This window comes from Novosphingobium sp. APW14, assembly GCF_032337075.1.
Taxonomy (GTDB): Bacteria; Pseudomonadota; Alphaproteobacteria; order Sphingomonadales; family Sphingomonadaceae; genus Novosphingobium.
The window spans coordinates 1-54,883 of sequence record NZ_JAVYAB010000005.1; the positions used below are offsets into that span (position 1 = coordinate 1).

Below are 54,883 nucleotides of genomic sequence, written 5' to 3' on the forward strand. Positions count from 1 at the left end.
AGAAACAGCGCCATCGCCATGGCTGCCCTCCGGTTCCGCTTCGCTCCACCTACGGCCAGCCATGGCGCAGGAGGCGATCATGCACTAACAAACCGAACGGACCACTCAGTGGGGGCCGGTCAGCGCGACCTGGCCATTGCCGAGGGTTTCCTGACAGTCGACGCCTCGACCGTAATCGCCACCCAGCTCAACCAGCTGCTCAGCGAACGTTCCGGCGAATTGCTGGGGCCAGATCAGGTTCGCGCCATCCTGGATGCGGTCAAAGAGAACAATTCCGGCCTGGTTGAAGCGATCCACCCGCAGCCGCTCAGCCTTGCCGCCCTGACCCGCGTGCTGCGCGCCCTGCTGGATGACGGCATTCCGATCGGCCACCCGCTGCCGATCTTCGCCAGCCTCGCTGATGGGGTGCAGGTCGCGGCCGATCATGACCGGCTGGTCGAACTGGTTCGCGCCGATCTGGGCGGGCTGATTGTCGGACGGATCTGCGCGCCGGGTGAGCGGCTGCCGGTGCTGACACTCGACGCCCAGCTGGAGGCGGCGATTGTCCAGGGGCTGAGCGATCCGAGCACGGGTCAGCCGCTGATCGAGCCAGACCTTGGGCGCAATATTGGCGAGCACGTTGCCGCACTGGTGGCCGAACGCGGCCCATCGGCGCCGCCGCTTGCGCTGGTCGTCCAGCCGCGCGCACGCCGGGCGCTGGCTGCCCTGCTCAAACTGCGGGCACCGTCCTGCCTTGTGATTTCTATCGCCGAACTGCCGGCCAGCCAGTTGATCGAGGTGATCGCCGTGATTGGCGCGCCGGCCGCACCCGCCCTTCCCGAACCGGAGATTCTTGCCGCATGATCCAGGATCACAACAGCCTTAAGGCTGCAGGCGCCTATCGCTGCGCCACGACCGAGCGCGTCCGCCGCTTCATGCCCATGGTCCGGCGGCTGGCCTGGCACGTTCACGGCTCGGGCCGGGCCGGGATCGAGCTGGAGGACCTGATGCAGGCCGGCCTGGTCGCGCTGACCGAGGCGGCGCAGCGCCATGCCGGGCCGGGCGAGGATGGCTTTGCCGCCTATGCCAAGATCCGCGTGCGCGGGGCGATGGTCGATCTGATCCGCCGCGCCGTACCGATTTCGCGCGGGGGTATCGAACGGCGGCGGCAATTGGCAGACCAGGAACACGTGCTGCGCGGGCAATTGGGGCGTGATCCGACCGCGTCCGAGCTTGCCGAAGGACTGGGGGTCAGCGCGGACGAACTTGCTAGCCTGCGCGGCAGCAGCGAGCCTTTGCGGTTCGAGCCAATCGACGCGGTCTATTCCGATCACGATCCGGCTTTTGCCGACGAGCGGCCCGACAGCCACGATATCCTTGAAACACAAGAGCTGCGCGTTGCTTTGGCCGGTGCGGTTGCGAACCTTCCCGAGCGGCTGCAACTGGTGATGCAGCTTTACTTCGTTGAAGAGCTCAACCTGGCGGAAATCGCCGCAACCCTGGATGTTTCGGTGCCGCGTGTGCACCAATTGAAAGCCCAGGCGCTTGATCGCCTGCGGGCTGAACTCGGTCCAATGGTCGATATCGTCTAGCTTGCGCGGGAGGGGGCGGTCCGGCAATATGCTTGTATGTCTGCGTGCGATACCTGCGTTGTCCGGAACCGGGCTATCTGTGCCTCGCTCGATAGCAACGAGTTGGAAACGCTCAATACTATCGGTCGCCGCCGCACGCTTGCGCCAGGAGAATCGTTGATCTGGGAAGGCGAGGATTCGGTCCTTGTCGCCAATGTGATCGATGGCGTGCTTAAACTTTCCACCGGAACCGAAGACGGGCGGGAGCAGATTGTTGGGGTGGTTTACCCCTCTGACTTCATTGGCCGGCCGTTTGGCTCAACCACCGGCCATGGTGTGACCGCGCTGACCGAGGCCAAGGTCTGCGTGTTCAGCCGCCGCGATTTCGATGCCTTCGCGCGCGAACATCCGGCGCTGGAACACAAGTTGCTGCAACGCACCCTTGGCGAACTCGACCGCACGCGGCGTTGGATGCTGCTGCTCGGCCGCAAGTCTGCAGGTGAGCGGGTTGCGAGCTTCATTATCGAAATGTCGGAACGGCTGGTCGAGCAGGGCTGCCAGGGCACCCATGACCAGCCTTTGAAGCGCTTTACCCTGCCGTTCTCGCGCCAGCAGGTGGCTGACGTGCTGGGGCTGACGATCGAAACGGTCAGCCGCCAGTTCACGCGGCTCAAGTCAGAAGGCCTGATTGACCTGCCCTCGCGGCGCGAGGTGGAAATTCTCGACCGCGAAGGGCTGGCCGCCGAGGCTGGTTAGGAATACCTTCCAAGCGAAGCGACGGGAGCCACCAATTCCCCCTCCCGCAGGCGGGAGGGGGGCTAGTGGAGCAGTAGGCTGCGGCGCTGCGCTTTGTCAGAAGCGGTATGAAACCCCGCCACTCAGCACCCAGGGATCAAGCTTGTGCTTGGTGGTGAGCACTTCGGCGCCGGCCGCGTTGGTTACGTGCAGGCGCGTGCTCATGAAGTACTTCTTGGCATCAAGGCTGACGCCAAAGCCCTTGTCGCCCAACGGGATATCAACCCCAGCCTGAAGCGCGACACCGAACTGGTTGTCGAGCTTGGCCTTGGTGCCGCCCAGCGCCATCGTCGTCGCAGCAGGCTTTTCGTCGATGTAGAAGAAGATCGACGGGCCAACGCCGATGTAGGGCTTAATGGCGCCGGCGTTGACGTGGTACTTCAGCGTTACAGTGGCCGGCAGGATCAGCACGTGATCAAGGATCGTTGCCCCGGCAATCGCGCCTTCACCGCCGACCTTGTGTTGCGTGAGGCAGCAGATCGTTTCGATCGAGACATTGTCTGAAGCGAAGTATTCCACCGCCAGGGTCGGCACGACATTGTCGTTCGCGCTGGTCTGGCTGCCAGCGGGCAGGCCGATGGCGTTGTTCTCAAGCGCGGTGATCTTGCCATCCGGCAGTACACCGGTAGCGAGCAGCTTGACCTGGACCTTACCGTCGTTGCTGCCGGCAGCGGCCGGGCTCGCGGCAAGGATAGCGCAGGCACCCAGCAGGGCGGATACAGTCAGTTTCTTCATAATCCCTCATCCGGCGCCGCAGCAGCTGCACTGTGCAGCAGAGGTGGTTACGGCGCAGGACGGGCAATTGCGACGGGATCGAACGTGAAACATTGATCTTGCGCAATTTTCGGATTGTTTATGGTTATTTCTGCACCAGTCGCTGAAATTTGATCCCGGTCAATGTTGCATTGCGGCAGGCGGTCCAAGTGCGCTTTCATCTGTCATTTCCTGAGAGGGAAGGCTCATGGAATCCGTAATCTCGCGCAGCGGCTGGTGGCTAGCTGCACTGTTTCTTTCAATCTTCGCCATGGCGGCCGCGGTCGACTGGGGCTTCTCGGTGCACATGGGCATTTTTGCCCTCGCTGCATTGGTTGGTCTGGTCGTCTCGCTGCGTACTACCGACTTTCAGGCCGCCGCGCGCGGGATCCTGAAGGCGCCGCTCGACGAAACCCGTTATGATGACGACCTGATCCGCTATGGCATGATCGCTACGATGTTCTGGGGCATGGCCGGGTTCCTGGTCGGCCTGATCATCGCTTTGCAGCTGGGCTTCCCCGCACTCAATCTGGGGCTGGAGTGGACCAGCTTTGGCCGCCTGCGCCCACTGCACACCTCGGCCGTGATCTTTGCTTTTGGAGGCAGCGCGTTGATCTCCACCTCGTTCTACGTGGTGCAGCGCACTTGCCGGGCGAGGCTGGCCTTCCCTGGCCTCGCCCGTTTCGTATTCTGGGGTTACCAGCTGTTCATCGTTTTGGCGGCAACCGGTTATTTGCTCGGCATCAGCCAGGGTAAGGAATACGCCGAGCCTGAATGGTACGTCGATCTGTGGCTGACCATCGTCTGGGTGGCCTATCTGGTCGTGTTCGTCGGTACGATCGTCAAGCGGTCTGAGCCGCACATTTACGTTGCCAACTGGTTCTACCTTTCGTTCATTCTGACGGTGGCCATGCTCCACCTGGTCAACAACGCGAACGTGCCGGTCAGCCTGTTCGGTTCGAAGAGCTACCCGCTGTGGTCGGGTGTGCAGGGCGCACTGGTGCAGTGGTGGTATGGTCACAACGCCGTCGGCTTTTTCCTGACCGCCGGCTTCCTGGCGATGATGTACTACTTCGTGCCCAAGCAGGCGCAGCGCCCGGTCTACAGCTATCGGCTGTCGATCCTGCACTTCTGGTCGCTGATCTTCCTCTATATCTGGGCGGGTCCGCACCACCTGCACTACACGGCGCTGCCCGATTGGGCGCAGACGCTGGGCATGGTCTTCTCGGTGATGCTGTGGATGCCCAGCTGGGGCGGGATGATCAACGGCCTGATGACGCTGAACGGCGCCTGGGACAAGGTCCGCACCGATCCGATCATCCGCATGATGGTGCTGGCGCTGGCCTTCTACGGCATGAGCACCTTCGAAGGCCCGATGATGAGTGTGAAGAGCGTCAACTCGCTCTCGCACTATACCGACTGGACCATCGGCCATGTTCATTCCGGCGCGCTTGGCTGGAACGGGATGATCACCTTCTCGGCGATCTATTACCTCGTTCCGCGGTTGTGGCAGCGTGAACGGCTCTATTCTCTGCGGATGGTCAACTGGCACTTCTGGCTGGCGACCCTGGGCATCGTTTTCTACGCCTCTTCGATGTGGGTGGCGGGGATCACCCAGGGCCTGATGTGGCGCGAATACGGGGCCGATGGCTATCTGGTGAATTCCTTCGCCGAAACGGTCGCCGCGCTGCACCCGATGTACCTGCTGCGCGCCTTTGGTGGGGGCATGTTCCTGGTCGGTGCCGGCATCATGAGCTTCAACGTCTGGCAGACCATTGCCGGCAACCTCCGCGATGAGGAGCCGCTCTACCAGCCAAAGCATGATCCCGCCGCGGACCGCCCGCTCACCGCTGTTCCGGCCGAATAAGGGGGGCCTCCACGATGACTTCACAAGCAACTGATGCGACCCCCAAGGAAGACTGGCGGCGCCACAAGAAGATGGAGCGCAATATCGCGCTGTTCGGCATTGCTGCCTTCGCGGCGGTGACGATCGGCGGGATCGTGGAAATCGCCCCGCTGTTCTGGATCGATAATACGATCGAGAAGGTGGAGGGGATGCGCCCCTATACCCCGCTCGAGCAGGCCGGGCGTGACATCTATGTCCGCGAGGGCTGCTATGTTTGCCACAGCCAGATGATCCGTCCGTTCCGTGATGAGGTGGAACGTTACGGGCACTACAGCCTGGCGGCGGAATCAATGTACGACCGCCCGTTCCAGTGGGGTTCAAAGCGCACCGGGCCGGACCTGGCGCGGGTGGGCGGCCGCTATTCGGATGAATGGCATGTCCAGCACCTAAAGGATCCGCGGGCGGTGGTGCCGGAATCGGTTATGCCGACCTATGCCTTCCTGGCCGAGCGTGAGCTGGATGTCGGCGATGCCAGCGCCACGCTGACCGCGCTCTACCGGGCCGGCACGCCCTATACCAAGGATCAGATCGCCAAGGCCAACGACGACCTGAAGGCGCAGGCCGATCCAATGGGCGACGCAGCCGACCTGAACAAGCGCTACCCCAAGGCCCAGGTTCGCGATTTTGACGGTCAGCCAGACAAGCTGACCGAAATGGACGCGCTGGTGGCTTACCTGCAGATGCTGGGCACGCTCGTCGATGTGAATGCCGCCGCGGCGCAGGAGGATCTGGCTAAGGAGAAAGGCTGGTGAGCACACACTCCACCTATGACATGCTGCGGCATTTCGCCGACAGCTGGGGATTGTTGGCCATGGTGGTCACTTTCCTTGTGCTCGTGCTCTGGCCGTTCCGGCCGGGCGCCCACTCCGCCAACGAGGCGGCCAAGACCATGATCTTCAAGGATGACGACGATGGCAGATAAGCGCATCGACGAAGCAACCGGTGTCGAAACCGTTGGCCACAGCTGGGACGGGATTGAGGAACTCAACAACCCGCTACCGCGCTGGTGGCTGTGGACATTCTACGCCTGCATCGCCTTCGCGATCGGCTACATGATCGTTTACCCGGCGATTCCCTTGGCCAACAAGGCCAGCGAAGGCCTGTGGGGCTGGTCAAGCCGCGGGCAGTTGGCGGATGAAACCAAGGCCGAGCAGGCCCGTCGTGCCGGGACGCTAGCCGCACTGGCCGCAACGCCAATTGAGCAACTGGCCGGCAAGCCAGAACTGATGCGGGCCGCGATCGAAGGCGGCCGCGCCGCCTTCCGCGTCAACTGCGTGCAGTGCCATGGTTCGGGCGCGGCGGGCAGCACAGGCTACCCCAACCTGCGCGACGATGACTGGCTGTGGGGCGGCAACATCAAAGAAATCGAGACCACGCTGATCAACGGTATCCGTCAGCCGGGCAATGATGCCACGCGCCAGAGCCTGATGCCGAACTTTGGCAAGGATGGCATCCTGCCGCCGGCCGACATTGCGGCGGTGACCGATCACGTCTTGTCCTTGACCGGTAAGAGCAAGCCCAATGCCCGCGGTGGTGAAATTTTCGCCGCCAACTGCGCGGTTTGCCACGGTGCCGATGCCAAGGGTGGGCGCGCGGTCGGAGCGCCGAACCTGGCCGACGCGATCTGGCTCTACGGCGGCAAGCGCGATCAGGTGATCGGCAGCATTACCCAGGCCCATGCCGGGGTGATGCCAGCCTGGGGGGGCAAGCTTGATCCGGTGACGATCAAGATGCTGGCAGCCTATGTCCACTCGCTGGGGGGCGGTGAGGATTTCGTGGCGGCACCGGCGGCAGCGCCGGCAGCCACCACGGCCGCAGCTCCTGCGATGGGGGAGGCCAATGCTAAGCCCTGAGCCTGCGGGCAAAGTGTCTTACTACGAAAAGCGGAAGGCCGTCTTTCCCAAGGTGGTGAGCGGCCCCTTCCGCCGCTTCAAGTGGCTGATGCTGGTGGTCACGCTAGGGATCTATTACCTCACGCCTTGGCTGCGCTGGGATCGGGGTCCCTATGCTCCGGACCAGGCTGTGCTGGTCGATCTGGCGCACCGCCGGTTCTACATGTTCTCGATCGAAATCTGGCCGCACGAGTTTTACTTCGTGGCGGGCCTGCTGATCATGGCCGGGATTGGGCTGTTTCTGATTACCAGCGCTTTCGGCCGGGCCTGGTGCGGTTATTCCTGTCCGCAGACGATCTGGACTGATCTATTCCAGCACGTTGACCGCCTGATCGATGGCGATCGCAATGCCCAGCTGCGGCTCGAGGCTGCACCGTGGGGGGCGGCTAAGCTGTTCAAGCGCGGCCTCAAGTGGTCGATCTACCTTGCCATCAGCTTCTGGACTGGCGGCGCCTGGATCATGTACTTCGCCGATGCGCCCACGCTGACGGTTGATTTCTGGACCGGACAGGCCGCGCCGGTCGCCTATGCCACCGTCGCGATCCTGACCGCCACGACCTTCGTTTTCGGCGGCTTCATGCGTGAACAGGTTTGCATCTACATGTGCCCCTGGCCGCGCATCCAGACTGCGATGCTCGATGAAAAGAGCCTGATCGTTACGTACAAGGACTGGCGCGGTGAACAGCGCGGATCGGTCAAGGCCAAGGAGCGCAACCCTGACCTGATCGGCGACTGCGTCGATTGCAACCAGTGTGTCGCGGTCTGCCCGACCGGCTATGACATTCGGGGTGGGCCGGATATTGCCTGCATCACCTGCGGCCTGTGCATCGATGCCTGTGACAAGGTGATGGATCAATTGGGCCGCCCGCGCGGGCTGATTGACTATGCCACGCTGGAAGATTGTGAGCATGAGCGCGCCGGAGGCGAGCGCCGCTCGATCCTCAAGACCGCGCTGCACTGGCGCACGCTGGTCTATTTCGGGGTCTGGGCGGCGATAGGTGCCGGCCTGCTGTTTGCGCTCGGCACCCGCCAGCGAATTGATCTGAGCGTCGCCAAGGATCGCAACCCGCCCTTCATGCTGCTGTCGAACGGCGAAGTCCGCAATGACTACACGATCAAGCTGCGCAACATGGAAGCCCGTCCACGCCCGATGTCAGTGTCGCTGGAGGGGCTGCCGGGCGCGGTGATGTGGACCGACGAGATGGGCCGCGAAAGCGCCGCGCGTGAACTGCAGTTCACCGTCGCGCCGGACCAGACCAAGCCGGTCCGCGTTTATGTTGTCGCGCCGCAAGGGACCGAGGAAGAGGAGTTCACCTTCGTCCTCGCCGCGCGTGACCGCGAGGCCGGCGGTGACCGCGCAGAGACTCGTTTCGATGCTCCCGAAGAGGACGACGACGAATGACCATCGCTGCCAACACGAAAGGCCAGCTGACTGGCCATAAGATCACCGCGATCTTCGTTGCGTTCTTCGGGGTGATCATGGCGGTCAATTTCACCATGGCACACTTCGCCAGCTCGACCTTTGGCGGGGTGGTGGTGGAGAACTCCTATGTGGCCAGCCAGCATTATAATCGCTGGCTCGATGAGGCTGCGGCGCAAAAGAAGCTTGGCTGGGATGCGACAGTTTCGCGCCTGCCGGATGATCGGGTGGCGGTGCGTTTCACCGGCGTCCCGGACGAACTGACCGTCTCCGCGGTTGCCCGGCATCCGCTGGGCCATGCACCGGATCAGGCGCTGTCCTTTGTCCGCGCTGGCGATGGGGCCTTTGTTTCGACCAAGGCAGTCGCCCCGGGGCGCTGGATGGTCCGTCTCGCTGCTGAAGCCGGCCGGGCCAAATGGCGCGAGGAGCAGGAACTGCGGTGAACGCCCCCGCGCGCCTTGCTGATGCCATGCCGCTTGAGGCGACCGTACTGGTCGTTCCGGGCATGCATTGCGCCGGCTGCATGGGCAAGGTTGAGCGAGCCTTTGACGGCCTGCCGGGCGTCCACTCTGCCCGCGTCAACCTGACCGCGCGGCAGGTTCGGGTTGAACACGAAGCATCGGTGCGCGAACCGGACTTGGTGGCCGCGCTGGCCGATGTGGGCTTTGCCAGCCAGCCCAGGGTGGAGGACCTGTCTGCCCCGCCGTCGGCGGTCAAGCCGCTGCTCGCCCCGCTCGCCGTCGCAGCCTTTGCCTGCATGAACGTGATGCTGCTGTCGGTCTCGATTTGGTCGGGTGCCGAAGGGAGCACGCGCGACCTGTTCCACTGGCTCTCCGCGCTCATCGGAGTGCCCGCGATTGCCTATGCCGGCCGCCCGTTCTTCACCTCGGCCTGGGGCGCGCTCAAGAAGCGCAGCACCAACATGGATGTGCCGATCTCGATCGGGGTGACGCTGGCAACGGGCTTGAGCCTTTATGAAACCGCGACTGGCGGAGACGAGGCGTGGTTTGATGGCACGTTGATGCTGCTGCTGTTCCTCCTGGCCGGACGCGTGCTCGATGCGATGATGCGCGACCGCGCCCGCGCCGGGGTCGATGCCCTGCTGCGCCAGGCCGCGCCCGGGGCGATGGTCGTCGGCAAGGACGGCACAACGCAGTGGGTCGCGGCGCGTGACCTTGTGCCGGGCATGACCATGCGGGTCGCAGCCGGGGAACGGCTGGCGGCTGACGGTGCAATCGCCGCCGGGCAAAGCCGCTTTGACCGATCACTGCTGACCGGTGAGAGCGCGCCCGTGGCTATGCTGGCCGGGGATGCGGTCCACGCCGGCACGCTCAATCTGGATGCGCCGGTTGACGTGAAAGTTACCGCCGCTGGTGCCGATACGTCTTTGGCAGAGATCGCGCGACTGATGGAAGCCGCTGGGCAGGTCCGCTCGCGCTATGTCCGCATCGCTGACCGCGCCTCGCGGCTATATGCCCCCGCGGTCCATACTCTGGCAGCACTCACCTTGGCCGGCTGGCTGATTGGCGGAGCGGGATTGCACCATTCACTGGTAATCGCGATTGCCGTTCTCATCATCACCTGCCCTTGCGCGCTCGGCCTGGCCGTGCCGGTGGCACAGGTCGTGGCCAGCGGGGCGCTGATGCGTGCCGGGATCATGGTCAAGGATGGGGCAGCGATCGAACGCCTTGCCGTGATCGACAGGGCCCTGCTCGACAAGACCGGGACGCTCACACTTGGCCACCCGGTGCCGGATCGGGCTTGCCTTGCCGCACTCGATCCGGACGAAGCCGCAGTCGCTCTCGCGCTCGCCTCGCATAGTCGCCACCCGCTGTCGCGGGCATTGGCTGACGCGCTCGCCAACATTCGGGCCGTCGAACTGGACGACGTCTCGGAAGAGCCCGGGCGCGGAATTTCGGCACAATGGCGGGGGCAAACAGTTGCCCTGCGTCGACCCGACAGCGCCAGTGGCATCGCCACGGCGCTGGTCATCGGCAGCCGCCCGGTGCGGCTGATCAACTTCGCTGACCAGCTTCGCCCCGATGCCGCGCAGGCCTTGGCCGAGCTCAAGGCCTTGGGGGTCACGGCGACGATCCTGTCGGGTGACAACCCCGCTGCCGTTGCCGAGGTTGCCAAGCAGACCGGGCTTACCGCCCAGGCCGCCGCCAGCCCTGCCGACAAGCAGTCTGCCATTGCCCGCTTGCAGGCCGCGGGGCACAAGGTGTTGATGGCGGGAGACGGGCTTAACGACGGCCCCGCGCTGGCCGCTGCGAACGCCTCAATCGCGCCGGGCAGCGCCAGCGACGTCGGGCGGCAGGCGGCGGATCTGGTGTTCCTGGGGGATTCGCTCCTTGCCCTGCCGCGCGGGGTGCGCGCCGCGCGCCGGACCATGGCGGTGGTGAAGCAGAACTTCGGACTTGCCATTGGCTACAACGCGCTGGCTGTGCCGCTGGCCATGTCCGGGCTGGTCACTCCGCTGATTGCAGCCATTGCGATGTCGACCAGCTCGCTGATCGTCATCGCCAATTCGCTACGGCTTTATGGAGCGGCGCGGTGAACGGCCTTGCTATCCTGATCCCGGTCGCACTGGGCCTGGGCATGCTGGGGCTGCTCGCCTTTTTCTGGGCCTTGAAGCGTGGCCAGTTTGAAGACCTGGATGGGGCTGCCGCGCGGATCCTGATCGACGATGAGGATGATCGGTCAGCATGAGCCGCGCCGCGCCTCTCTTTGCCCTGCTGGCGATCCTGCCCGCCGCGCTCCACGCTGCGCCGGTGATGGCCGGTGACAGCCTGCTCGTCCCGATTTGCACTGGTGACGGGCAGACCCGGCTCGTCGCGATCCCCAAGGGTGGCACCACGCCGCGCAGGGGGGGAGAGCAGGATTGCGTGAAGGGTTGCCATGCCGGTTCTTCGCGCAAGCGCACGGGGGCCCCGCAATTTGAGCCTGCGCAATGACCGGCGCCGCGGGTACCGCAATAAGCGGCGGCATGTGGCCCTATTACCCCGATCTGCTGGCCGTACCGGTCCCACGCTACACCAGCTTTCCCACTGCGGCGGAATTTGGTGACCGGATCGGCACAGCCGATGCCGATGCCGCGCTGCGTGCAGCTTCCGGTGACGTTTCGCTCTATGTCCATATCCCGTTTTGCGAGCAGATCTGCTGGTACTGCGGCTGCAACACGGGGGCGGCCAACCGCCGCCAGCGCTTGGCCAGTTATCTTGATGCCCTGCACCGCGAGATTGCGCTGGCCGGGGTACGGTTGGATGGCCGGATTGCGGCGCGTCGAATTGCGTTCGGTGGGGGCAGCCCCAATGCCATTGCCCCAACCGATTTTGTCCGGCTGGTTGATGCACTGACGCTGCACGTTTCGCTGGAGGATCCACTATGGTCGATCGAAATTGACCCGCGCACGCTGACAGAGGAATGGGCGCAGGTGCTCGGCTGGGTTGGGGTGAGCCATGCCTCGATGGGGGTGCAGACTTTTGCCCCGCATCTTCAGGCCGCGATCGGGCGGGTCCAGGACGATGCGTTGATTGCGCGCGGAACGGACATGCTGCGCGGGGCAGGCGTAACCTCGCTCAACTTTGATCTGATGTACGGGCTGCCCGGCCAAACCCTTGCGGACGTGGAGCACACGCTGCGCCGCACGGTGGAACTGGGGGCAGATCGGATCGCGCTGTTCGGCTATGCGCACGTACCCCACATGATCCCGCGCCAGCGGCGAATTGATGCCAGCCACCTGCCGGGCCAGGCTGACCGGTTTGCCATGGCCCAGTTTGGCTACCAGCTGTTGACCGGCGCGGGCTATGTTCCGGTGGGCTTTGACCATTTCGCCAAACCTGGCGATCCCCTCGCCGTTGCTGCAGAGTCCGGCACGCTGCGGCGCAATTTCCAGGGCTTCACCGATGATCAGGCGCCCGTGCTGGTCGGCCTTGGCGCATCGGCGATCTCGATCGCGCCCGATATCATTTGGCAAAACGAGAAGAACGCCGGACGCTATCGGATGTTGCTTTCGCAGGATCGGTTGCCGGCGAGCGGCGGGCTGGAGCGCAGCGCCGAAGATCAACGCCGTGGCGCGGTAATTGAAGGCCTGCTGTGTCGGGGCGAAGCCCAGTTGGGCACTGATCTGGCGAATGAAGTGCTGGTGCGCCTGCTCCCCTTTATCGACCGTGAACTGGCCGAGCTTGACCATGGCACCCTGCGCCTGCTGCCGGAAGCGCTGCCCTATGCGCGTACCATCGCCGCGCTGTTCGATCCCTATCGACAGGATTCCGCCCGCCGGTTCAGCTCAGCGGTTTGAGCGCAAAAAAAGAGCGGCTGAACTGTGCAGCCGCTCCAGGTGGGGAGAAAGGTTGGAAAGGAAGCCAATTGGCCTCCGCCTTGTCCCCCTGATGGAACAGCTTTGCGGGCAATGCTTTGATCGGGATCAACCTTTGCGAAAATCTCAGCGCTGGGCCAATTGGACCAGGGTGTCGGGGCCTAGCACCTGCGGCAAAGGTTCAGGCGCAGTGCTTCCGGCCGGATACCACAGGTACAGCGGCACCCCAGCTGCACCCTGGGCGGTCAGGAAGCGGGTGATCGCCGGATCGCGCCGGGTCCAGTCGCCTCGCAGCACGATTACCCCGGCTTTCTGGAAGGCATCGCGGGTTGGCTCACGCTCGATCGCGACGCGCTCGTTGACCTTGCAGGAAAGGCACCAATCAGCCGTCATGTAGACGAACACTGGCTTGCCACTGGCCTGCGCCCGGGCGAGCGCTTGCTCGCTGAATGGCTGGGCATCGAGCAGCCCGGCTTCGGCGCTGGCGGCTGGGGCGCGGACCATGCCGGGCAGGCCGATGGCCGAAAGCGCAAGCAAGGCGGCAAGCCCGGACCACCACAGCCGTCCACCCGCCAGGCCATTGCGCTGACGCCGCCCCAGCAGGACCAGCGCGGCGATCATGATCACCGCGATCAGCACCAGCGCAAAGGCAAAGCCATTGCCGCCGGTGCGGGTGGCTAGCCAGATCAGGGCGAGGGCGGTCAGCCCCATTGGCAAGGCCATCCAGTTGCGGAACTTGCCCATCCATGCCCCCGGCTTCGGCATCCGCCGCCGCAGCGCCGGGATCCAGGCGATAGCCAGGAACGGCAGGGCAATGCCCAGCCCCAGCGCGCCGAACAGCAGCAGTGCGGGCAGTGGCGGCAGCAGCAGCGCGGCGCCCATCGCCGCGGCCATGAACGGGCCAGTGCATGGCGTTGCGGCAAAAGCGGCGAGGAGGCCGGTTGCAAAGGCGCCCTGCGGTGAACCCTCGCTGGCAAAGCCCGGGACCATGAATTCATAGAGCCCCAGGAGGTTGGCGGTGATCGCCACGGCCAGCAGCAGCAGCGCGGCGATAACCAGCGGTTCCTGCAGCTGGAAGGCCCAGCCCACTTCCTGCCCGGCGGCACGCAGGGCGAGCAACAGTCCGCCCAATGCGAGGCAGGCGACGATCACGCCCGCGGTGTAGGCCAGCCCTTCGGCGCGGGCGTGGCTTTCGCTCTCGCCCGCCCGCGCCAGGCTCAGCGCCTTGAGGCTAAGGATCGGGAAGACGCAGGGCATGATGTTGAGCAGCAGTCCGCCGGCCAGTGCCGCCAGCACCAACCAGGCGAGCGATGGTGAATCTGCAGCCGCGCTCTTGAGCGGCGTTCCGCCGATCGGTACGTCACCCGGTGCGGCGCTGATCGTCACCCCATCACCTGCGGGGTTAAGTCGCAGCACGGCCTCGATTGCGCCCGGCTGGGCAGGATCAAATCTTGCCACCGGTACTTCGGCCACCAGCAGGTCACCCTCGCGGAAGAATGCCTGCGGGGCGGCATAATCGACCACGCTTTGCGTTACGAGAAACAGGTGCGGCTGGCTGACCTGCATGGTGGCCGGCAGCGGAATGGCCACGCGCAGCTTGCCGCCGGCAAAGGCGAAGCGGGCCGGGCTGCCAAGCGGGGCGGGCAGGGCGGCGCGCCAGCGATCGAACCGTGGGTCCGGCTGGCCCGGGGAGCCAACGGTCACCTTGGCGGCCAGTTCGCCCTGTTCGGGCACGCATATTTCATCGGTGCAGGCCAGCCACTGCGCCTTGGCGCGCAGGTTCAGAATCTGGCCCGGTTTTGCATCGGCCGGGACGGTGAAGGGTACCAGCAGCGCGTATTCGGTCTTGTAAACGTGGTTCATCAGCCCGGCGATGGTCAGCGTGGCTGGTACCGGATAGGCCAGCGCGCCCACCTTCGCCCCCTTGGGCAGAGCCCAGTCTACGCTCATCCCCTGGCCGGCATCGCCGGGGTTCTGCCAATAGCCGTGCCAGCCGGGCTTGGGCTTCATGTCGATCGCCAGGGTGACCGTGCTGCCGGGCGTGGCTGGGCCTTCCGCCAGCAGGCTTGCGGCGATGTTGGTTTCGCCTGCCTGCGCCGGGGTGGCGGCCAGAATAAGCAGTTGCAGCAGGAAGGCGATCAGTGCCGCAAGACGGGGCATCAAATTGTCTACTCCTTGGCCCTTCGCAGGCCTTGCACTCGGGCGCTGGCAACGCCATCAGGGCCTTGCCGATTTCAGCGACCAAAGCAAGGATTCACCCATGCGCCGCACCGTTCTTCGTCTGCTTGCCACTGCTGCCCTGGGGCTGTCAGCCCCGGCTTTAGCCCAAGGTCAGCCGGCGCAGGCGGCCCCCACGCAGCCCGCCGCAGAACCGGCGCGGCCCCAGCTGGTGCTGGCGGTGTCGATTGATCAGCTCTCGGCCGATCTGTTCGCCCAGTATCGGGAGCATTTTGTTGGCGGTTTTGCCCGCCTGCTGACTGGCGCGGTTTTCCCTTCGGGCTTCCAGTCGCACGCCGCGACTGAAACCTGCCCCGGCCACTCGACGATCCTGACCGGCGCCCACCCGGCGCGCAATGGGATCATCGCCAACAACTGGTTCAACCCTTCGATTGGCCGGGCCGAGAAGAAGATCTATTGTTCCGAAGACCTGTCCGACCCGGCCAGCACGCCGAATAACCCCGTCGTTTCGGCCAATCTGCTAAAGGTGCCGACGCTGGGCGAGCTGATGAAGGCCGCCAACCCTGCCACGCGCAATGTTGCTGTCTCGGCCAAGGATCGCGCCGTGGTGATGATGGGCGGTCACAAGATTGATGCCGGTTACTGGTGGAAGGGCAATGGCTTCGTGACCTTCAAGGGGCGTGATCTGGCCCCTGCGGTGCAGCGCGCCAATGCCGCTGCCAGTGCCCTGCTGGCCAAGGGTGCTCCGGCATTGAAAGCGCCGCTGTGGTGCGGTCCGCGGGATCGCCCGGTTGCTATTGGCGCCGGTACGGTGGGAACTTACCGCTTTGCTCTGCCCAAGGGGGCCAAGCCCGATGTCCTGCGCGTATCGCCGCGGATGGATGGGGCCACGGTCGATCTGGCCCTCGCGCTGGTCGATGACATGAAGCTGGGCCAGGGCGCGGCGACCGACGTGCTGTCGGTCAGCCTTTCGGCCAATGACTATATCGGCCATGCGCTCGGCACCGAGGGCGTCGAAATGTGCATCCAGATGAACGAACTGGATGGCACGCTAGGCCGCCTGTTTGCCGCGCTCGACAAGCGCAAGATCGATTACCTGGTCGTGCTGACGGCTGACCACGGCGGCCACGATGCGCCTGAACGGCTGCGGCAGCAGGCCATGCCAGGAGCCACCCGCGCCGATAAGGCGCTGATGCCCGCCGCACTGGGCGCGGAGATCACCCGCCGCACTGGGATCACCGTGCCGCAGGGGCCGCTGATTTATGGCGATGGGCCGTTCGGTGACATGTATGTCAACGCCGCGATCGCCGGCGAAGCCAAGGCGCGGGTCATTAACGAGCTGGTCAGCCTGACCCGGAACCATCCGCAGGTCGCGGCGGTCTTCACCGCTGCCGAACTGGCCGCGACACCGATGCCGGCCGGCAATCCGCAAGACTGGACGATCAAGGAACGCGCCCGCGCCTCATTCATGGCCGAGCGTTCGGGCGATGTGATCGTCGCGCTGAACCGCGCCGTCACCCCGATCCCGGAACCGGTTCCCGGTGCCTTCGTTGCGACCCACGGCAGTGTCTGGGATTATGACCGCCGCGTGCCGATGCTGTTCTGGCGCAAGGGCATGACCGGGTTTGAACAGCCCAACCCGGTTGAAACGGTCGACATCGCGCCGACCCTCGCCGCAGCCATCGGGCTCAAGATTGATGATGGTGCCTTCGATGGCCGCTGCCTCGATCTCGATGCCGGTACCGGTAATACCTGTGAGCGGGCCAAGTGAGCGGGCACCGCGATCTCATCATCCTTGGCGGCGGGTTGGTTGGCATGACCTTGGCCCTGGCCGCGGCGCGGCAGGGCATGACCAGCCACGTGGTTGACCGGGCTATGCCCGAACAATTGACAGCCGATGGGGCTGACGGACGCGCATCGGCCATTTCGACCGCCAGCTGGAACCTCTTCGCCAATATCGGTCTGGCTGAAACGCTCGAGCCGCTGGGCTGCCCGATCGATGCGATCGCGGTGACGGATCAGATGAAGCCCGGGCGGATCGACTTTCAACCGGGGGCGGAAGACGGTTCGCTGGGCCGGATGTATGCCAACCGCGATATCCGCGTGGCCCTGTTCGAAGCAGCCAAGGCCGAGCCGGCAATCGCCTGGCATTCCGGCGCAGAAGCGATCGAGCGCGAGCGCGGCGAGCATGGCGTGCGCGTGGTGCTGGATAACGGCGCAGAGCTGACCGCCAGTCTGCTGGTCGCGGCCGAAGGGCGCAAGTCCCCCACCCGTGATGAGGCTGGGCTGGTCACTGCCAAGTGGGACTATCACCACCGCGCGATCGTGACGGCGCTCTATCATGAAAAGAGCCACGAAAACGTCGCTTGGGAAATCTTCTATCCGGCCGGCCCGTTTGCCCTCCTGCCACTGCTTGATGACAATGGGCGGCACCGTTCGGCCCTGGTCTGGACCGTGGCGGAAAAGGATGCCGCCGGGGTTCTTGCCATGCCTGAGGCATTGTTCCTGGGTGAGGTCAGCCGCAACATGGGCGGCATGTTCGGCGCGCTTGAACTGGCTGCGCCGCGCATGAGCTATCCGCTCAACTTCCACCGCGCGCCGCGGATCGTCGATCACCGCCTGGCGCTGATTGGCGATGCTGCACATGGCATTCACCCCATCGCCGGGCAGGGGCTCAACCTGGGGCTGCGCGATGTCGGCGCCTTGGTTGAAGTGCTGACCGACGGGATGCGGCTTGGCCTTGAGCCGGGCGATGCCCAGCTGCTGGCTCGTTATGAGCGCTGGCGCTCTGTCGATAGTTTTTCGGTTGGCTTTGCGACCGATGCGATCAATCGGCTATTCGCCATTCCCGGCCGCCTGCCCAGCGCAGTGCGGCGCCTTGGCATGGGCGCCGTCCAGCGCTCGGGCTGGCTCAAGCGGTTCTTCATGGATGAGGCACGCGGGATGTCAGGCGATCTGCCGGCGCTGCTGCGCGCCTGAGCCATCAGGCCGGCGGCGTACCCGGTCCCGGCTGCTGCACGGCAGCCCCAGCGGCATCCTTAAGCTTTTCGGGTTCCAGCAGGGCAGAGGTTTCGATCAAGTCCAGCGCTCGCTGCGAGGCCGCATACCGCCGTGCATTGCTAAGCCAACTACCGGCTGAGCGGGCACCCGGCAGGCGCTCCACTTCCGCGATCGCGGCATCAACCTGGCCGCTGCGCAGCATTAGCCGGGCGTGATCCAGCCGGAGGTCGGGTTGGGCTGTCGGCGCATCGCCACGGCGAATTACAAACAGGGAAGAAAGCTCGCGCGTAAAGCGGGTCCAGCCGCCTTCGTTCTTGGGCGTGCCGAGCAGGGCCGGGGTGATCGCATCCAGATCGCTGCCCAGCCGGTCAATCGTCACGGGGCGCTGAGCGTTCGAAATCAGCGTGCTGACAGCATTGCCCTGCGCATCGCCAAAGCGCAGCTTCAACTGACTTTCAAGATAACCCAGCGGTGCTCCGCGCTCGATCGCCCGGCGAACGGCCAACGCCACCAGCAGGGCCTCGGCGCGGGCAGTGTTGCCCTCGGTCGCGGCGGCCTGCAGGTCAAGACGCGTCAGCCGTTGTTCCAGCGCGGCAATCCGCTGATCCATTCCGCCGGCAACAACTGCGCTATCCTTCGTCGGTGCGGAAAGCATGTCCATGACAGGACTTGCCTTGGGAACTGGGGCAGCAACTTCGGCGCGGCCAAATCCAAGATCAAGCGGCAGCTTGTCGTCGTAAACCAGCCAGCCGATCAACGCTGCGCCGCCAATGAAGGCGAGCAGCGAGGTGCCCATCACCGCGCGCCAGGAAATGCCCGTGCTGACAGGACGGCGCGAAAAAGAATCAAATTCAGTCATACCTGATCGCAATGGCCTTCAGGAATTGGTCTTACCCCATGGGTCTTGGCACATCTGACGGGCCAAGGCCAGCAGCGCGCGGTCGCTGGTATCGGCGGCAACCGCAACCTCGCCCCAGCCCTCGCCACCCGCAGCCGCAATCCGCGGCCCCAGTGCGCAAAGCCGAAGCCTTGCGCGGCGCAGGCCGTTGCGAACGCATTCAGCAGAAAAATGATGCGCGGCCTCTGCCGAATGGAGCGCGACAATCGCCGGCTCGGCGAGCAATGCTGTCAGGTCCGCCGGCATCGGCTGGGCCTGGCTGGCATAGACGATCCGCTCGGTCATGGTGACGCCGGTGGGTAAGTTCAGGGCGATGCGCTCTGCGCCCGAGAGCCGCAGCAAGCGCCGGTGTGCGGGATCGAGCCGGCCCAGCACATCTTGCAAGCCGCCCTGCCCTTGTGCGATAACCGTAAGGCCAAGTTCACGCGCCGCTTCGGCCGTGGCTTCGCCCACGGCATAGGCCGGCAGGTGGCGGACGGCCGCAAGACCCGGTCCGGCATGGCGCAGGGCATTGGCGCTGCCCAGCAGCAAGGCATCATGGTTGTCAGGAGGAGGCGCTTGCCATGATCGGGGCGTAACCGCGAACAGCGGAAAACCGTGCGGTTCAAGGCCCACCGTCCGCGCTGCGCTGACCGTTGCGGTGCAGCCAGGCTCGGGGCGGATCACGACCAACGGAACCATGGGCCTTATCCTTCGAAGTGTTGCCGGATCTTGGGCGAGGCCTGATCGAGCAAGAGCCGCGCAAGCTCTGCCGGGCCAGCCGGATCGCCTTCAGGGAAGTGCAACGTTGCCGTGACCCGCTCAGCCCCGTCCGGGCTGAACAAGGCGGCGTGCAGGACCAGTTCGCCCGGCCGGTGCTCGGTCAGCGCGGCGATCGGGCTGTGGCAATTGCCGCCCAGCGCGGCGAGCAGGCCGCGCTCGGCCAGCAGGGCAAGGCGGCTGCGCTGGTGGTCGATCGTGGCCAGCAGGCTGGCAGTGGTGTTATCATCCGCGCGACATTCAAGCGCGATGCAGCCCTGCCCGGGGGCAGGCAACCAGGTGTGCGGATCAAGCGCTGTGCCCACTTCGCTTTGGCTCAAACGCTCAAGCCCCGCCGCAGCCAGCAGGGTCGCTTCGGCCTCTCCGGCCTCCAGCTTGCCAAGCCGGGTGGCGACATTGCCGCGGAACGAGACAATCTGACAATCGGGCCTGAAATGGAGCGCCTGTGCGGCGCGGCGCGGGGCGCTTGTGCCAATTCGCGCTCCCGGGGGCAGAGCTTCAAGGCTGTCCACGCCCACCAGCACATCGCGCACGTCGGCCCGGGGGAGGACTGCGGCGATGGCGATTTCCGCCGGACGCAGGGTTTCAACGTCCTTGGCCGAATGGACGGCGAAGTCGATTTCGCCCGCCAGCAGCCAGGCATCGAGTTCCTTGGTCCACAGCGCTTTTCCGCCAATCTCGGCCAGCGGCCGGTCGAGCACCTTGTCGCCGCTTGCAAGAACGGGGACGATTTCCACGGCCAGGCCGGGGTGGGCGGCACAGAGCCGGTCACGCGCTTCTTCGGCCTGAGCCAGGGCGAGCGGGGAGCGGCGGGTGCCAAGACGTAGTGGACGGTCGATCATGCGCGGGTTGTGCTACCCGCCAATCTGACTAAGGAAAAGCCAGGATGGCGGTTGTCCTCGGAATTGAATCGTCCTGTGACGAAACGGCGGCGGCGCTGGTGGATGGCGAGCGCCGGATCATAGCCCAGCGCATTGCTTCGCAGGATGATGCGCATCGTCCCTATGGTGGGGTGGTTCCCGAAATTGCGGCGCGCGCCCATTCCGAACGGATCGCCCCGTTGGTCGCCGCGGTGCTGGAAGATGCCGGGATGACCCTGGCCGATGTTGATGCCATTGCCGCCACGGCTGGCCCGGGCCTGATCGGCGGGGTGATGGTCGGGCTGGTCACGGCCAAGGCGCTGGCCATGGCCAGTGACAAGCCGCTGATCGCGGTCAACCATCTGGAAGGCCACGCGCTGTCGCCGCGGCTGGCCGATGTCGCGGTGCAATTCCCCTACCTGCTGCTGCTCGTTTCGGGCGGTCACTGTCAGGTGCTGCGGGTGGAGGGCGTGGGGCAATATCGCCGCCTTGCCACGACCATCGATGATGCGCTGGGCGAGGCCTTTGACAAGACGGCCAAGATCCTGGGCCTGGGGTTCCCTGGTGGCCCCGCGGTGGAGCGGCTGGCCCGGGAAGGCAATCCCAAGGCCGTGCCGCTGCCGCGTCCGCTCTTGGGCAGCGCCGAACCGCACTTTTCCTTCGCTGGCCTTAAGAGCGCCGTGTTGCGGGCCAAGCAGGCTGGCGTTCACGCCGATGCCGATATTGCCGCTGCCTTTCAAAAGGCTGCGCTGGATTGCGTAATGGACCGGACCCGGCGCGCGTTGGCCGGCAGCGTTGGTGTGACCGCGCTGGTCGTTGCCGGCGGGGTGGCCGCCAACCAGACGATCCGCGGCGGACTTGAAGCCCTCGCCGCCGAATTCGGCCTGCCCTTTGTCGCGCCGCCGCTGGCGCTGTGTACCGATAATGCCGCCATGATCGCCTGGGCCGGACAGGAACGACTGGCATTGGGCAACTTTGCGCCCGATCCGCTGGACATTGCCGCCCGTCCGCGCTGGCCACTCGATCCCGAAGCCGCGCCGGTGCGGGGAGCAGGAGTGAAGGCATGAACATAGGGGTTCTTGGCGGAGGTGCCTGGGGCACGGCACTGGCGCAGGCTTTTGCCAGCGATGGCACTCCGGTGCGGCTGTGGGCGCGTGAGGAAGAGGTCGTCGCTGCGATCAATGATCGACAGCGCAACCCATTGTTCCTACCCAGCGCTGAGCTGGCCCCATCGATCGTCGCCACGGGTGATATTGCGGCGATGGACAGTCTGCCCATATTGCTGGTTGTCGCGCCCGCGCAGCACCTTGGTAAAGTCCTCGCCGGCCTGAGTGATCGTCCGCGAGATCTGGTGCTGTGTTCGAAGGGGATCGAAGCCGGCACCGGTCGGCTGATGGCCGATGTTGCCAAGTCGGCCCTGCCGCAAGCTGAAATTGCCGTGCTGTCCGGGCCAACCTTCGCTCACGAAGTGGCCGCGGGCCTGCCAACCGCCGTGACCCTGGCCTGCGCCGGGGGCGAAGCGCAGTGGCAGCGGCTGTGCTCCGTGCTTTCGCGGCCGATGCTGCGCCCCTATTACTCGGATGACGTCGTCGGGGCGGAGATCGGCGGTGCGGTCAAGAACGTGCTCGCCATTGCCTGCGGCGTAGTCGATGGACTGGGGCTGGGGCAGAACGCTCGGGCTGCGTTGATCGCGCGCGGCTATGCTGAAATGACTCGGTTCGGCCTGGCGCTGGGCGCGCGGGCGGATACGCTGGCGGGACTGTGCGGACTGGGCGATCTGGTCCTGACCTGCTCGTCCACTTCCAGCCGCAACTTCACGCTGGGCAAGGCGCTGGGCGAGGGGATGAGCGCGGCCGAGGCGCTTTCGGGCAAACTCAGCGTGGCCGAGGGTGCCCATACCGCGCCGGTGCTGGCCGATCTGGCCAGCAAGCGCGGGATCGCCATGCCGATTGTCGCTGCCGTGGCGCGGCTGCTTGCAGGGCAGGCCCCGGCGCAGCAGGTGGTGGCCGAGTTACTGGCCCGGCCGTTGCGGGCGGAAGGGGAGCTGGCGTGAGCCAGACCCCCGATCAGGATATCGCTGCGCTTGCCAAGGGCGGGCGCACCAACTTCCTGGGCTTTGTCCTGCGGCTGGGGGGCACTGCGCCGTTCCTGTTTATCGCCGGCCGGTTTTATGGGGTTGAGGCGTTGGGGCGCTATGCCTCTGCGCTGGTGATCGTTGAACTGATCGCCCAGCTTTGCGTGCTCGGCCAGCGCCGCGGCCTTGCGCAGCGGCTGTCGGAAGACCCGCGCGAGGAAGTCCATGTCATCGCCGATGCGTTGATGCTGACCCTGCTGCTCTCGCTCGGCGCGGCAGTCCTGCTTTACCTGTTCCCGGCGCCAATGTTTCCCAGCGGCGAGTATAACGCCTGGGACCGGCTGCTGCCGCTGGCGATTGTTGCCAATGCGCTGACTGACATTGCGCTTGCTGCTTTGGCCTATCGCTACAATGTTGGCGCGACGGTGCGGGCGCGCTCGCTGGTAGAGCCGTGGGTGCAAACTCTGGCGGCAATCGCCTTCCTGTTCGTGCTGCCGGCAGCCGGGCTGGCGCTATCCTTCATCCTCGCCAAGATCGCAGCCTTGGCGGTTTCGCTCTGGCCGCTGCTACGAACCTTTGGCGTGCCGACAGGCTGGAGCCCGCATCCCTTGCGGCTGGGCAAACTGGCGCTCCTCTCTGCGCCACTGGCCGGCGCGGACCTGGTCGAATGGGGCACGCGCAAGCTTGATATCGCACTGCTCGGCTTCTTCACCTCGCCAGTGGCGGTCGGGGTCTACTACGCTGCACAGCAGGTCGCTTCGCTGCCTCAGAAGCTCAAGACCAGCTTTGAGCCAATCCTGGGGCCAGTGATCACCCGCAACCTGCGCGATGGCAATCACGCTGCGATTGCGGCGCAGGTCAATCAGGTCGGCTTCTGGATCATCGCTGCCCAGGCCGGCATTGCCCTTGCCCTGGCCATTCCGGGCGAGGCGGTGATGGGCCTGGTTGGGCCACAATTTGTGGGCGGGACCGGCGCGCTGACTTTCCTGTTGCTAGCTGAAGTCGTCGCGGCCACCGCCGTGGTGAGCGAGGCGGCGCTGGTCTATATCGCGCGCCTTAAAAACCTGTGGCTGTCACTGGCGACGATTGCCTTGCAGGCCGGGCTGACCGTTGGGGGTATCCTGCTGGTCCGACACTATGCCCTGGGCGATAAATATGCTGCCGCCGCGGCTGCGGGTGCATTGATGCTGGCGCTGGGATTTGCCTCGCTCGGCAAGGGCTGGCTGCTGGGACGCCTGCTCAACGCGCCCGTCAACCCGTTCCGCTGGCCACTGGTTTGGGCCCTGGCCCCGGCCGTGCTGGCCGGCTGGGCTGCAACCCGCTTTCTGCCTGAATGGGCCGAGCTTGCGCTTGGCCTGCCGGCGATCCTGTTCACTTACGGCTATGTGATCTGGCACAAGGGTTTTGGCCCCGAAGATCGCGTGCTGTTCCGCAAGAATGTTGGCGGCGCTGAAGCCGCAGAGGAAGGTAAGTCATGATCGATCTGTCCAATCCCAACTTGCTGATCATTGCCGGGGCAGTGGTCCTTGGCCTGCTGCTTGTCTGGTTCCTGTTCGGCCGCTCCAGCGCCCCGCGTGTGCGCAGCTATAAGCCCGACGTGCTGGACGAGGGTGCCGCCCCAGCGGCGCGCAACCAGGCCCTGATTGATGCGCCGCCGGCCGCCAAGGTTGCGCCGGTTATTGCGCCCACTCCGGCTCCTGCTCCTGCGCCAGTTCAGAAAGCCAAGCCTGAGCCAAAGGCCAAGGCTGGGCCGAAGCCAAAGCCTGAACCCAAGTCCAAGGCCGAGCCCAAGCCTGAGCCCAAGGCGGCGCCCACGTCGGCCGCAAAGTCCAAGGCCGCTCCGAAGGCGGAACCCAAGCCCAAGGCCGAACCTAAAGCCAAGGCCGAACCTAAAGCCAAGGCGGAGCCAAAGGCCAAGGCTGAGCCAAAGGTCGCGCCGAAGCCGAAGGCGGAACCTAAGCCCAAGGCCGCGCCCAAGGCTAGTGCGGCTTCCGCCGGTCCGGATGATCTGTCGCGGATCAAGGGGCTTGGCCCCAAGCTGCAAAAGCTGCTCCCCGAACTGGGTGTGACCAGCTTCGCTCAGATCGCGGCGATGACCGATGCCGACCTGGCGGAACTGGATAGCAAGCTGGGCGCATTCGCCGGTCGTCCCGCCAAGGACAGCTGGGTAGAACAGGCCAAGTTCCTTGCTGCCGGGGATACGGCCGGGTTCGAAGGCAAATTCGGCAAGGTCTGACGCTTCGTTGACGGCGGTCAATGCGGCCGCCGTCGCGCCGCGCCATCTTCGCCTTCAGGGTCGCATAAGCGACAGGAGGCCAAGATGCTGTCAGTGGAATGCGACAAGGCGGCGGGTTACGTGGAGATTACGCTCGACGGGGCGCTGCATGGCGATGAATACAGCGCAGTGGTTGCAGCCATCGACGCGGCGCTGAAGGTTCACGATAAACTGAACCTGGTGGGTGTGCTGCGTGGCTTCGGCCATGTCGACTGGTCGGTCTGGCCCCGCGATCTGGTGTTCCACGCAACGCACCGCAACTGGATGAAGCATGTCGCCATCGTCAGCGACATGGGTTGGGTGGAGCCGACCATGCGCATCTTCGCGCCGTTCTACGCCGCAGAGATCCAATGCTTTCCGCTCGCTAAACTGGACGAGGCGCGAGCCTGGGCGCGCACCGGATCAATCACCCGCGCGGCGGATTAAATCGACGTCCGCTCGCCCTGAGCCTGTCGAAGGGCCCGGAAATGGCTGGTCCGGAGGGGCTTCGACAGGCTCAGCCTGAGCGGGGCTGTGGTCTTTACTCTGGGGGCATTCACCCCTCTAGCGCCCCCACTTCTTCTGCTGCTTTCCGAACCGGGTCTTGCGGGTGCCGGGCTTGCCCTCGTTGCTGCGGCCGACGATGGGTGCCTTGCGCTCGCCTTCAGGCAGGCCGAGTTCGGTCGCTTCGAGGCGGCGGATTTCGTCGCGCAGGCGGCCGGCTTCTTCAAACTCCAGGTCGGCCGCGGCGGCGCGCATCCGGCCTTCCAGCTCCTCGATATAGGCCCGCAGGTTGTGGCCGACGAGGTTGTTGCGGCTGTCGTCTTCCAGCTCAACGACCACCCCGTCGCGGCTGGCCGTATCGGCCACGATATCGTGGATGTTGCGCTTGATCGTTTGCGGGGTGATCCCGTGCAGCGCGTTATAGGCGCGCTGCTTTTCGCGGCGGCGGTCGGTCTCGGCGATGGCGCGCTCCATCGATCCGGTCATCCGGTCGGCATAGAGTATCACCCGGCCATCGACGTTGCGCGCCGCGCGGCCAATGGTCTGGATCAGCGATGTTTCGCTGCGCAGGAAGCCTTCCTTGTCGGCATCCAGGATCGCGACCAGTCCGCATTCGGGAATGTCGAGGCCTTCGCGTAGCAGGTTGATCCCCACCAGCACGTCATAGACGCCCAGGCGCAGGTCGCGGATCAGCTCGATGCGTTCCAGTGTCTCTACGTCTGAGTGCATGTAGCGCACGCGCAGCCCCGCCTCGTGCATGAACTCGGTCAGGTCCTCGGCCATGCGCTTGGTCAGCGTGGTGACCAGCGTGCGATAGCCCGCCGCCGCGGTCTTGCGGCATTCCTCGATGCAGTCCTGCACCTGGTCCTCGACCGGGCGGATCTCCACCGGCGGGTCGATCAGGCCAGTCGGGCGGATCACCTGTTCGGCAAAGACCCCGCCCGATTGCTCCATTTCCCACGAACCCGGCGTTGCCGAAACGGCCACAGTCTGCGGCCGCATCGCGTCCCACTCGTTAAACCGCAGCGGGCGATTGTCGATGCAGCTTGGCAGGCGAAAGCCGTATTCGGCCAGGGTAATTTTGCGGCGATGGTCACCTTTGCTCATCGCGCCAATCTGCGGCACGGTCTGGTGGCTTTCATCGACGAACAGCAGGGCATTGTCGGGCAGGTATTCAAACAGGGTCGGCGGCGGTTCTCCGGGCAGGCGCCCGGTCAGGAAGCGGGAGTAATTCTCGATCCCCGCGCAGGATCCGGTCGCGGCAATCATCTCCAGGTCAAAATTGGTGCGCTGCTCCAGGCGCTGCGCCTCCAGCAACTTGCCCTCGGCATTAAGCTCCTTCAGCCGCTCGGCCAGCTCAAACCGGATCGCGTCGGCCGCCTGCTTCATCGTCGGCCCCGGCGTGACATAGTGCGAATTGGCATAGACCCGCACGCTCGAAAGCTTGTCGCCCGTCTTGCCCGTCAGCGGATCGAATTCGGCGATCTGCTCAATCTCGTCACCAAAGAAGCTGATCCGCCATGCGGTGTCTTCCAGATGGCTCGGGAACAGTTCCAGGTTATCGCCGCGCACGCGGAAGGTGCCGCGCTGAAAGGCAGCGTCGTTGCGCTTGTATTGCAGGGCGACGAGCTTGCGGATGATCTCGCGCTGGTCCTCGCTTTGCCCCACCTTCAGGTCAAAGATCATGGCCGAATAGGTTTCGACCGAGCCGATGCCATAGAGGCACGAGACCGAGGCAACGATGATCACGTCATCGCGTTCCAGCAGCGCCCGGGTGGCCGAATGGCGCATCCGGTCAATCGCCTCGTTTACGCTCGATTCCTTCTCGATATAGGTATCGCTGCGCGGGACATAGGCCTCTGGCTGGTAGTAGTCGTAATAGGAGACGAAGTACTCCACCGCGTTATCGGGGAAGAAGCTCTTCATCTCGCCATAGAGCTGCGCGGCCAGAATCTTGTTGGGGGCAAGGATCAGCGCGGGCCGCTGCGTCGCCTCGATCACCTGGGCCATGGTAAAGGTCTTGCCGCTGCCGGTTACGCCCAGCAGCACCTGGGTCTGGTCATCTGCGCGGATGCCCGCCACCAGATCGGCAATCGCGGTCGGCTGGTCCCCGGCGGGCTGATAATCGGACACGATCTTGAACGGCCGCTGCCCCTCCGCCTTCTCCGGCCGCGCCGGCTTGTGCGGAACGAACGCGCCAGAGGTATCGGGCTCTTCCAGACCGCGGCGGATGATGAGTTGGGACATGCGGGGGATATGGGGGATGGGGGGCGGAAGGGGAAGGGGCAAGCGTGGTACCTGGTTATGGACAAGGATGCACGCGCTCGACAGCCGCTCGCCGAGACGCCACACTCCCGCCAAACAAGCGGGGGGATGAACAATGGGCATGGAACTCAGCCGGTCAGTCGCGGGCAAGGTGGTGCTGGTCACCGGCGCGGGTAGCGGGATGGGGCGGGCGACGGCAGAGGTCTTTGCGGCCGAGGGGGCCTTGGTCGCGCTGACGGACCTGCCGGGCAGCCCGATTGAGGACATCGCGGCAGACCTGCGCGCCAGGGGGCATCAGGCGCGGGCCTGGGTGCTGGACGTGTCTGACGCCGCCGCGATCCGCGCCGTGGTGCCCGAAGTGGCCGCCGCCTTTGGCGGGCTCGACGTGCTGGTCAACAATGCCGGGGTCAGCTCGTTCTGTCCGATCGACGATGACGACCATTACGAGCTGGTCTGGGATCGCGCTGTCTCCGTCCTGCTGACGGCGCACCAGCGGATGATCCGGGCGGCGCTGCCGTTCCTGCGGCAGTCCTCCTCCCCCCGGATCGTCAATATCGCCAGCACCGAGGCGCTGGGGGCCACCGCGCGCAACAGCCCCTATGCCGCGGCCAAGGCGGGGGTGACGGGGCTGACGCGGGCGCTGGCGGTGGAGCTGGGCAAGGCGGGGATCACCGTCAACGCGATCTGCCCCGGTCCGATTGCCACCGGCATGACCGAGAAGGTCAGCGATGCGGACAAGGCTGTCTATGCCCACCGCCGCACCGCGCTGCGCCGCTATGGCCAGCCGGAAGAGGTGGCGCACATGACGCTAAGCCTGTGCCTGCCCGCGGCCAGCTATATCACCGGGGTAACGATCCCGGTCGATGGCGGGCTGATGGCGCGGAACGCCTGAGGAAAGTTTGAAGCAGAATCCGCTCGCCGGTCTGTAACGGCGGTTGGTCGGGGACAAAGGCCTTTGGTCGAACATCATTGGCAGCGGCCTCCGCAGGGAGCCTAGGGCCGCATCAAGGTGGCCGCCCCGTGGGGAGGGCGGTGAGTTGGATGGATTGCCTGTCGCGGCGCAGGGGCTCGCGCGCACGGGCAATGGGAGAATGACAGATGTTCGTGAAGACCCCTGCCGCGCGGCTGCGCCATGCGCCGCTGCCGCTGTGGATCGGCCTGCTGGCCTGTGCCGCGCCGGCCTTTGCCGAAACAACCGACAAGCCGAATGCCGAAGTGGCCAGTGCCGCCGTTTCTGATGGCGAGAGCGCCGGGCGGGCCAAGGTCTATCAGCCAGCCTTCTTCGCCGCCTATTCCCCCACCACGGCGCTCGATATGGTCCGCCGGGTGCCGGGCTTCGCGATCGAGGAGGCGGATGGAGAGGTTCGCGGCTTCAGCGGCGCGGCGGGCAATGTGGTGTTTAATGGCGCGCGCGCCTCGTCAAAGTCCGATGCGCTGGCTGCCCAGCTGGCCCGAATTCCGGCGCGGCGGGTGCTGCGGATCGAGGTGGCGCCGGGCGATGTCTATGGCTCGGACTTTGCGGGGCGAAGCCAGGTGCTCAACGTCGTCACCACCAAGGCTGGGGGGATCGACGGCAATATAAAGGCCAGCGTCACGCGGCTACACAACGGGCGTGCAACCCCTAACCTGGAAGGCGCGGTGGTGATCCGCAGCGGTCAGTCGACCTTCAACCTTTCAGCCGAAAGCGGCCGCCGGGCGCAGACCGAGATCGGCTTTGACGAAGTTCGCCGGGCGAGTGACGGCGTGCTGCTGGAACGCCGCGACAAGCGCAACGAGATCACCGAGCGTAGCCCGGCCTTCGCGGCGAGCTGGGCGCACGATGGGGGCACGAACAAGTCGGCGCACCTCAACCTGCGCTATGCCCCCGGCGGGTTCGAGCTGCAGCAGTACAATCATGTGTCGCCGCTCAATGGTCCGCAGCGCGATGACCGGCTGGTGCAGGATGCCAGCCCGACCCGCTACGAAATCGGCGGCGACGTGACCCGGCCGCTTGGCGGCGGGGCGCTCAAATTTGTCGCGCTGGCCAACCGGCGCGAGCGCGATGACTTCGATGCCTATTATACCCGGCAGGGAGACGCGGTGGTTGGCGGGTTCGAGCAGGACACCACCTCGCGTTATGACGAGGTTCTGGGGCGGTTGACCTGGACCCATCCCAAGGTGGCGGGCTTCGCGCTCGAACTGGGGAGCGAGGTGGCCTACAACAAGCTGAGCAATGCGACCGACCTGTTCCTGTTGGGGCCGAACGGCGCCCGCGATCCGATCGACCTGCCGATTGACCGGGCGACGGTCGATGAGCTGCGCAGCGAGAGCTATGTCAACCTGGGCCGCCAGCTGACCCCGGCGCTGCGGCTCGATACGACGCTGGCGTTCGAAGTCTCGAGGCTGACGGTCAGCGGTGATACCGGTGCAGAACGATCGCTGAAGTTCTTCAAACCGGGCATGACGCTTGATTGGAAGGCCGGCGGCGGCTGGCACGTTCAGGCCTCGCTGCGGCGGCAGGTGGCGCAGCTCAATTTCTATGATTTCATTTCCGCCGCCGAGCTGGCCAATGACCGGATCAATGGCGGTAATGCCGATCTGCGCCCGCAGCGGACCTGGGAGGCGCGGCTGACGGTCGAGCGGCCGGTGCTCGCCAAGGGCCAGGTGCGGCTGGAAGCCGGCTTTGATTGGGCGAGCGACCTTCAAGACCGTATCCTGACGCCCGAAGGCTTTGACGCGCCCGGCAATATCGGTTCGGGTACCCGCAAATTCGTGCAGGGGACGTTTGATGCCCCGCTCGACACGCTGGGCCTGAAGGGGACCCGTTTCAAGCTGACCGGAGGCTGGCAGGAACATGCGGTGCGCGATCCACTGACCGGACAGGAGCGCCCGTGGAGCGGGTTCCGCCCAGCCTGGAACTGGAGCGCCGAATTGCGCCGCGATGCGGGCCAATGGTCTTATGGCCTACAGGTCTTCCGCGAAGCGCCGAGCACGGTTTACCGGATCAACGAGATTGACCGGTTCTTCAATTCGGGACCATTCGGGATCGCCTTTGCCGAATATCGCCCTGACAAAAAGACAACGATCCGGCTGGATGTTGAGAATGTGTTCGACGTTGCGGGTCAGCGGCGGCGGACCTTCTACGATCCGGATCGGCGCCAGGCGCTGCCGTCCGCAGTAGAGTTCCGTCACCGCGACGCGCACGCCGCGGTGACGATCTCGATCAACCGCACCTTTGGCGCGGGGTAAAGGCTTAGGCTCAAGACCTAAGCAGGATAGGCGAGAGCCTCGAACCGGTCGAGGTGATGGTCGATCGAGCCGAACTGGCCTTCGATCATCGTCCCGCGCTTGAAGTAGTGGCCGATCGCCAGCTCCATGGTGATGCCGATGCCGCCATGGGTCTGGATCGCGTTCTGGCCGACGAACTTGAGGCTGCGGCCAACCTTGGCCTTGGCCATCGAGACGGCTGCCTTGCGGGCGGCGGCGTCCTCGTCAAGCTTGAGCGTGCCCATCAGCGCCATCGACGAGACCTGCTCGGCCTCGACGAACATGTCGCTCATGCGGTGGGCCAGGACCTGGAACTTGGCGATGGGCTGGCCAAACTGCTTACGCTGCTTGGTGTACTCCACAGTCTGGTTCAACATGCTGCGAGCAATGCCGGATGCTTCGGCGCATACCGCCATGGTGGCTTCATCTACGACGCGCTCGATCAGGTCGATCCCGCCTGTCAGCAGTGCCTCACCCGGAATGGCGACGTTCTCGAAGTAGACCTCCGAAGCCATGAAGCCGTCAACCGTCGGGTAATCGCGGCGGGTGATGCCGGGGCGGTTGGCCTCGATCAGGAACAGTTCCACACCCGCGCGGTCGCGGCGGCCACCGCCGGTGCGGGCGGTGACGAGCAGATGGGTAGCCCAGGGGGCGGCATAGACCACGCCCTTGTGACCATTCAGGACATAGCCAGCGCCATCGGCCTTGGCGGTGGTGCCGATGTCGGCCAGGTTATAACGGCCCTGCGGTTCGGCATAAGCGAATGCGATGATTGCATCGCCGCTGATGATCGCGGGGATGGTCGCTTCGGCCAGCGCGCCGCCGGCGTGCTTCAGCGCGCCGCCGCCGATCACAACGGTCTGGAGCCACGGCTCGATCGCAATGACCTTGCCGAACTCTTCCATCATGATCATGTTTTCGATCGCGCCGCCGCCCATGCCGCCATGCTCTTCGGCGAAGGGTGCGCAGGTCAGGCCGAGTTCGGTGGCGATCGCCTTCCAGATGCCGGGATCGCGTCCTTCGGGGCTGGCCAGCATCTTCTTGCGGCTTTCGAAGTCATAGGTGTCCGCCAGGAACCGCGCGAGGGTTTCACGCAGCATGCCCTGCGTTTCGTTATAGCTAAGGTCCATTGTGTCTTATCCTTGTCGCGCGCTCAGAGACCCAGCACCATCTTGGCGATGATCTGGCGCTGCACTTCGTTCGAACCGCCATAGATCGTGGTCTTGCGAACGTTGAAGTAGCTTGGCGCAGTGCGATGGGCCCAATCGGGACCGATCGGGTGCTCGTTGTCGCCTTCGCCAAAGCCGCGGAAGTAAGGCGCGCCATAGTGGCCGGCAGCTTCGAGCGCGAGTTCGGTAATGCGCTGCTGGATCTCGGAACCCTTGATCTTCAGCACCGAGCTTTCCGGGCCAGGGCCCTTGCCGGCAGCTTCGCCTGCCAGGGTGCGCAGTTCAGTGTATTCCAGCGCGGTCAGGTCCATTTCCAGCTCGGCCACCTTGCGGCGGAAGAACGGGTTGGAGAGCAGCGACTTGTCACCATCCATTTCGGCGGTCGCGATTTCCTTGATCTTTTCGATCCCGCGCTTCGATCCGGCCACCCCGGCAATACCGGTGCGTTCGTGGGCGAGCAGGAACTTGGCGCAGGTCCAGCCCTTGTTCTCTTCATACACGCGGTTGGCGATCGGCACGCGGACGTTGTCGAGGAACACTTCGTTCACTTCGTGCTCGCCGCCCAGGGTGATGATCGGGCGCACTTCGATGCCCGGGGTCTTCATGTCGACCAGCAGGAAGCTGATGCCTTCCTGCTGCTTGGCATCGGGATCGGTGCGGACCAGGAAGAAGCCCCAGTCGGCGTGCTGGGCCATGGTGGTCCAGGTCTTCTGACCGTTGACGATGTAGTGGTCACCATCACGTTCGGCCTTGGTGCGCAGCGAGGCGAGGTCAGAACCGGCGCCCGGTTCCGAATAGCCCTGACACCACCAGTCCTCGCCCGACAGGATGCGGGGCAGGAAGTGGGCCTTCTGCTCGGGGGTGCCAAAGGTGTAGATCACCGGGCCGACCATCGACAGGCCGAAGGGCATCAGGCGGATGCAGTCTGCGCGCGCAGTTTCTTCAGAGAAGATGAAGCGCTGCGTCGCGGTCCAGCCCGTGCCGCCGTATTCCACCGGCCATGCGGGGGCGACCCAGCCCTTCTTATGCAGGATGCGGTGCCAGGAAAGGAAGTCTTCCTTGGAGAGCTCGTCGCCCTCATCCTGCTTGCCGCGCAGTTCGGCCGGATAGTTCTCGGCGATGAAGGTGCGGACCTCGTCGCGGAAGGCAAGATCCTCAGGGCTGAAATCGATGTCCATGATCCTCGATCCTCTGGTTATGCTGTTCTCCGCAAAATGGCGCGGATTTGCGCGCGGAGCAAGGATCGGTTGCAACTCGGGACCAAAGACCTAGGCCCGCGGCAGGCTGTCGTTACGGCATGCTGGATTTGCCGCTGCCGACTATGGTTGGCAGGCGCGGGGTTGAGCGTTAGCAATCAGGGCAGGAGGGTCATCACATGCACCGAATCGCTCTGGCACTTGCCATCACCTTGCCGCTCATGGCCTGCGGGCAGGAGCCCCAGAAGCAGCCCGCGCAGCAGGCCACTGAAGATGCAGACATGCCGCCGCCGTTGCAGCCGGGCCAATACCGCGTGGTGTTGCGGGTCAACCGCGTGGAGTTTCCGGGCATGACCGGGGCGATGGCGGACAATGCCAAGACGATGTTCGGCACGAGCGCCCAGACCAGCGAATATTGCCTTACCCGCGAAGATGCCGGGAAAGGGCGTGAAGACTATTACCGCCGCACCCTTGCCAAGGGCGATTGCAAGTATGAAAGGCTCAACCTCACCGCCAAGGCGATCGACGCGGTACTGGTCTGCCAGACTGGTCAAGGCATGACTGCGCGCAACGAAGTGGTCGGCACTTTCACCGCGACGGGATCGAACGTGGCGGTCAAGTCGATCAACCAGATCGCGGGTGGTACCGTCAGCATGGAGGCGGAAGTGAGTTCGGAACGCATTGGAGACTGCAGTTGAGCCACCCCTATCGTTTCGATCGTGCCATTTCCCGCCGCCCTGGCGCTTCGGTGGTCAAGGGGCTGCGCGCCGGCGGTGGACCTGATCCGTCGCTGCAAGGCGTGCTGGCTGAACATGCGGCCTATGTGGCGGCGCTGGAGGCGGCAGGGCTGAAGGTCACCCTGCTTGATCCGCTGGAGGACTTTCCCGACGCGATCTTTGTAGAGGATCCGGCGCTGGTTTTCCCTGACTGCGCAATTCTGCTGAACCCCGGCACGGCGACGCGCGCGGGCGAGGGCGTCTTTCTGCGCCCCACGCTGACGGCAATGTTCGATCAGGTGCTAGAGCTGCCCGAAGGCCATGCCGATGGCGGTGACGTGCTGGCGATGGACGAAGCAGTCTATATCGGCCTCTCCGCCCGCACCGACCGCGCCGGGGCCGAGGCGCTCGCCCGGCTGCTGGAGGGCACGGGGCGCAAGGCCGTAGTGGCGGAAACGCCGCCCTCCGTGCTCCACCTCAAGACCGCCAGTTCGATCATCGATGAGGAAACGATCCTCGCCACCTGCGAACTTGCCGCAAGCGGGGTCTACGCCGGCTATCGCGTGCTTGAGATTCCCAAGGGTGAGGAGGCCGGGGCCAACGTGTTGCGGGTTAACGACACGATCTTTGCGGGCAGCCGCTTTCCGCGCATTCTGGAATTGCTTGATGGGCATGGTGCACAAGTCGTGTGCCTTGAGAATAGCGAAATCGAGAAAATCGACGCGGGTTTCACCTGCATGTCGCTGCGCTGGTTCGGGGGATGGCAACGCCACGATAGTGCTGCGGATTGAATAACTGGGCCCGGTGCGTACTGCGCAAGGGCGCGGAGCATTGAAGAAAGCCATCTGCGCACTACCTGAACAGCAATGGTATTGGGCGTTTTTCGCGCATGAAGTCGCGATTCTTGCGTCAATACAGTATTTGGACCATACGGCCGTCACAGGTTTGGATGTTTCGGGGCGAGGAATGCGATTCGGTGAAATTGAGGCACCGCTGCCGGCGCTGATTGAACTCAGTGCCATGGCGATGTGCGTCACCAACCCTCGTCTTCACGACAACCCGGTTGTTGCGTGTAACCAGGCGTTTACAGATCTGACGGGCTACACGATCGAAGATATCGTCGGTCAGAACTGCCGGTTCCTATCGCGCGCCGATCCGCATCCCGAAATTGCTGCGAAGATTGGCCAGTCGGTGCGTGAAAAGCGCGGCGTTCTGTTTGAGGTGGTCAATTACAAGAAGGATGGCACGCCCTTTCGAAACGCGGTGATGGTTGCGCCGATGTTTGACGAGCATGGCGCAGTCAGCTTCTTCCTTGGTTCTCAGGTGGAAATTCCCGAACCCAAGTTCGACGTCGCCATGGCTGAGCGGCAGCAGGCCGCACAGCAGCGGATCTCAGGTCTGACCCCGCGCCAGCGTGAGATTCTGGAACTGATGGCGGGTGGTCAGCTCAACAAGCAGATCGCCTACGCGCTCGACCTTTCGGAAAAGACGGTGAAGATGCATCGTGCGCTGCTGTTGCAGCGGCTGGGGGTCGCGACTTCGGCAGACGCCGTTCGGTTGGCCGTCGAAGCGGGGCTTTAGTCTGAGCCTTCCCTAAAGACCGCAACCTTAAGTCTGTATGGTGGCTGACTGCGGAATCCAGCAAATGCCGGGCAGAGGCACACAGTTGCCTCCGTCTTGCTGCTTCGGCCTGACCAACCACCCCCTCCCAGGGCCTGGTGGCAAGCGAGGAAGCAGGTTCGGTATCAGCTCGTGCAAAAAGGTGCTGCCGCCGGACCTGCTTCCCTCCAATGTTCAGCGACAAAAGCCGCTACCCGACAGTTCAACGTGTAAGTGGTCTTGGTGGGCAGCGTTATAGGCTGGCCCCAAAACAGTCCCAAAGCGTTTGCAGGCGCTTTGATGCACCATCATCAGGAACCGCCGTTCGGGGGCATTGCCTGCGGCCCACTGATCGCGGACAGAGATCCGTCGGCCATCGGCCAGAATGAATGCTGATACGTCAATTGCATTGGCAGTTGCATGGGCGCTGCGGCGGTCACTGCCGGCGACGTTGCGGCAAGAGAAACTGCCCATGGTCTCGATCTTGACCAGGGGGCTGCCAAGGATTTGCCGTGCTGCGCGGTCAGCGCCGAAGCGGGCCCATCCGGCAAACGTTTCGGCAAGCGGGCAGGCGACCGGGCCGAGGTTGGCGAGTTGCAGATGCGCGTCATCGCTACGCAGGCTGGTGAGACGGACCGTGCCGACCGTTGAGCAGCCGGCACCGTAATACTGGTCGGGAAGCGGCGTGAAGCCTGCGCGATTGGTGCTCAGGTCGGCGAGGCACTGGCGGAGTTCCGGTCGCGAGGTCAGCGAAGTGGCTGCGGGACGGCGCACGGTGCCGCGCTTCTGCGATTGTGGAATGTCAATGCAGGCGCTTACCAGAGCCACCGCGGGCAGCAGGGCGAGTGTTCGGTGCATCGTGGATCGATCTTATAACGTGGTTAACAGGAATATACAGTCACAAGATCCTCGGGCGGGGGTTGCCAGCGGGGCCCGGGCAGGTTATCCGCAACTAATGCGAACGATTATCAATAGCGTCAGTCTGTTCTGGGGCGTGCTTGCGCTGCCCGGTCTGGTCCTGCTGTACGGCTGGTCAACAGGCGCCATTCTGACGATGGATATGCTGCATCCAACCGGCGAAACGAGCGCCCGGCTGATGATTGCAGCGATGTTGATCGGGCCGCTGGCTGGCCTGCTTGGCCCGCGCCGCTGGCTGTTGTGGCTCCTGGCCCGCCGCCGCGCGCTTGGAGTTGCCGCTTTTGGCTATGCTGCGGCCCACCTGGCCTTCTACGGGATTGATATGGGCAGCCTGCGGGCGGTGCTCGGTGAGTTGCCGATCGCTTCGATCTGGACCGGCTGGCTTGCGCTTGCGCTGATGCTGCCGATGGCGCTGACCAGCAACCAGGCTGCGATGAAGCGGCTGCGGGCCGGCTGGAAACGGGTTCAGCAACTGGCCTATCCCGCCGCCGTGCTTACCCTGTTGCACTGGTGGTTGATCCACGATGGCGCGATTGCCGCGCTGGTTCATTTCGCACCGCTGGCTTTGCTCTGGTTGGCCCTGGCGCTGCGCCAAACGTTCAAGTCAAATCCTTCCCCCCAAGCAGGAGTATAAGTCCATGCGTTCCCTGATCCTCGCCGCGATGTTCGGCCTTGCCTCGGCTGCCACGCTTTCCATCGCCACCCCGGCCGCAGCCACCGGCAAGGTCAAGTGCCAGGCCGGCCCGCAGTCCGGCTGGAAAAATGTCGATGCGCTCAAGGCTCAGCTGACTAAGGATGGTTGGCAGGTGACCAAGGCCAAGGTCGATGGTGGCTGTTATGAGGTCTATGGTGTTCTGCCGACCGGCGAAAAGGTTGAGGCCTATTTCCATCCGGTCAGCTTCGAGAAGCTTTACGTCGCGCAGCGCGGCAAGGTGCTGTTCCGCAAGTCCGGGTATTGATCCCGGCAACATAGCGATGCGTCATTGACAAGCCCGGGGCCGTCTCTATGTGCGGCTCCGGGCCACGCGGTCCCAACGCCGCGCGTGCTCTCTGCAAGGAGAGACTACAATGACTGCACAACTGCCTGCGCGCAAACCCGCGCGTCCGTTCTTTTCTTCCGGTCCCTGCGCCAAGCCGCCCGGATATGCCCTTGAAAAACTGGCTACCGAATCGCTTGGGCGCTCGCACCGCGCCAAGATCGGCAAGACGCGCCTGCAGTACTGCATCGACCTGATGCGCGAAGTGCTCGGCCTGCCCGATACGCACCGCATCGGCATTGTTCCGGGGTCCGATACCGGTGCCTTCGAGATGGCCATGTGGACCATGCTCGGCGCCCGCCCGGTCACCACGCTGGCGTGGGAATCGTTTGGCGAAGGCTGGGTAACCGACGCGGCCAAGCAGCTTAAGCTTGATCCCACTGTCCTGCGCGCCGATTACGGTCAGCTGCCTGATCTTGGCGCGATCGACTGGTCGAATGACGTGCTGTTCACCTGGAACGGCACGACTTCGGGCGTCCGCGTGCCGAATGCCGATTTCATTCCTGCTGACCGCGAAGGCCTGTCCTTTGCAGATGCCACTTCGGCTGTCTTTGCCTATGATATCGACTGGTCGAAGATCGATGTCGCAACTTTCTCGTGGCAGAAGGTGCTAGGCGGTGAAGGCGGCCACGGCGTGCTGATCCTGGGCCCGCGCGCGGTCGAGCGGCTGGAAACCTACACCCCGGCCTGGCCGCTGCCCAAGGTGTTCCGCCTTGTTTCAAAGGGCAAGCTGGCTGAAGGCGTGTTCAAGGGAGAGACGATCAATACCCCCTCGATGCTCGCCGTCGAGGATGCGATCTTCGCGCTGGAATGGGCCAAGGGCCTTGGTGGGCTCACCGGCTTGCAAGCGCGGTCGAATGCCAATGCCGCTGCCCTGAACAAGATCGTGGAAGAGCGTTCGTGGCTTTCGCACCTCTGTGCGGACGCGGCGACCCGCTCCACGACCTCGGTCTGCCTCTCGGTCGAAGGCGCAGACGAGGCCTTCATCAAGGCCATGGCTGGCGCGCTCGAAAAGGAAGGCGCGGCCTTCGATATCGCCGGTTACCGCGACGCCCCTCCGGGCCTGCGGATCTGGTGTGGCGCGACCGTCAATGTTGAAGACATTGAGGCGCTCGGCCCCTGGCTCGACTGGGCCTACGCGACGACCAAGGCCGCCTAATTTTCCGGGCGGGCCAAATGCGTCCGCCCGCCCCCTCCATTTCCAATTGAAAGAGGCTTATCATGACCAAGCCCCGCGTACTCATTTCCGACAAGATGGATCCCAACGCTGCCCGCATCTTTACCGAGATGGGCTGCGATGTTGACGTGATCACTGGCGAAACCCCCGAACAACTGATCGCCCGCATCGGCGATTACGATGGCCTCGCGATCCGTTCCTCGACCAAGGTCACCAAGGAAATCCTCGCCGCCGCCAAGAACCTCAAGGTGATTGGCCGCGCCGGCATCGGTGTCGATAACGTCGATATTCCGGCTGCCTCGGCGCAGGGCGTGGTGGTGATGAACACGCCGTTCGGCAACTCGATCACCACCGCCGAACACGCCATCGCGCTGATGTTTGCGCTGGCCCGCCAGATCCCCGAAGCCAATGCTCAAACCCAGGCCGGCAAGTGGCCGAAGAACGATTTCATGGGCGTTGAAGTGACCGGCAAGACGCTGGGCCTGATCGGTGCAGGCAACATCGGTTCGATCGTCGCCAGCCGCGCCATTGGTCTGCGGATGAAGGTCGTGGCCTTCGATCCATTCCTGACGCCCGAGCGCGCCGTGGAAATGGGCGTGGAAAAGGTGGATCTGGATGGCCTGCTGGCCCGCGCAGACTTCATCACGTTGCACACGCCGCTCACCGACCAGACGCGCAATATCCTCTCGGCCGAAAACATCGCCAAGACCAAGAAGGGCGTGCGCATCATCAACTGTGCGCGCGGCGGGCTGATTGATGAAGCCGCGCTCAAGGATGCGCTCGACAGCGGCCAGGTTGCCGGTGCCGCGCTTGACGTGTTTCAGACCGAGCCAGCCAAGGATTCGCCGCTGTTCGGCACCCCGAACTTCATCTGCACCCCGCACCTTGGCGCTTCGACCAACGAGGCCCAGGTCAACGTGGCGCTGCAGGTGGCCGAACAGATGGCCGATTACCTGGTCAACGGCGGCGTCACCAACGCGCTCAATATGCCTTCGCTCTCGGCCGAGGAAGCGCCGAAGCTGAAGCCTTACATGGCACTGGCCGAACAGCTGGGCAGCCTGGTCGGGCAGCTGACCACCGGCGCAATCCCGCGAATTTCGATCCACGCCGAAGGTGCTGCGGCCGAACTCAACATCAAGCCGATTGTCGCCGCCGTCCTCGCCGGCTTCCTGCGCGTTCAGTCGGACACCGTGAACATGGTCAACGCCCCGTTCCTGGCCAAGGAGCGCGGGATCGAAGTGCGTGAGGTAAAGACCGAGAAGGAAGGCGATTACCACACCCTGATCCGCGTTTCGGTGAAGACCGATGCGGGTGAGCGCTCGGTGGCCGGCACGCTCTTCTCCAACGCCGAACCGCGCCTGATCGAACTGTTCGGGATCAAGGTTGAGGCCGAACTGGCCGGTAACATGATGTACATCGTCAACGAGGATGCTCCCGGCTTCATCGGCCGGATCGGTACCCTGCTGGGCGAAGCGGGCATCAACATCGGCACCTTCAACCTTGGCCGCCGCGCCGCCGGCGGCGAAGCCGTGCTGCTGCTCAGCGTCGATAGCCCGGTTCCCGCCAATGTCATCTCCGCCGCGCGCGATGTGCCGGGTGTGAAGCGGGTCATGGCTCTGGCGTTTTAAGCCGCAATCGGGCAACGGGATCGCACGATGCAAGACACCGACCGCGACCTGTTGCCCGAAGGCCTTGAAGACCGGTTGCCACGCGATGCGGCAAGTGCTGCGCGCGTGACTCGCGCCGTGCTCGATGTGTTGGACAGCCACGGCTACGATCGGGTCCAACCGCCAACGATCGAATTTGAAAAGTCGATGGCCAGCCGAATGGCTGGGGTTCAACCGCGCCGGATGTTCCGCTTTGTCGACCCGGCGAGCCTGCGTACGCTTGCGCTGCGCAGTGATATCACTGTCCAGGTCGGCCGGATCGCCGCCACGGCCCTGGCCGAGCACGCCCGCCCGCTGCGGTTGTGCTATGCCGGGCAGGTTGTGACGATCAAGGGCGACGGGCTCGATCCCACGCGGGAGCGCCTGCAGCTTGGGGCCGAACTGATCGGTAACGATTCGGTTGCTGCGGCCGGCGAAGTGCTGGCGGTTGCGCTTGAAGCGCTGACAGCTGCCGGGGCCAAGGGTCTGTCGGTGGACTTTACCCTGCCGGATCTGGTGGATGCCCTGGCTGCGGAAGCTTTCCCGCTTGGTGCCGACCAGATCGAAGCCGTTCGCCGCGAACTTGATGCCAAGGATGCCGGTGGCCTCGTTGCAGCCGGCGGACAGGCCTATCTGCCACTGCTTGCCGCGATTGGCCCCTTCGAAACAGCAATCGAGAAACTGGCGGCTTTCGACAAGGGCGGCGTCCTGGCTGGCCGGATTGCCGCGCTGCGCAACATCGCAGACCGGGTTGGCAATCTCGCCCGGTTGACGCTTGACCCCAGCGAACGCCATGGCTTTGAATACCAGTCCTGGTTTGGCTTCACGATCTATGCCGAAGGCCTGCAAGGCGCGGTCGGGCGCGGCGGCAGCTATGCCATTCTGGGCAGCGGGGCCGAGACCGAACCGGCAATCGGCTTCTCGCTCTATCCCGATGACCTGATCGACGCCTTGGCCGAAGCCGAACCGCGCCCCGACACCCTGTTCCTGCCGCTGGGCCATGATGCCGAAGCAGCCGCCCGCCTGCGCGCGGTTGGCTGGCGCACGGTTGCTGCTGTTTGCACCGCGTGCGAGCCGGTGGCGCTGGATTGCACGCATCGGCTGGATGGGACCGAGACCGTCAAGCTCTAGTCGAAGCACGCGGATGGCTTGACGCGTCCCTCGCATCCGCCTACCGACCGCGCCGTTTGCGGGGCCGTTCGCCCCCACTGGTCCACCCCTTGCGCCGAGTCCTGTCGAAGGGCGCTTGCGGGTTTCTTGGCAGGGTGAGGGACTCTATCAAATGGCCAACGTAACCGTGATCGGCGCCCAGTGGGGCGATGAGGGCAAGGGCAAGATCGTCGACTGGCTGGCCAGCCGCGCCGATGCCGTGGTGCGGTTCCAGGGCGGGCACAATGCCGGCCATACGCTGGTGGTGGGCGATCAGGTCTACAAGCTTAGCCTGCTGCCCTCCGGCATCGTAACCGGCACGCTTTCGATCATTGGCAACGGCGTGGTGCTTGATCCCTGGCACCTCAAGAGCGAGATCGCCAAGCTTGAAGGGCAGGGCGTGGTCATCAACACCGAAAACTTCGCCATTGCCGATAACTGCCCCCTGATCCTTCCGCTGCACCGCGATCTGGATGGCCTGCGCGAGGCGGCCGCCGGTTCGGGCAAGATCGGCACGACCGGGCGCGGGATCGGCCCGGCTTATGAAGACAAGGTTGGCCGCCGCGCGATCCGGGTGTGCGATCTGGCCCACCTTGATGCCCTTGATGCCCAGCTTGACCGCCTTTGCGCGCACCATGATGCGCTGCGCGCCGGGTTCGGCCAGCCGCCGGTCGACCGGGCCCAGCTGCTGGCAGACCTTAAGGAAATCGCCCCTTCAGTGCTGAAATATGCCCAGCCGGTGTGGAAGCGGCTCAATACTGTGCGCAAGGCCGGGGCCCGCATCCTGTTCGAAGGTGCGCAAGGTGTGCTGCTGGATGTCGATCACGGGACCTATCCCTTCGTCACCAGTTCCAACACGGTCAGCGGCACTGCGGCCAGCGGTTCGGGGCTTGGCCCATCGAGCACCGGTTTTGTCCTTGGCATCGTCAAGGCCTATACCACCCGCGTGGGCTCGGGACCGTTCCCGACGGAGCTGGACGATGAAACCGGCCAGCGGCTCGGCGAGCGCGGGCATGAATTTGGCACGGTGACGGGGCGCAAGCGCCGTTGTGGCTGGTTCGATGCGGTGCTGGTGCGCCAATCCTGCGCCATTTCCGGCGTCACCGGCATTGCGCTGACCAAACTTGACGTGCTGGACGGGTTCGAGACGGTGAAGATCTGCACCGGCTATCGCCTGAACGGCAAGGTGCTGGACTATTTTCCAAGCCATGCGGCCGACCAGGCCAATGTCGAGCCAATCTATGAGGAAATGGAGGGCTGGAGCGGTACCACCGCCGGTGCCCGCAGCTGGGCTGACCTTCCGGCCCAGGCGATCAAGTATATCCAGCGCGTGCAGGAACTGATCGAAACCCCGGTGGCGCTGGTCAGCACTTCGCCCGAACGAGAGGATACGATCCTCGTGCGGGATCCTTTCGTCGACTAGGTACTATTGACATAGGGTGCGTTTGTTCTACCTCTGTTCAAAGCGAACGGGAGTCGTAAGCCTATGGCAGTACAACCTTTTTCCTACGGAGCACCCGCTGAGGATACGGCAGGCCTGCCACTGGCCTTGTCGATCTTTGCTGACCGCGGGCACTTGCGCGAAGAATTGCGCGAAGATGCTGAGGCTGCCGGTTTCCGGATTGCCGAAGCCGGAGATGTGGCAACCCTGCTAGAGGGGGATGCGCGGCCGCTGGGTGACGTGGTTTTGCTCGATTGTCCCGTGGTGGAAGGCACGCAACTCGCCGCTCTGGCGCGGATTGATCTGCGGGCGGCGACCTGCGGTGCGCACCTGATCGTCTCGACAACGGTCGCGGCGCTGGACGATGTCTTTGCCTGCCTCGATCAGTCGAACCCCCAGATCCTGGTAGAGCCCAGCCGGGCCGAGCGGGTCATCGCACTTGGCCGGGTGCTGGCAAGAGTTCCCAACCTGCGACTGCGCGAACTGTCCGAAGCGGATCGACTGGTCCTGCTGCGGCTGACCGAGCAAGTTGGCCAGATCGCGGAGCGGCTGGAGCGGCTTGAAAGCCCCAGTCGCGGCAAAGGTGACGGGCGCGAATCGCCGTTCCGATTTGAGAGCCCCGGCTCCACCTTCACTCCCACCGGCGCGGACGGAAGCGAGCGTCTGGTGCGTGCCACCCGCCCGCCACTGCCTGATCCGCGGCTTATTCGCCGGATTATACGCCAGCGCCAGCTGCGCGGACGGTATTTCGATGGCGATCTGTTCGCTGACCCTGCCTGGGACATGCTGCTCGATTTGACCGCGGCGCGGGCCGAGCACACCCGCGTCTCTGTCACCTCACTCTGCATTGCTTCGGGTGTTCCGCCAACCACAGCGTTGCGCTGGATCGGCCAAATGACTGAAGCGGGCCTGCTGCAACGCGTGGAGGATGAAACCGACCGGCGCCGGGCTTTTATCACCTTGTCGGATCAGGCGGCGGACACCATGTCACGCTACTTTGCTGAACTGGGCGCGCCGGCCGCCACACTGGTTTGATCGGCAGGCCTTCCCAAGACGTGCAGATTGCGCTAGGCGCGCGATCCTTGACCGTTCGGTCGGGCGCTTAGCTCAGTTGGTAGAGCATCTCGTTTACACCGAGAGGGTCAGCGGTTCGAGCCCGTTAGCGCCCACCATTTCTGGCTTAAGGTGAAGGCCAGCGACGGCAATCACTTCTCTTCCAGCATCTTGGCAGTTTCGGCGTTGCTCCAGTCATGTCCGCCGACATAGCGCCAGACCTCGCGCCCGTCGGCGTTGTAGTAGATCGTCGTCGGCAAGACGGTGACCTTGTACTGCACGGTCAGCTCACCATCGGGATCGATCCACGGTTCAAGCCGGTCCGCCCCGCGCGCCTTGAGGAAGCCGGCTACCTTGTCGGCCGGCGGCATGTCCTGCGACACGGTCAGCACCTTCAGGCTGGCTTCGCGGTCCTTGGCGAGCTGGTTCAGGGTTGGCAATTCGGCCACGCAAGGCGCGCACCAAGTCGCCCATAAATTGATCAGCAGCGGCTTGCCCTTGAAGCTCGCCAGTTCCACCGTCTTGCCGCTGGCATCGCGCAGGGTGAAATCGGGCAGAGCGCTTCCCTTGTTGCTGCGGTCGATCGTACCAGAAAGTTCGCCGCCCGCAGGTGACGCGGCAGGTTGCGCCGGAGCCTTGCTTTCCCTATCGCACCCCCCGATCAGCAGGGCACAGCCAAGGACGGCAATCTTGAGCGAGCGGGACGATAGCAAGAGCAGCTCCAATGCAATGTGGGGCGGACGGTTTGCCGAGGGACCCTCGGCAATCATGCGCGAGATAAATGCGTCGATCCCCTTCGACAAGGCGCTGTGGCGGCAAGACGTGGCCGCAAGCAAGGCCCATGTCGCAATGCTCGGTGCACAAGGCATTGTCAGCGATACCGATGCAGCCGCCATTTTCCGCGGGCTTGATCAGGTTGCGGCCGAGTATGAAGCCAATGGCGTCCCGGAAAACTGGGACCTCGAAGATATTCACATGACCACCGAAAGCCGTTTGGCTGAACTGATCGGTCCAGTGGCGGGGCGGCTCCACACCGCGCGCAGCCGCAACGATCAGGTGGCGACTGATTTCCGGCTTTGGGTCCGCGATGCGCTGGATCAGGCCGATGCGGGGCTCAAGGCGCTGCAGGTGGCTCTGGTCACCCGCGCGGGTGAGCATGCCGAGAGTATCATGCCCGGCTTCACCCATTTGCAAACGGCCCAGCCGGTCACTTTGGGGCATCACTTGATGGCCTATTACGAAATGGCCGCGCGCGATCGCTCGCGGCTGGCGGATGCGCGGGCGCGGTTGAACCAGTGCCCGCTGGGATCGGCGGCCCTGGCCGGCACGGGCTTCCCGATCGATCGCCAGGCGACAGCCGGCGCGCTCGGATTTGCCGCGCCGACCCGCAACAGCCTCGATTCGGTTTCGGACCGCGATTTCGCGCTCGATTACCTGATGGCGGCGGCGCAGATAGCACTGCACCTTTCCCGGCTGGCCGAAGAATTCATTATCTGGGCCAGCCAGCCCTTCGGCTTTGCTGCGCTGCCCGATGCACTGTCGACCGGCAGTTCGATCATGCCGCAAAAGAAAAACCCCGATGCGGCCGAACTGGTGCGCGGCCATGCTGGCCGGATCATTGGCAGCCTGACCAGCCTGATGATCACGATGAAGGGCCTGCCGCTGGCCTATTCAAAGGACATGCAGGATGACAAGCCGCCGGTCTTTGAAGCCGCCGGGCTGCTGACGCTCTGCCTTGCCGCAATGGAGGGCATGGTCAGCGGCACCACCTTCCGCACCGGGCGGATGCGTGAAGCGGCAGAACTGGGCTATGCCACGGCGACCGACCTGGCCGATTGGCTGGTCCGCCAGGCCAATATCCCGTTCCGTGAGGCGCATCACATCACCGGCGCGGCGGTGAAGCTGGCAGAGAGCCGGGGCGTTGCGCTCGATGCCCTGCCGCTGGCCGATCTCCAGGCGATTGACGCGCGGATTGACGCGCGGGTCTTTGCCGCGCTCTCGGTCGATGCTTCGGTTGCCTCGCGCGCCAGCTATGGCGGAACGGCGCCTGAACAGGTAAGGCAGCGCGTGGCCGAAGCGCGCGTGGCGCTGGGGCTGGAGTAATCGTCATGCGTCGCCAGGTTCTTCCCGCTGTCTTGCTGTTGGCGCTTGGCGCTTGCGGGCAGCAGGCGGATCTGAAACCCAAGGCCGGGCAGGATCTGCCCCCGCCGCCTTATGGGCGCGAGGATCGGCCCAAGGCCAAGGCACTGCTCCAGGTTGATCCGCAAGCAGCCCCTGAACGCAGCGTGGAACTGCGAAAACGATCGGAAGACCGTACTGACGATCCGTTCGATCTGCCCCCTTCCGACGAGTAAGACTTCATGGACCACTTTCAAATCATCAACGGCGAGCTGCACGCCGAGCGCGTGCCGCTGAGCCGCATCGCCGAAGAAATTGGCACCCCAGTTTATGTCTATTCGCGCGCCACGCTGGAACGCCACGCCCGTGTCTTCAGCGAGGCGCTGAGCGCGCTGCCGAAGAAGCACGTGGCTTTCGCGATCAAGGCCAACCCGAACCTGGCCGTGCTGCGCGTGATGCAGCGCGAAGGCTTTGGTGCCGATGTCGTCTCGGGCGGCGAACTGGCGCGCGCGCTGGCTGCAGGCATGCCGGGCAAGGACATCGTCTTTTCCGGCGTTGGCAAGCTTGAGCGGGAAATGATCCAGGGCCTCGATGCCGGAATCGGCCAGTTCAATATCGAGAGCGAGGAAGAGGGCATTGAACTTGCCGCTGTGGCCGCTGCGCGCGGGCAGCGGGCAGCTTGCGCCCTGCGGGTCAATCCCGATGTCGATGCCCGCACGCATGAAAAAATTTCAACCGGCAAGGCCGAGAACAAGTTTGGCGTACCGATTGACCGCGCCGCGGGGATCTATGCCCGTCTGGCGGAACTGCCGGGGCTGGATATGCGCGGGGTGGCCGTCCACATCGGCAGCCAGCTTCAGCACCTGCAGCCGCTGGAAGATGCCTTCATCAAGGTTGGCGCGCTGATCGCGGAACTGCGGGCAAACGGCCAGACCGTTACCCATGCCGACCTTGGTGGCGGTCTTGGCGTTACCTACAAGGCGGGAGAGGTCTTCCCCACGCCGGCCGATTACGGCGCCATGGTTGCCCGTGTCTGCGGCGGCTGGGACGTAACCCTGATGTTTGAACCTGGTCGGGTCATCGTCGGCAATGCAGGTGTGCTGCTGACCCGTGCGATCCGGGTGAAGCGCAGCTCGAACAACACCCCCTTCGTGATTGTCGATGCCGCGATGAACGATCTCGCCCGCCCGGCAATGTATGGTGCCTGGCACGATTTCGAGGCGGTCAAGCCCACCGGCCAGCGCATGACCGCGCACATTGTCGGCCCGATTTGCGAGACGGGTGATACCTTTGCCATGGACCGCGAGATTGATGCGCTCGTTGCCGGCGATCTGGCCGTGTTCCGCACGGCCGGGGCCTATGGCGCGACCATGGCTTCGTCCTACAACAGCCGTGGGTTCGTGGCTGAAGTGATGGTCGATGGCGATCAGTATGCCGTCGTTGCTGACCGCATCGTCCCCGAAGCGATCTCTGCCGCTGAGCGGGTGCCGGCCTGGCTCGATTGATGCTGCACAGCCTGCCCCTGTTCCACCGCCTTGCCGGCCAGCCGGTGATCGTGCTGGGCGAAGGGGAGGCGGCCGAGGCCAAGTGTCGCTTGCTGGAACGGGCCGGGGCCAAGATCGTTGGCGCCAATGATCCTCAGGCCCGGCTGGCTTTCGTAGCCCTGGACGAACCAGAGGCAGCCGCAGCCCAGCTCAAGGCACGCGGTTTGCTGGTGAACGTGGTTGACCGGCCAGAGCTGTGCGACTTCACCACGCCCAGTCTGCTGGAACGGGGGCCAGTGCTGGTTGCGGTTTCGACAGGGGGCGTTTCGGCCGGTCTGGCCAAGGCGCTGCGCCTGCGGCTTGAAGGCTTGCTGCCCGCCTCGCTGGGCACGCTGGCGGAAGGGCTGAATGCTGCGCGGGCGGCCATGAAGGCGCGCTGGCCCGATGGCCGTGAGCGGCGGCGGGTGATGGATGCGGCACTGGCGGCGGGCGGCGCGCTTGATCCGCTGGTTGATGGGGCCGATGTCGATGGCTGGCTGGCTGGCGCAGATAGCAGCGCCGGCGGCACTTACGAGATTGTGCTCTCTTCGCAGGATCCTGATGATCTGACCCTCCGCCAGGCGCGCTGGCTGGGTAGCGCCGACCGCGTGGTCTACGAACCCGGTGTGCCCGTGGCGGTCCTGAACCGGTCGCGGGCAGACGCAGCACAGCTTGAACTTGTGCCCGGCCTAGCCGTGCCAGACGAGCCCGGCCTTACCGTGATCATTCGGCAGGGATCAGCAGCACCTTGATCTGGGCCAGGGCGATCGGCTTGCTCCGGTCATCCTGCCAGGCTTCGGCATTGACCAGCGCCACCCGGCGGCCGGCGCGGGTGACGGTGCCCTTGGCATAGGTTACCTGCTCGGTCCCCCCGCGCATGAATTCCACCTGGATGTTGACCGGCTTCAGCCGCATCGTCTCCCCGCGGCGGTCCAGTTCGGCCTGAAGTGCCGCAAAGCCCGCCATCTCCATCAACCCGGACATGGCCCCGCCGTGCAGGAAGCCGGGCCGTCCCGCGACGCGGTTGGAATAGTCCACTTTCAGCACCGGTTCCCCGGATTCGTCGTGGTCAATCTCGATCCCCAGGGCCTGGGCATAGGGGGGCAGGGTCAGGCCGGTCACAGGTAGGATCCGTGGGTTGCCATGAAGGTGCCGGTGACATGGGCCACCGGGTCTGCGGGATCCTCGTCATAAGCGATGCCGCGGATGAACGAGATCGTGCGGGTCAGCTTATAGCATTCCCCGCGTCCGATCACTGTTCGGCCGGGCTTGGCCGCGCGCATGTAATCGACCCGCAGGTCAAGCGTGGCATGGGGCACGAACTTCTTGTTCAACGTCCACACGCTCATTGAGGTGGCATTGTCCATCAGGCTGATGATCGGGCCAGATGCCAGCACGCCTTGCCCATCGATCCCGACCAGCTCCTCGCGCCAGGGCAGGGCAAGTTCCACCCAGTTGGCACCGTGATCATGATAGCGGATGCCCAGCCAGCCACCATGGCCGTGCCGCGTCATCATGCGAGAGGCAAGCGATGGATCGAACTCCGTGCCGGGCGGCACAACGCTGGGCGGGGGCTGGCTCATCGACGTTTCTCTGCTGAGCCGCGGCCCCGATTACAATCTTTTAATTTTATCTCCTGCGCTCGTTTCGCCGAGGTTGCGCCGGCAAGGCACCTCCGTCTTGCGCCAAACCGAGGGGAAGAAAGATGAACCTGCCCAAGATCGATATCTCTGCGCTGCCCGATCTCGATACGCTGACCGGCGTGTTCGGCAGCCTGGCTCACCCGGCGCAGGGCCTGCAGTCGAACGACACGATCATCATGATGATGACCTTCGTCTATGACGTGATCGTAGGCGGTTGAGCGCGGACCTGTCCGGATGCTGATCGGACCGGAACTGATGGCGCTGCGGGCGGATGATACCCCGCAGCGCCAGATCCAGCAGCGGCTGGTGGAGCAATCGGCAACCTGGCGCCAGTCTGGCCCCGGCGCTGAATTGGAGGCTGATCTGGCGGGCCTTGCCGCTGGCCAGGCGTTGGCCGAATTGCCCCTGCTCCGCGCTTTGTTCACGCCGGGCAGCCCTGCGGCCTCTGATCTGGTTGGCGGTGCGATCGGATGGCTGCTTGGCGAACTTGGGCAGGAGCCATTGGGGCAAGTGCCGCTGCGCCACCAATGTGACCGGACCTTGGCAACGCTGGTTCTGGCCCGTTGTGGCAGCGCGAACCTGGCGCTCCAGGCAATTGACGGAGCAGGCCTGGCGCTGAAGCCGCCGGCGCAATCGGTCACCTTTGCCGCCAACGAAGCCTGGGAACATGTCCTGGCTGGCAGTGCCGAGGTGGAACTGGTCCGGGCCGTGCACCGCCACCCGCAAGGCGTTGCTTTGGAGCGGACGGAGGCAAGGCTGCGCGCGGGTGCGATCTCGCACCGCCGGGGGCGCGACACCGCCCAGATATTCAAATCGGTGCCCGGGATCATGGTCCTGCTGAAATTGCAGCGCCCCGAGGCATCGCCCGAGCCGAGCTGCGAGTATGCGCTGGAAGATGGCCGCCTGCTTCATCAGGCCGCAGCCAGCCCGCGTGACAGTCGGTTGGAACTGGCGGTGTCCTTGCTTGGCCGGATGGGCCGAATCGATGCGGCGCCCTTGCTGGCGTCCATGGCGGAAGAAACCGGATCGCCGCATCTGCGTTGGCAGGCCCTGCGTGAATGCCTGGGTCTGGATAGCGGTGCCGGTTTTGCCGCGCTTACCGCCATTGCCCAGCGCAGCGATGATCCGTTGGCCGCGCCAGCCGGGGCCCTGCGCGCGCAGCTGCTTGAAGCCTATCCCCAATTGGCCGAGGTGAACATATGCCCCGCGTGATCGAACTGGCCGATGATCGGGTGGCCAGCCTGGATGAAGCTTGCGACGGGCTGGCGGCCATCGGGGTGGATTTTGACGATGCAGAGCGGCTCGATAATGCTGCCCTGTGGCTGCGGCGGCTCGGCAATGACAAGCAGTTCCTTGGCGACGTGCTGGTGACCGAGCTTGCGAGGCGCCATCGCGAGGATGTGCTGGATAGCTCTTATGGCCCCCAGGTGGTGATGCTGGCGCCGCCCAATGGCAACTTCTTCATCCGGGCCAACCTTTGGCCTTCCACCGATGAGCACATGCTGCGTGCATCCGGTGGCACCTCGTTTGTCTATGGCCTGCCGCACGATCACAATTTCAGCTTCCTGACCCTGGGCTATTTCGGCCCAGGCTATTGGAGCGATTACTACGAATACGATTACGGCGCTGTGACCGGTTATGCCGGAGAAGCCGTTCCCAGCCTGCGCTTTATCGAACGCTCTCGGCTGGAAGAGGGCAAGCTCATGCTCTACCGGGCCCACCACGACGTTCACGCCCAGCTGCCGGCCGATTCCCTGTCGGTTTCGCTCAACATCATGCACACCACCGGTGCGCAAGGCTGGCTTGATCAGTACCGCTTCGATCTGGACCAGCGGCGGATCGGGGCTATTGTTTCAGGCGGGCCGAGCGAGGCCTTCATGCGCATCGCCGTGGGGCTGGGCGGACAGGAAGCGTTTGATCTGGCCGATCGTTTTGCCCATGGCCACCCGAGTGACCGGATGCGCCTGGCTTGTTGGGATGCCTTGGCCGGGGCGGCGGACGATGTTGCCGCGCGCGACGCACTGTGGCGCAGGGCGGAGCAGGCCGGCAGCCGGTTGGTGGCGATGGAGGCCAAGGCCCGGCGCAGCGAACTGGCGGCCTAGGCAAAGCCTCCGGCCAGGGCATCGATCGCAGCTTGCAGGATAACCGCTGCCGCTGCTGCATCGATCCGATCGACCCGTTTGGCGCGGCTCATGTCCTGCGCGATCAGGGCGCTTTCGGCGCTGGCGGTGGACCAGCGCTCATCCCACAGCAGGACCGGAACGGTGAGGGCTTCGGCCACGTTGCGGGCATAGGCGCGGCTTGACTGACTGCGCGGCCCCTCGCTGCCGTCCATGTTCAGTGGCAGGCCGATGACTACGCCCCTGATCCCGCGTTCGGCAACCAGCGCCGCGAGCGCTTGGCGATCCGCGCCGAATTTGCCTCGTTTCAGCGTCTTGCCTGGTGAAGCAAACCGCCAGCCTGCATCGCAAAAGGCCGTGCCAATGGTCTGGGTGCCCAGGTCAAGCCCAAGCAAGGCTCCGCCGCCCGGCAGGGCCGCCCGAAAGTCCGGCGCGACGGTGGTGACTAGCGTGCCTGCCATGCCTTGGCCCGGCGAAGAAAGTCAGCACGCAGATTGGTCCAATAGAGGGGCACGTCATAAACATGGTAATTCCCCTCTGGCAGGACAAAGGGCCCCATGTCCGGTCCAGTGCCGATCCGCAGGATGCCCTGGGCATCGCAGCGCGCGCCGACAAGGCCTGCCTTGATCGTGCCGTTCTCAAGCCGGGTATCGGGTACCATTGCACCAAGGTTGGCGCTGGCTGGTGCCGTGCCACCGGCCATGCCGGTCAAAGGGTTTGAGCACAGATAACGCGGGGCGGCGGCCTCGGCCGGGCGCTTGCCGGCAAAACGCTGATAGGCGTCAATCATCATGTCGGCATTGCCGTCATCGGTATAGCTCAGCCACGAAATGACGCACCCGGTCTGGTCCGGGGTGGTGCAGGCGGGAAAGCCCATGGCGGGAAGATCTGCAGTCTGATCGACCAGCCAGCCGATCGGATAGGCGGCAACCAGCCTGGGGGCGAGCGGCGTGTCTTTGACCCTGTCGGCCAGCAGACGCTTCAGGTGGTAGCCGCCTTGGCTATGGCCGGCGATGGCGAAAGGGCTGCCGGCCGGAATGCTGGCGATGAATTGATCGAACGCCGCCGAAACGTCGCCATAGGCCAGGTCCAAAGCTTGCTGCGCCTCGGGCTTGTCGGTCACGAAAGCGCCAAAGGTGGCTTGACGGTACCGTGGCGCCCAGACCTGAGCTGATACGTTGAATGGGGTCGCTGCGGCCCGGACCATCATCGCGGCGATACGGTTGGCGTCTGCGTCATCCAGCGGAGCATTCCAGTGCGCACGCTTGAGGTAGGTCGTCGGATGGATGAAGAACACCGGCACCGAAAGCTTCTTGTCTTCGGCACTGGATCCGGTCGGCAGCCACGCTGCCGGGCCAGCCGTCGGCTGGCCGGGATGCGCAAGCCAGCGTGCCGGATCGGCATAGGCACTGGTTGGCGCAGCGGGCTGCTGTTCGAACGCGGCGCCCGGCGTAAAGGCCATGCGGGTGAGCTGTTCGGGGTAGAAGCCCAATGCCAACCGCCCGGCAATGAACAGGGTGATGAGCGCGGCAATAATGTAAAGAAATTTGCGGGCCATTGTTTATACCTTGTTGGCCGCTTCTGATCGGTCATTGCGTTCGGATTGCCGCTCCAGCGCGACCTTGAGCATGGCAACAAGTGGATCGGCCAGCATCAGGCCGATAATGCCAAACAGGGCACCCATGATCAGCTGCGCGCCAAGGACCAGCGCCGGCGCCAGGTCGGCAGTCTTCTTGGCGATCATCGGCACGATGATGTTGCCATCCACCGTTTGCACGACGACGTAGACGAAGATGCAGTAAACCCCCATTTCCCAGCCGCCGGAGAAGCCTACCAATACCATCAGCAGGCCCGAGATCGGTGCGCCGATGTTGGGCAGGAAGGCAAGCAGTCCGGTCAGCAAGCCAAGCAATCCGGCCATGGGCACGCCATAAATTGCGAGCATCAACCAGGTGCCAACCCCTTCCACCGCCATGCCAACAAGCCGGCCGAACATCAGCATACGCAGAGTTCTGCCCATTTGTGCGGCGGTGACATCGAAGGAATCGCGCTCTTCGCGCGGTAGCATCCAGGCAAAGCCGCGGCGGTAGAGCTGCGGTTCGGCTGCGAAATAGATACCCAGGACCACGATCAGGAACGCCGTGGTCAAGCCGCCGATTACCCCGCCAACCGCGGAGGTGACCTGGCGTACGCCGCCGATCGCCTGTTCGATCAGGCCCTGGACATTCCCGGTATTGATCCGGAAGCCATGGGTTTCGAGCCAGGCGGCGACCTTCAGGGTCTGGGCCTGGACAATCGCCGGCAGTTCGGATGCCTGCGCGGCAATCTGGCTGCCGGCAAACATCGCCGTCCAGGTCAGGAAAGCAACGGCGAACAGCAGGACGAGCGTGACCCGGATCGCCCGGTTGACCGGCAGGACCCGGCCAAGCAGCCGCGCCCCGCCGTCAACCATGGCTGCAAAGACCATGCCACCAAAGATCACCAGCAAGGGCTGGGCAAGCAGCACGGCCAGTGCGACCAGCCCCACCATCCCGATCCAGACAAAGGCCCGCTTGGCCTCATGGCGCAGCAGCGGGTCAGAGATGTCGGTCGGCCCGACTGCAGTGGGGGCCGCAGCCATCAGCTTGCGGTTGCGTCGGCTTTTCGCCGGGGTTTCATTGGCTGCTTCGCTCATTGCGGCTGGTTCTCCGCTTATTTGCCCTGAGCCACGTGGACGGGTCGAAGGCTGCGCCATGCGCGATCACCGCGCAGTGCGCCCCACCAAGTCAGTGGGTTCCAGCTTTCGCTGCCGTTGAGGCTAAAGGTCGTGAATTCAGCGCGCCCGCCGATGTCGTAGAGCGGGACTGGCCCACCCAGACCGTTTTCCCACAGGGCGGCGCGGCTGTCGGCCGAATGGTCACGGTTGTCACCCATTAGGAAAACATGGCCTTCGGGCACAGTAATCTCGTCCATGGTGTCGAGGCTCTGCTGCATGTGATCGATCACGGTATAGCTAGCACCGTTGGGAAGCGTTTCGCGGAAGGCGGGAACTTCATAAACTGTCCGTCCCGAGGGTAGGCGAACCTTGTAGTTCTCGAAATAGGTATAACACGGACTTCCATCGCAGGTCAGTTCCGGGTCCTCGGGCAATTGGACCGATGGTTCGATCACGCGCGGCACCGGCTGGCCATTCAGGATGACGGCCCCGTCCTTCACGGCAATTCGATCCCCAGGGCGCGCGATCACCCGCTTGATCAGGTCTTCCTCGCGGTTGGCCGGCACGACGATGACGATGTCACCATAGTCCGGCGTGCCTCCCAGCACGCGCCAGCTTCCGCGCGGCAGCAGATGGAAGCTCACTGAAGACCAGTTGAAGCCATAGGGAAACTTGGAGACAACCAGCCGATCGCCCACCAGCAGGTTGGGCATCATCGAGATCGACGGGATGTAGAATGGCTTGGCCACGACGCTGTGGAAGGCGAGCACGGCCAGCAACATCAGCGCGAGGCTCTTTATCTCAGCCAGCCAATTGACCTTTTCGGGTTGATCGGCGCCGGTCGGAGCAGGGGAGTTCTTGTCAGTCATGGGTACCGTCATTTGGGGCGTGCCTCGATAATCACAAAGGCCTGGGCCCAGGGATGGTCGTCGGTAAGGGTCAGATGGACCAAGGCTTCATGGCCTTCGGGGGTGATGTCGGCAAGTCGCGCGGCCGCGCCGCCGGTCAGCG

General features: G+C 64.5%; 56 protein-coding genes, 1 tRNA gene and 1 pseudogene (1 of these 58 cut by a window edge). 41 read left to right on the forward strand and 17 right to left on the reverse strand.

Annotation, left to right across the window (positions count from 1 at the left end):
* The 4 genes and pseudogenes from RQP55_RS12075 to RQP55_RS07630 form a co-directional block, all read left to right on the forward strand.
* A pseudogene (locus RQP55_RS12075) lies at nt 1-88 on the forward strand (integrase catalytic subunit); the annotation flags it as partial.
* A gap of 20 nt (nt 89-108) precedes the next feature.
* Nucleotides 109-843, forward strand: a complete 735-nt coding sequence (locus tag RQP55_RS07620; protein ID WP_315609591.1) for an FHIPEP family type III secretion protein — start codon at nt 109-111, stop codon at nt 841-843.
* Entirely contained in the window at nt 840-1,571 is a 732-nt protein-coding gene (locus RQP55_RS07625; RefSeq protein ID WP_315609592.1) for a sigma-70 family RNA polymerase sigma factor, read from the forward strand. The genes RQP55_RS07620 and RQP55_RS07625 overlap by 4 nt, the downstream gene beginning before the upstream one ends.
* Nucleotides 1,572-1,607: 36 nt before the next feature.
* The gene (locus RQP55_RS07630; RefSeq protein WP_315609593.1) at nt 1,608-2,306 is read left to right on the forward strand and encodes a Crp/Fnr family transcriptional regulator; all 699 of its coding nucleotides are present in this window, start codon (nt 1,608-1,610) and stop codon (nt 2,304-2,306) included.
* Nucleotides 2,307-2,402: 96 nt separating this feature from the next.
* On the opposite strand, the gene RQP55_RS07635 is transcribed toward RQP55_RS07630, so the two are convergent.
* Nucleotides 2,403-3,080 (reverse strand): OmpW/AlkL family protein, encoded by a 678-nt coding sequence (locus RQP55_RS07635; RefSeq protein WP_315609594.1) that lies wholly within the window; start codon nt 3,078-3,080, stop codon nt 2,403-2,405.
* Nucleotides 3,081-3,306: 226 nt separating this feature from the next.
* On the opposite strand from RQP55_RS07635, the gene ccoN reads away from it, so the two are divergent.
* From ccoN to RQP55_RS07685, 10 genes are read left to right on the forward strand one after another with little or no spacing between them, the layout of a single operon-like run.
* The gene (ccoN, locus tag RQP55_RS07640) at nt 3,307-4,965 is read left to right on the forward strand and encodes a cytochrome-c oxidase, cbb3-type subunit I (protein ID WP_315609595.1); all 1,659 of its coding nucleotides are present in this window, start codon (nt 3,307-3,309) and stop codon (nt 4,963-4,965) included.
* Between the two features lie 14 nt (nt 4,966-4,979).
* Nucleotides 4,980-5,756, forward strand: coding sequence for a cytochrome-c oxidase, cbb3-type subunit II (gene ccoO / locus RQP55_RS07645; protein ID WP_315609596.1), 777 nt, complete (start codon nt 4,980-4,982; stop codon nt 5,754-5,756).
* A complete protein-coding gene (locus tag RQP55_RS07650) occupies nt 5,753-5,926 on the forward strand; it encodes a cbb3-type cytochrome c oxidase subunit 3 (protein WP_315609597.1) in 174 nt (57 codons plus the stop codon). Before ccoO ends, RQP55_RS07650 begins: the two co-directional genes overlap by 4 nt.
* A complete protein-coding gene (gene ccoP / locus RQP55_RS07655) occupies nt 5,916-6,857 on the forward strand; it encodes a cytochrome-c oxidase, cbb3-type subunit III (protein WP_315609598.1) in 942 nt (313 codons plus the stop codon). The genes RQP55_RS07650 and ccoP overlap by 11 nt, the downstream gene beginning before the upstream one ends.
* Nucleotides 6,844-8,298 (forward strand): cytochrome c oxidase accessory protein CcoG, encoded by a 1,455-nt coding sequence (gene ccoG / locus RQP55_RS07660; protein ID WP_315609599.1) that lies wholly within the window; start codon nt 6,844-6,846, stop codon nt 8,296-8,298. The genes ccoP and ccoG overlap by 14 nt, the downstream gene beginning before the upstream one ends.
* A complete protein-coding gene (locus RQP55_RS07665) occupies nt 8,295-8,759 on the forward strand; it encodes a FixH family protein (protein WP_315609600.1) in 465 nt (154 codons plus the stop codon). Before ccoG ends, RQP55_RS07665 begins: the two co-directional genes overlap by 4 nt.
* A 26-nt stretch (nt 8,760-8,785) precedes the next feature.
* Nucleotides 8,786-10,873, forward strand: a complete 2,088-nt coding sequence (locus tag RQP55_RS07670) for a heavy metal translocating P-type ATPase (protein WP_315609788.1) — start codon at nt 8,786-8,788, stop codon at nt 10,871-10,873.
* Nucleotides 10,870-11,025: a cbb3-type cytochrome oxidase assembly protein CcoS gene (gene ccoS, locus RQP55_RS07675; RefSeq protein ID WP_315609601.1), complete on the forward strand. Its 156-nt coding sequence runs from the start codon at nt 10,870-10,872 to the stop codon at nt 11,023-11,025. Before RQP55_RS07670 ends, ccoS begins: the two co-directional genes overlap by 4 nt.
* Nucleotides 11,022-11,270, forward strand: coding sequence for a hypothetical protein (locus tag RQP55_RS07680; protein ID WP_315609602.1), 249 nt, complete (start codon nt 11,022-11,024; stop codon nt 11,268-11,270). Before ccoS ends, RQP55_RS07680 begins: the two co-directional genes overlap by 4 nt.
* Nucleotides 11,271-11,302: 32 nt before the next feature.
* Complete coding sequence (locus tag RQP55_RS07685) at nt 11,303-12,616, forward strand: radical SAM protein (RefSeq protein WP_315609789.1); 1,314 nt, start codon at nt 11,303-11,305, stop codon at nt 12,614-12,616.
* 144 nt (nt 12,617-12,760) lie between these two features.
* On the opposite strand, the gene RQP55_RS07690 is transcribed toward RQP55_RS07685, so the two are convergent.
* Entirely contained in the window at nt 12,761-14,794 is a 2,034-nt protein-coding gene (locus RQP55_RS07690) for a protein-disulfide reductase DsbD family protein (protein WP_315609603.1), read from the reverse strand.
* A 100-nt stretch (nt 14,795-14,894) separates the two neighbouring features.
* Between RQP55_RS07690 and RQP55_RS07695 the strand changes: the two genes are divergently transcribed.
* A complete protein-coding gene (locus RQP55_RS07695; protein WP_315609604.1) occupies nt 14,895-16,583 on the forward strand; it encodes an alkaline phosphatase family protein in 1,689 nt (562 codons plus the stop codon).
* Nucleotides 16,580-17,791 carry an FAD-dependent monooxygenase gene (locus tag RQP55_RS07700; RefSeq protein ID WP_315609605.1) on the forward strand — a complete coding sequence of 404 codons (1,212 nt, stop codon included), beginning with the start codon at nt 16,580-16,582 and terminating at the stop codon, nt 17,789-17,791. The genes RQP55_RS07695 and RQP55_RS07700 overlap by 4 nt, the downstream gene beginning before the upstream one ends.
* Before the next feature lie 4 nt (nt 17,792-17,795).
* Here the strand turns inward: RQP55_RS07700 and RQP55_RS07705 are convergent, their stop codons facing one another.
* From RQP55_RS07705 to hemC, 3 genes are read right to left on the reverse strand one after another with little or no spacing between them, the layout of a single operon-like run.
* The gene (locus tag RQP55_RS07705; protein ID WP_315609606.1) at nt 17,796-18,671 is read right to left on the reverse strand and encodes a hypothetical protein; all 876 of its coding nucleotides are present in this window, start codon (nt 18,669-18,671) and stop codon (nt 17,796-17,798) included.
* An 18-nt stretch (nt 18,672-18,689) separates the two neighbouring features.
* On the reverse strand, nt 18,690-19,391 hold the full coding sequence (locus RQP55_RS07710) for a uroporphyrinogen-III synthase (protein WP_315609607.1): 702 nt from the start codon (nt 19,389-19,391) through the stop codon (nt 18,690-18,692).
* A gap of 5 nt (nt 19,392-19,396) precedes the next feature.
* On the reverse strand, nt 19,397-20,311 hold the full coding sequence (gene hemC / locus RQP55_RS07715; RefSeq protein WP_315609608.1) for a hydroxymethylbilane synthase: 915 nt from the start codon (nt 20,309-20,311) through the stop codon (nt 19,397-19,399).
* A gap of 44 nt (nt 20,312-20,355) precedes the next feature.
* On the opposite strand from hemC, the gene tsaD reads away from it, so the two are divergent.
* The 5 genes from tsaD (at nt 20,356) to RQP55_RS07740 (ending at nt 25,104) form a co-directional block, all read left to right on the forward strand.
* On the forward strand, nt 20,356-21,396 hold the full coding sequence (gene tsaD / locus RQP55_RS07720; RefSeq protein WP_315609609.1) for a tRNA (adenosine(37)-N6)-threonylcarbamoyltransferase complex transferase subunit TsaD: 1,041 nt from the start codon (nt 20,356-20,358) through the stop codon (nt 21,394-21,396).
* Nucleotides 21,393-22,382, forward strand: a complete 990-nt coding sequence (locus RQP55_RS07725) for an NAD(P)H-dependent glycerol-3-phosphate dehydrogenase (protein WP_315609610.1) — start codon at nt 21,393-21,395, stop codon at nt 22,380-22,382. Before tsaD ends, RQP55_RS07725 begins: the two co-directional genes overlap by 4 nt.
* Nucleotides 22,379-23,881: a lipopolysaccharide biosynthesis protein gene (locus tag RQP55_RS07730; protein ID WP_315609611.1), complete on the forward strand. Its 1,503-nt coding sequence runs from the start codon at nt 22,379-22,381 to the stop codon at nt 23,879-23,881. Before RQP55_RS07725 ends, RQP55_RS07730 begins: the two co-directional genes overlap by 4 nt.
* Complete coding sequence (locus tag RQP55_RS07735; RefSeq protein WP_315609612.1) at nt 23,878-24,639, forward strand: hypothetical protein; 762 nt, start codon at nt 23,878-23,880, stop codon at nt 24,637-24,639. The genes RQP55_RS07730 and RQP55_RS07735 overlap by 4 nt, the downstream gene beginning before the upstream one ends.
* Before the next feature lie 84 nt (nt 24,640-24,723).
* Nucleotides 24,724-25,104 carry an STAS/SEC14 domain-containing protein gene (locus tag RQP55_RS07740; protein WP_315609613.1) on the forward strand — a complete coding sequence of 127 codons (381 nt, stop codon included), beginning with the start codon at nt 24,724-24,726 and terminating at the stop codon, nt 25,102-25,104.
* A 117-nt stretch (nt 25,105-25,221) separates the two neighbouring features.
* Here RQP55_RS07740 and uvrB read toward each other — a convergent pair whose 3' ends face one another.
* Nucleotides 25,222-27,408 carry an excinuclease ABC subunit UvrB gene (gene uvrB / locus RQP55_RS07745; RefSeq protein WP_315609614.1) on the reverse strand — a complete coding sequence of 729 codons (2,187 nt, stop codon included), beginning with the start codon at nt 27,406-27,408 and terminating at the stop codon, nt 25,222-25,224.
* Between the two features lie 133 nt (nt 27,409-27,541).
* Here uvrB and RQP55_RS07750 point away from each other — a divergent pair, with 133 nt between their 5' ends.
* Together RQP55_RS07750 and RQP55_RS07755 are read left to right on the forward strand one after the other, a co-directional pair.
* On the forward strand, nt 27,542-28,318 hold the full coding sequence (locus RQP55_RS07750) for an SDR family NAD(P)-dependent oxidoreductase (protein WP_315609615.1): 777 nt from the start codon (nt 27,542-27,544) through the stop codon (nt 28,316-28,318).
* Between the two features lie 206 nt (nt 28,319-28,524).
* Nucleotides 28,525-30,654, forward strand: a complete 2,130-nt coding sequence (locus RQP55_RS07755) for a hypothetical protein (RefSeq protein ID WP_315609616.1) — start codon at nt 28,525-28,527, stop codon at nt 30,652-30,654.
* A gap of 17 nt (nt 30,655-30,671) precedes the next feature.
* On the opposite strand, the gene RQP55_RS07760 is transcribed toward RQP55_RS07755, so the two are convergent.
* Nucleotides 30,672-31,802 (reverse strand): acyl-CoA dehydrogenase family protein, encoded by a 1,131-nt coding sequence (locus RQP55_RS07760; RefSeq protein ID WP_315609617.1) that lies wholly within the window; start codon nt 31,800-31,802, stop codon nt 30,672-30,674.
* Nucleotides 31,803-31,825: 23 nt separating this feature from the next.
* The gene (locus tag RQP55_RS07765) at nt 31,826-33,019 is read right to left on the reverse strand and encodes an acyl-CoA dehydrogenase family protein (RefSeq protein ID WP_315609618.1); all 1,194 of its coding nucleotides are present in this window, start codon (nt 33,017-33,019) and stop codon (nt 31,826-31,828) included.
* A 197-nt stretch (nt 33,020-33,216) separates the two neighbouring features.
* Here RQP55_RS07765 and RQP55_RS07770 point away from each other — a divergent pair, with 197 nt between their 5' ends.
* The 3 genes from RQP55_RS07770 to RQP55_RS07780 all read left to right on the forward strand — a co-directional run bounded on the left by RQP55_RS07770 (nt 33,217) and on the right by RQP55_RS07780 (nt 35,334).
* Complete coding sequence (locus tag RQP55_RS07770; RefSeq protein WP_315609619.1) at nt 33,217-33,735, forward strand: DUF3617 domain-containing protein; 519 nt, start codon at nt 33,217-33,219, stop codon at nt 33,733-33,735.
* Nucleotides 33,732-34,544: an arginine deiminase family protein gene (locus RQP55_RS07775; protein ID WP_315609620.1), complete on the forward strand. Its 813-nt coding sequence runs from the start codon at nt 33,732-33,734 to the stop codon at nt 34,542-34,544. The genes RQP55_RS07770 and RQP55_RS07775 overlap by 4 nt, the downstream gene beginning before the upstream one ends.
* Nucleotides 34,545-34,719: 175 nt before the next feature.
* Nucleotides 34,720-35,334 carry a LuxR C-terminal-related transcriptional regulator gene (locus RQP55_RS07780; protein ID WP_410000279.1) on the forward strand — a complete coding sequence of 205 codons (615 nt, stop codon included), beginning with the start codon at nt 34,720-34,722 and terminating at the stop codon, nt 35,332-35,334.
* A 213-nt stretch (nt 35,335-35,547) separates the two neighbouring features.
* On the opposite strand, the gene RQP55_RS07785 is transcribed toward RQP55_RS07780, so the two are convergent.
* Nucleotides 35,548-36,210: an extensin family protein gene (locus tag RQP55_RS07785; protein ID WP_315609622.1), complete on the reverse strand. Its 663-nt coding sequence runs from the start codon at nt 36,208-36,210 to the stop codon at nt 35,548-35,550.
* Nucleotides 36,211-36,307: 97 nt separating this feature from the next.
* Here RQP55_RS07785 and RQP55_RS07790 point away from each other — a divergent pair, with 97 nt between their 5' ends.
* From RQP55_RS07790 to RQP55_RS07825, 8 genes are all read left to right on the forward strand, one after another.
* On the forward strand, nt 36,308-36,904 hold the full coding sequence (locus tag RQP55_RS07790) for a ferric reductase-like transmembrane domain-containing protein (protein ID WP_315609623.1): 597 nt from the start codon (nt 36,308-36,310) through the stop codon (nt 36,902-36,904).
* Nucleotides 36,905-36,908: 4 nt separating this feature from the next.
* Complete coding sequence (locus RQP55_RS07795) at nt 36,909-37,229, forward strand: PepSY domain-containing protein (protein WP_315609624.1); 321 nt, start codon at nt 36,909-36,911, stop codon at nt 37,227-37,229.
* Nucleotides 37,230-37,338: 109 nt separating this feature from the next.
* Nucleotides 37,339-38,466, forward strand: coding sequence for a phosphoserine transaminase (locus RQP55_RS07800; protein WP_315609625.1), 1,128 nt, complete (start codon nt 37,339-37,341; stop codon nt 38,464-38,466).
* A 62-nt stretch (nt 38,467-38,528) separates the two neighbouring features.
* Nucleotides 38,529-40,112, forward strand: a complete 1,584-nt coding sequence (gene serA, locus RQP55_RS07805; protein ID WP_315609626.1) for a phosphoglycerate dehydrogenase — start codon at nt 38,529-38,531, stop codon at nt 40,110-40,112.
* 27 nt (nt 40,113-40,139) lie between these two features.
* Nucleotides 40,140-41,261 (forward strand): ATP phosphoribosyltransferase regulatory subunit, encoded by a 1,122-nt coding sequence (locus RQP55_RS07810; RefSeq protein WP_315609627.1) that lies wholly within the window; start codon nt 40,140-40,142, stop codon nt 41,259-41,261.
* 151 nt (nt 41,262-41,412) lie between these two features.
* Nucleotides 41,413-42,702 (forward strand): adenylosuccinate synthase, encoded by a 1,290-nt coding sequence (locus RQP55_RS07815; protein WP_315609628.1) that lies wholly within the window; start codon nt 41,413-41,415, stop codon nt 42,700-42,702.
* A gap of 63 nt (nt 42,703-42,765) precedes the next feature.
* Complete coding sequence (locus tag RQP55_RS07820; protein WP_315609629.1) at nt 42,766-43,755, forward strand: winged helix DNA-binding protein; 990 nt, start codon at nt 42,766-42,768, stop codon at nt 43,753-43,755.
* A gap of 61 nt (nt 43,756-43,816) precedes the next feature.
* Nucleotides 43,817-43,892 (forward strand) — tRNA-Val (locus tag RQP55_RS07825).
* A gap of 33 nt (nt 43,893-43,925) precedes the next feature.
* Here RQP55_RS07825 and RQP55_RS07830 read toward each other — a convergent pair.
* Nucleotides 43,926-44,486, reverse strand: a complete 561-nt coding sequence (locus RQP55_RS07830; RefSeq protein ID WP_315609630.1) for a TlpA disulfide reductase family protein — start codon at nt 44,484-44,486, stop codon at nt 43,926-43,928.
* Between the two features lie 16 nt (nt 44,487-44,502).
* Here RQP55_RS07830 and argH point away from each other — a divergent pair, with 16 nt between their 5' ends.
* The 4 genes from argH to RQP55_RS07850 are packed head-to-tail and all read left to right on the forward strand — an operon-like array spanning nt 44,503 to nt 48,166.
* Entirely contained in the window at nt 44,503-45,876 is a 1,374-nt protein-coding gene (gene argH / locus RQP55_RS07835) for an argininosuccinate lyase (RefSeq protein WP_315609790.1), read from the forward strand.
* Nucleotides 45,877-45,881: 5 nt separating this feature from the next.
* Complete coding sequence (locus tag RQP55_RS07840) at nt 45,882-46,127, forward strand: hypothetical protein (protein ID WP_315609631.1); 246 nt, start codon at nt 45,882-45,884, stop codon at nt 46,125-46,127.
* 6 nt (nt 46,128-46,133) lie between these two features.
* Nucleotides 46,134-47,396 carry a diaminopimelate decarboxylase gene (gene lysA / locus RQP55_RS07845; protein WP_315609632.1) on the forward strand — a complete coding sequence of 421 codons (1,263 nt, stop codon included), beginning with the start codon at nt 46,134-46,136 and terminating at the stop codon, nt 47,394-47,396.
* Complete coding sequence (locus tag RQP55_RS07850) at nt 47,396-48,166, forward strand: bifunctional precorrin-2 dehydrogenase/sirohydrochlorin ferrochelatase (protein WP_315609633.1); 771 nt, start codon at nt 47,396-47,398, stop codon at nt 48,164-48,166. Before lysA ends, RQP55_RS07850 begins: the two co-directional genes overlap by 1 nt.
* Here RQP55_RS07850 and RQP55_RS07855 read toward each other — a convergent pair.
* Together RQP55_RS07855 and RQP55_RS07860 are read right to left on the reverse strand one after the other, a co-directional pair.
* The gene (locus RQP55_RS07855) at nt 48,138-48,536 is read right to left on the reverse strand and encodes a PaaI family thioesterase (RefSeq protein ID WP_315609634.1); all 399 of its coding nucleotides are present in this window, start codon (nt 48,534-48,536) and stop codon (nt 48,138-48,140) included. The two genes, RQP55_RS07850 and RQP55_RS07855, sit on opposite strands and share 29 nt — an antisense overlap.
* Complete coding sequence (locus RQP55_RS07860; protein WP_315609635.1) at nt 48,533-48,997, reverse strand: PaaI family thioesterase; 465 nt, start codon at nt 48,995-48,997, stop codon at nt 48,533-48,535. Before RQP55_RS07860 ends, RQP55_RS07855 begins: the two co-directional genes overlap by 4 nt.
* A 122-nt stretch (nt 48,998-49,119) precedes the next feature.
* On the opposite strand from RQP55_RS07860, the gene RQP55_RS07865 reads away from it, so the two are divergent.
* The 3 genes from RQP55_RS07865 to RQP55_RS07875 are packed head-to-tail and all read left to right on the forward strand — an operon-like array spanning nt 49,120 to nt 51,159.
* Nucleotides 49,120-49,275: a hypothetical protein gene (locus RQP55_RS07865; protein ID WP_315609636.1), complete on the forward strand. Its 156-nt coding sequence runs from the start codon at nt 49,120-49,122 to the stop codon at nt 49,273-49,275.
* A 16-nt stretch (nt 49,276-49,291) separates the two neighbouring features.
* Nucleotides 49,292-50,269: a hypothetical protein gene (locus RQP55_RS07870; RefSeq protein ID WP_315609637.1), complete on the forward strand. Its 978-nt coding sequence runs from the start codon at nt 49,292-49,294 to the stop codon at nt 50,267-50,269.
* A complete protein-coding gene (locus tag RQP55_RS07875; RefSeq protein ID WP_315609638.1) occupies nt 50,257-51,159 on the forward strand; it encodes a transposase in 903 nt (300 codons plus the stop codon). The genes RQP55_RS07870 and RQP55_RS07875 overlap by 13 nt, the downstream gene beginning before the upstream one ends.
* On the opposite strand, the gene ruvX is transcribed toward RQP55_RS07875, so the two are convergent.
* The 5 genes in view from ruvX to acpS are tightly spaced (at most 17 nt apart) and all read right to left on the reverse strand, a layout consistent with a single transcriptional unit that may run on beyond the window.
* Nucleotides 51,156-51,638 carry a Holliday junction resolvase RuvX gene (gene ruvX / locus RQP55_RS07880; protein ID WP_315609639.1) on the reverse strand — a complete coding sequence of 161 codons (483 nt, stop codon included), beginning with the start codon at nt 51,636-51,638 and terminating at the stop codon, nt 51,156-51,158. The genes RQP55_RS07875 and ruvX overlap by 4 nt on opposite strands.
* A complete protein-coding gene (locus RQP55_RS07885) occupies nt 51,623-52,735 on the reverse strand; it encodes a DUF3089 domain-containing protein (protein ID WP_315609640.1) in 1,113 nt (370 codons plus the stop codon). Before RQP55_RS07885 ends, ruvX begins: the two co-directional genes overlap by 16 nt.
* Nucleotides 52,736-52,738: 3 nt before the next feature.
* The gene (locus tag RQP55_RS07890; protein ID WP_315609641.1) at nt 52,739-53,851 is read right to left on the reverse strand and encodes an AI-2E family transporter; all 1,113 of its coding nucleotides are present in this window, start codon (nt 53,849-53,851) and stop codon (nt 52,739-52,741) included.
* Nucleotides 53,852-53,868: 17 nt separating this feature from the next.
* On the reverse strand, nt 53,869-54,741 hold the full coding sequence (lepB, locus tag RQP55_RS07895) for a signal peptidase I (RefSeq protein ID WP_315609642.1): 873 nt from the start codon (nt 54,739-54,741) through the stop codon (nt 53,869-53,871).
* Between the two features lie 8 nt (nt 54,742-54,749).
* A protein-coding gene (gene acpS, locus RQP55_RS07900; RefSeq protein WP_315609643.1) for a holo-ACP synthase crosses the window boundary here: on the reverse strand, nt 54,750-54,883 show its final stretch. The gene runs 268 nt beyond the window's last position; the window shows 134 of its 402 coding nt (coding positions 269-402); its start codon lies beyond the right edge, outside the window; its stop codon occupies nt 54,750-54,752.

Bases quoted from the DNA above. Each gene is read 5' to 3' on its own strand.
- RQP55_RS07625 (WP_315609592.1), top strand. From the start codon at position 840: ATGATCCAGGATCACAACAGCCTTAAGGCTGCAGGCGCCTATCGCTGC.
- RQP55_RS07630 (WP_315609593.1), top strand. From the start codon at position 1,608: ATGTCTGCGTGCGATACCTGCGTTGTCCGGAACCGGGCTATCTGTGCC.
- RQP55_RS07635 (WP_315609594.1), bottom strand. From the start codon at position 3,080: ATGAAGAAACTGACTGTATCCGCCCTGCTGGGTGCCTGCGCTATCCTT.
- ccoN (WP_315609595.1), top strand. From the start codon at position 3,307: ATGGAATCCGTAATCTCGCGCAGCGGCTGGTGGCTAGCTGCACTGTTT.
- ccoO (WP_315609596.1), top strand. From the start codon at position 4,980: ATGACTTCACAAGCAACTGATGCGACCCCCAAGGAAGACTGGCGGCGC.
- ccoP (WP_315609598.1), top strand. From the start codon at position 5,916: ATGGCAGATAAGCGCATCGACGAAGCAACCGGTGTCGAAACCGTTGGC.
- ccoG (WP_315609599.1), top strand. From the start codon at position 6,844: ATGCTAAGCCCTGAGCCTGCGGGCAAAGTGTCTTACTACGAAAAGCGG.
- RQP55_RS07665 (WP_315609600.1), top strand. From the start codon at position 8,295: ATGACCATCGCTGCCAACACGAAAGGCCAGCTGACTGGCCATAAGATC.
- RQP55_RS07670 (WP_315609788.1), top strand. From the start codon at position 8,786: ATGCCGCTTGAGGCGACCGTACTGGTCGTTCCGGGCATGCATTGCGCC.
- RQP55_RS07680 (WP_315609602.1), top strand. From the start codon at position 11,022: ATGAGCCGCGCCGCGCCTCTCTTTGCCCTGCTGGCGATCCTGCCCGCC.
- RQP55_RS07685 (WP_315609789.1), top strand. From the start codon at position 11,303: ATGTGGCCCTATTACCCCGATCTGCTGGCCGTACCGGTCCCACGCTAC.
- RQP55_RS07690 (WP_315609603.1), bottom strand. From the start codon at position 14,794: ATGCCCCGTCTTGCGGCACTGATCGCCTTCCTGCTGCAACTGCTTATT.
- RQP55_RS07695 (WP_315609604.1), top strand. From the start codon at position 14,895: ATGCGCCGCACCGTTCTTCGTCTGCTTGCCACTGCTGCCCTGGGGCTG.
- RQP55_RS07705 (WP_315609606.1), bottom strand. From the start codon at position 18,671: ATGACTGAATTTGATTCTTTTTCGCGCCGTCCTGTCAGCACGGGCATT.
- RQP55_RS07710 (WP_315609607.1), bottom strand. From the start codon at position 19,391: ATGGTTCCGTTGGTCGTGATCCGCCCCGAGCCTGGCTGCACCGCAACG.
- hemC (WP_315609608.1), bottom strand. From the start codon at position 20,311: ATGATCGACCGTCCACTACGTCTTGGCACCCGCCGCTCCCCGCTCGCC.
- tsaD (WP_315609609.1), top strand. From the start codon at position 20,356: ATGGCGGTTGTCCTCGGAATTGAATCGTCCTGTGACGAAACGGCGGCG.
- RQP55_RS07725 (WP_315609610.1), top strand. From the start codon at position 21,393: ATGAACATAGGGGTTCTTGGCGGAGGTGCCTGGGGCACGGCACTGGCG.
- RQP55_RS07735 (WP_315609612.1), top strand. From the start codon at position 23,878: ATGATCGATCTGTCCAATCCCAACTTGCTGATCATTGCCGGGGCAGTG.
- RQP55_RS07740 (WP_315609613.1), top strand. From the start codon at position 24,724: ATGCTGTCAGTGGAATGCGACAAGGCGGCGGGTTACGTGGAGATTACG.
- uvrB (WP_315609614.1), bottom strand. From the start codon at position 27,408: ATGTCCCAACTCATCATCCGCCGCGGTCTGGAAGAGCCCGATACCTCT.
- RQP55_RS07750 (WP_315609615.1), top strand. From the start codon at position 27,542: ATGGGCATGGAACTCAGCCGGTCAGTCGCGGGCAAGGTGGTGCTGGTC.
- RQP55_RS07755 (WP_315609616.1), top strand. From the start codon at position 28,525: ATGTTCGTGAAGACCCCTGCCGCGCGGCTGCGCCATGCGCCGCTGCCG.
- RQP55_RS07760 (WP_315609617.1), bottom strand. From the start codon at position 31,802: ATGGACCTTAGCTATAACGAAACGCAGGGCATGCTGCGTGAAACCCTC.
- RQP55_RS07765 (WP_315609618.1), bottom strand. From the start codon at position 33,019: ATGGACATCGATTTCAGCCCTGAGGATCTTGCCTTCCGCGACGAGGTC.
- RQP55_RS07770 (WP_315609619.1), top strand. From the start codon at position 33,217: ATGCACCGAATCGCTCTGGCACTTGCCATCACCTTGCCGCTCATGGCC.
- RQP55_RS07780 (WP_410000279.1), top strand. From the start codon at position 34,720: ATGCGATTCGGTGAAATTGAGGCACCGCTGCCGGCGCTGATTGAACTC.
- RQP55_RS07785 (WP_315609622.1), bottom strand. From the start codon at position 36,210: ATGCACCGAACACTCGCCCTGCTGCCCGCGGTGGCTCTGGTAAGCGCC.
- RQP55_RS07790 (WP_315609623.1), top strand. From the start codon at position 36,308: ATGCGAACGATTATCAATAGCGTCAGTCTGTTCTGGGGCGTGCTTGCG.
- RQP55_RS07795 (WP_315609624.1), top strand. From the start codon at position 36,909: ATGCGTTCCCTGATCCTCGCCGCGATGTTCGGCCTTGCCTCGGCTGCC.
- RQP55_RS07800 (WP_315609625.1), top strand. From the start codon at position 37,339: ATGACTGCACAACTGCCTGCGCGCAAACCCGCGCGTCCGTTCTTTTCT.
- serA (WP_315609626.1), top strand. From the start codon at position 38,529: ATGACCAAGCCCCGCGTACTCATTTCCGACAAGATGGATCCCAACGCT.
- RQP55_RS07810 (WP_315609627.1), top strand. From the start codon at position 40,140: ATGCAAGACACCGACCGCGACCTGTTGCCCGAAGGCCTTGAAGACCGG.
- RQP55_RS07815 (WP_315609628.1), top strand. From the start codon at position 41,413: ATGGCCAACGTAACCGTGATCGGCGCCCAGTGGGGCGATGAGGGCAAG.
- RQP55_RS07820 (WP_315609629.1), top strand. From the start codon at position 42,766: ATGGCAGTACAACCTTTTTCCTACGGAGCACCCGCTGAGGATACGGCA.
- argH (WP_315609790.1), top strand. From the start codon at position 44,503: ATGTGGGGCGGACGGTTTGCCGAGGGACCCTCGGCAATCATGCGCGAG.
- RQP55_RS07840 (WP_315609631.1), top strand. From the start codon at position 45,882: ATGCGTCGCCAGGTTCTTCCCGCTGTCTTGCTGTTGGCGCTTGGCGCT.
- lysA (WP_315609632.1), top strand. From the start codon at position 46,134: ATGGACCACTTTCAAATCATCAACGGCGAGCTGCACGCCGAGCGCGTG.
- RQP55_RS07850 (WP_315609633.1), top strand. From the start codon at position 47,396: ATGCTGCACAGCCTGCCCCTGTTCCACCGCCTTGCCGGCCAGCCGGTG.
- RQP55_RS07860 (WP_315609635.1), bottom strand. From the start codon at position 48,997: ATGAGCCAGCCCCCGCCCAGCGTTGTGCCGCCCGGCACGGAGTTCGAT.
- RQP55_RS07865 (WP_315609636.1), top strand. From the start codon at position 49,120: ATGAACCTGCCCAAGATCGATATCTCTGCGCTGCCCGATCTCGATACG.
- RQP55_RS07870 (WP_315609637.1), top strand. From the start codon at position 49,292: ATGCTGATCGGACCGGAACTGATGGCGCTGCGGGCGGATGATACCCCG.
- RQP55_RS07875 (WP_315609638.1), top strand. From the start codon at position 50,257: ATGCCCCGCGTGATCGAACTGGCCGATGATCGGGTGGCCAGCCTGGAT.
- ruvX (WP_315609639.1), bottom strand. From the start codon at position 51,638: ATGGCAGGCACGCTAGTCACCACCGTCGCGCCGGACTTTCGGGCGGCC.
- RQP55_RS07885 (WP_315609640.1), bottom strand. From the start codon at position 52,735: ATGGCCCGCAAATTTCTTTACATTATTGCCGCGCTCATCACCCTGTTC.
- RQP55_RS07890 (WP_315609641.1), bottom strand. From the start codon at position 53,851: ATGAGCGAAGCAGCCAATGAAACCCCGGCGAAAAGCCGACGCAACCGC.
- lepB (WP_315609642.1), bottom strand. From the start codon at position 54,741: ATGACTGACAAGAACTCCCCTGCTCCGACCGGCGCCGATCAACCCGAA.